This is a genomic window from Chlorobiota bacterium (assembly GCA_016700335.1).
In the GTDB taxonomy this organism is placed as follows: domain Bacteria; phylum Bacteroidota; class Ignavibacteria; order OLB7; family OLB7.
This window is the reverse complement of record CP065014.1, coordinates 2,822,545-2,880,215: the sequence shown is the minus strand read 5'-3', so window position 1 is coordinate 2,880,215 and position 57,671 is coordinate 2,822,545. Positions and strand designations below refer to the sequence as shown.

General features: G+C 29.0%; 42 protein-coding genes and 1 tRNA gene (2 of these 43 only partly in view). 26 read left to right on the top strand and 17 right to left on the bottom strand.

Annotated features, from left to right (window positions below; translation table 11 throughout):
* The 3 genes from infB to truB all read left to right on the top strand — a co-directional run.
* Window positions 1-3,561: the 3' portion of a translation initiation factor IF-2 gene (infB, locus tag IPP08_11690; protein ID QQS66404.1), read on the top strand. It extends 60 nt beyond the left edge of the window; 3,561 of the gene's 3,621 nt are visible here — the last part of the coding sequence; its start codon lies off the left edge, out of view; the stop codon is at window positions 3,559-3,561.
* Between the two features lie 106 nt (window positions 3,562-3,667).
* Complete coding sequence (gene rbfA, locus IPP08_11685) at window positions 3,668-4,018, top strand: 30S ribosome-binding factor RbfA (protein QQS66403.1); 351 nt, start codon at window positions 3,668-3,670, stop codon at window positions 4,016-4,018.
* 222 nt (window positions 4,019-4,240) lie between these two features.
* Window positions 4,241-4,969: a tRNA pseudouridine(55) synthase TruB gene (gene truB, locus IPP08_11680; GenBank protein QQS67888.1), complete on the top strand. Its 729-nt coding sequence runs from the start codon at window positions 4,241-4,243 to the stop codon at window positions 4,967-4,969.
* 26 nt (window positions 4,970-4,995) lie between these two features.
* On the opposite strand, the gene IPP08_11675 is transcribed toward truB, so the two are convergent.
* Window positions 4,996-6,165 carry a glycosyltransferase gene (locus IPP08_11675; GenBank protein QQS66402.1) on the bottom strand — a complete coding sequence of 390 codons (1,170 nt, stop codon included), beginning with the start codon at window positions 6,163-6,165 and terminating at the stop codon, window positions 4,996-4,998.
* A 78-nt stretch (window positions 6,166-6,243) separates the two neighbouring features.
* Complete coding sequence (locus tag IPP08_11670; GenBank protein QQS67887.1) at window positions 6,244-6,894, bottom strand: HAD-IA family hydrolase; 651 nt, start codon at window positions 6,892-6,894, stop codon at window positions 6,244-6,246.
* 396 nt (window positions 6,895-7,290) lie between these two features.
* On the opposite strand from IPP08_11670, the gene secD reads away from it, so the two are divergent.
* Window positions 7,291-9,411, top strand: coding sequence for a protein translocase subunit SecD (gene secD, locus IPP08_11665; GenBank protein QQS66401.1), 2,121 nt, complete (start codon window positions 7,291-7,293; stop codon window positions 9,409-9,411).
* 30 nt (window positions 9,412-9,441) lie between these two features.
* Entirely contained in the window at window positions 9,442-10,410 is a 969-nt protein-coding gene (secF, locus tag IPP08_11660) for a protein translocase subunit SecF (protein ID QQS66400.1), read from the top strand.
* 215 nt (window positions 10,411-10,625) lie between these two features.
* On the opposite strand, the gene IPP08_11655 is transcribed toward secF, so the two are convergent.
* From IPP08_11655 to IPP08_11640, 4 genes are all read right to left on the bottom strand, one after another.
* Complete coding sequence (locus tag IPP08_11655) at window positions 10,626-11,225, bottom strand: hypothetical protein (protein ID QQS66399.1); 600 nt, start codon at window positions 11,223-11,225, stop codon at window positions 10,626-10,628.
* A 470-nt stretch (window positions 11,226-11,695) separates the two neighbouring features.
* Window positions 11,696-12,133 (bottom strand): rhodanese-like domain-containing protein, encoded by a 438-nt coding sequence (locus IPP08_11650; GenBank protein QQS66398.1) that lies wholly within the window; start codon window positions 12,131-12,133, stop codon window positions 11,696-11,698.
* Window positions 12,134-12,220: 87 nt separating this feature from the next.
* Window positions 12,221-12,472: an ATP-dependent Clp protease adaptor ClpS gene (locus IPP08_11645; protein ID QQS67886.1), complete on the bottom strand. Its 252-nt coding sequence runs from the start codon at window positions 12,470-12,472 to the stop codon at window positions 12,221-12,223.
* A gap of 192 nt (window positions 12,473-12,664) precedes the next feature.
* A complete protein-coding gene (locus tag IPP08_11640) occupies window positions 12,665-13,939 on the bottom strand; it encodes a PQQ-dependent sugar dehydrogenase (protein QQS66397.1) in 1,275 nt (424 codons plus the stop codon).
* A gap of 273 nt (window positions 13,940-14,212) precedes the next feature.
* Here IPP08_11640 and IPP08_11635 point away from each other — a divergent pair, with 273 nt between their 5' ends.
* From IPP08_11635 to IPP08_11625, 3 genes are all read left to right on the top strand, one after another.
* Window positions 14,213-14,635, top strand: a complete 423-nt coding sequence (locus IPP08_11635; GenBank protein ID QQS66396.1) for a DUF1801 domain-containing protein — start codon at window positions 14,213-14,215, stop codon at window positions 14,633-14,635.
* Window positions 14,632-15,291 carry a tRNA (adenosine(37)-N6)-threonylcarbamoyltransferase complex dimerization subunit type 1 TsaB gene (tsaB, locus tag IPP08_11630; protein QQS66395.1) on the top strand — a complete coding sequence of 220 codons (660 nt, stop codon included), beginning with the start codon at window positions 14,632-14,634 and terminating at the stop codon, window positions 15,289-15,291. The genes IPP08_11635 and tsaB overlap by 4 nt, the downstream gene beginning before the upstream one ends.
* A gap of 89 nt (window positions 15,292-15,380) precedes the next feature.
* Window positions 15,381-16,889, top strand: a complete 1,509-nt coding sequence (locus tag IPP08_11625; protein ID QQS66394.1) for a hypothetical protein — start codon at window positions 15,381-15,383, stop codon at window positions 16,887-16,889.
* Window positions 16,890-17,371: 482 nt separating this feature from the next.
* On the opposite strand, the gene IPP08_11620 is transcribed toward IPP08_11625, so the two are convergent.
* The 5 genes from IPP08_11620 to IPP08_11600 form a co-directional block, all read right to left on the bottom strand.
* Complete coding sequence (locus tag IPP08_11620; protein ID QQS66393.1) at window positions 17,372-19,441, bottom strand: BatA and WFA domain-containing protein; 2,070 nt, start codon at window positions 19,439-19,441, stop codon at window positions 17,372-17,374.
* Between the two features lie 286 nt (window positions 19,442-19,727).
* Window positions 19,728-21,071, bottom strand: a complete 1,344-nt coding sequence (locus tag IPP08_11615; GenBank protein ID QQS66392.1) for an OmpA family protein — start codon at window positions 21,069-21,071, stop codon at window positions 19,728-19,730.
* 289 nt (window positions 21,072-21,360) lie between these two features.
* The gene (locus IPP08_11610) at window positions 21,361-23,433 is read right to left on the bottom strand and encodes an OmpA family protein (GenBank protein ID QQS66391.1); all 2,073 of its coding nucleotides are present in this window, start codon (window positions 23,431-23,433) and stop codon (window positions 21,361-21,363) included.
* Between the two features lie 144 nt (window positions 23,434-23,577).
* A tRNA-Leu gene (locus tag IPP08_11605) sits at window positions 23,578-23,660 on the bottom strand.
* Window positions 23,661-23,747: 87 nt separating this feature from the next.
* Window positions 23,748-25,040: a hypothetical protein gene (locus tag IPP08_11600; GenBank protein QQS66390.1), complete on the bottom strand. Its 1,293-nt coding sequence runs from the start codon at window positions 25,038-25,040 to the stop codon at window positions 23,748-23,750.
* 233 nt (window positions 25,041-25,273) lie between these two features.
* Here IPP08_11600 and IPP08_11595 point away from each other — a divergent pair, with 233 nt between their 5' ends.
* From IPP08_11595 to IPP08_11580, 4 genes are all read left to right on the top strand, one after another.
* Window positions 25,274-26,548 carry an ABC transporter permease gene (locus tag IPP08_11595; protein ID QQS66389.1) on the top strand — a complete coding sequence of 425 codons (1,275 nt, stop codon included), beginning with the start codon at window positions 25,274-25,276 and terminating at the stop codon, window positions 26,546-26,548.
* 73 nt (window positions 26,549-26,621) lie between these two features.
* Complete coding sequence (locus tag IPP08_11590) at window positions 26,622-27,206, top strand: SIS domain-containing protein (GenBank protein ID QQS66388.1); 585 nt, start codon at window positions 26,622-26,624, stop codon at window positions 27,204-27,206.
* Between the two features lie 151 nt (window positions 27,207-27,357).
* Entirely contained in the window at window positions 27,358-29,142 is a 1,785-nt protein-coding gene (gene dacB, locus IPP08_11585) for a D-alanyl-D-alanine carboxypeptidase/D-alanyl-D-alanine-endopeptidase (GenBank protein ID QQS66387.1), read from the top strand.
* A gap of 8 nt (window positions 29,143-29,150) precedes the next feature.
* Entirely contained in the window at window positions 29,151-29,822 is a 672-nt protein-coding gene (locus tag IPP08_11580) for a dolichol kinase (protein ID QQS66386.1), read from the top strand.
* A gap of 47 nt (window positions 29,823-29,869) precedes the next feature.
* On the opposite strand, the gene IPP08_11575 is transcribed toward IPP08_11580, so the two are convergent.
* The 3 genes from IPP08_11575 to IPP08_11565 are packed head-to-tail and all read right to left on the bottom strand — an operon-like array spanning window position 29,870 to window position 33,924.
* The gene (locus IPP08_11575; protein QQS66385.1) at window positions 29,870-30,718 is read right to left on the bottom strand and encodes a transglutaminase family protein; all 849 of its coding nucleotides are present in this window, start codon (window positions 30,716-30,718) and stop codon (window positions 29,870-29,872) included.
* Between the two features lie 19 nt (window positions 30,719-30,737).
* Window positions 30,738-31,493, bottom strand: coding sequence for an LOG family protein (locus IPP08_11570; GenBank protein QQS66384.1), 756 nt, complete (start codon window positions 31,491-31,493; stop codon window positions 30,738-30,740).
* Between the two features lie 43 nt (window positions 31,494-31,536).
* Window positions 31,537-33,924, bottom strand: coding sequence for a DUF2339 domain-containing protein (locus IPP08_11565; protein ID QQS66383.1), 2,388 nt, complete (start codon window positions 33,922-33,924; stop codon window positions 31,537-31,539).
* Window positions 33,925-34,161: 237 nt separating this feature from the next.
* Here IPP08_11565 and IPP08_11560 point away from each other — a divergent pair, with 237 nt between their 5' ends.
* The 3 genes from IPP08_11560 to IPP08_11550 all read left to right on the top strand — a co-directional run bounded on the left by IPP08_11560 (window position 34,162) and on the right by IPP08_11550 (window position 38,697).
* Window positions 34,162-35,388 carry a hypothetical protein gene (locus IPP08_11560; GenBank protein QQS66382.1) on the top strand — a complete coding sequence of 409 codons (1,227 nt, stop codon included), beginning with the start codon at window positions 34,162-34,164 and terminating at the stop codon, window positions 35,386-35,388.
* Window positions 35,389-35,481: 93 nt separating this feature from the next.
* A complete protein-coding gene (locus IPP08_11555) occupies window positions 35,482-36,615 on the top strand; it encodes a hypothetical protein (protein ID QQS66381.1) in 1,134 nt (377 codons plus the stop codon).
* A 156-nt stretch (window positions 36,616-36,771) separates the two neighbouring features.
* Complete coding sequence (locus IPP08_11550; GenBank protein ID QQS66380.1) at window positions 36,772-38,697, top strand: helix-turn-helix transcriptional regulator; 1,926 nt, start codon at window positions 36,772-36,774, stop codon at window positions 38,695-38,697.
* A 12-nt stretch (window positions 38,698-38,709) separates the two neighbouring features.
* On the opposite strand, the gene IPP08_11545 is transcribed toward IPP08_11550, so the two are convergent.
* Both IPP08_11545 and IPP08_11540 read right to left on the bottom strand, forming a co-directional pair.
* Window positions 38,710-39,132 (bottom strand): hypothetical protein, encoded by a 423-nt coding sequence (locus IPP08_11545; protein QQS66379.1) that lies wholly within the window; start codon window positions 39,130-39,132, stop codon window positions 38,710-38,712.
* Window positions 39,133-39,200: 68 nt separating this feature from the next.
* Entirely contained in the window at window positions 39,201-39,812 is a 612-nt protein-coding gene (locus IPP08_11540; protein QQS66378.1) for a bifunctional 4-hydroxy-2-oxoglutarate aldolase/2-dehydro-3-deoxy-phosphogluconate aldolase, read from the bottom strand.
* A 148-nt stretch (window positions 39,813-39,960) separates the two neighbouring features.
* On the opposite strand from IPP08_11540, the gene IPP08_11535 reads away from it, so the two are divergent.
* Complete coding sequence (locus tag IPP08_11535; GenBank protein ID QQS66377.1) at window positions 39,961-42,396, top strand: choice-of-anchor B family protein; 2,436 nt, start codon at window positions 39,961-39,963, stop codon at window positions 42,394-42,396.
* A 101-nt stretch (window positions 42,397-42,497) separates the two neighbouring features.
* Window positions 42,498-43,409, top strand: coding sequence for a site-specific tyrosine recombinase XerD (gene xerD, locus IPP08_11530; GenBank protein ID QQS66376.1), 912 nt, complete (start codon window positions 42,498-42,500; stop codon window positions 43,407-43,409).
* A 17-nt stretch (window positions 43,410-43,426) separates the two neighbouring features.
* On the opposite strand, the gene IPP08_11525 is transcribed toward xerD, so the two are convergent.
* Window positions 43,427-45,955, bottom strand: a complete 2,529-nt coding sequence (locus IPP08_11525) for a family 20 glycosylhydrolase (protein QQS66375.1) — start codon at window positions 45,953-45,955, stop codon at window positions 43,427-43,429.
* A 197-nt stretch (window positions 45,956-46,152) separates the two neighbouring features.
* Here IPP08_11525 and IPP08_11520 point away from each other — a divergent pair, with 197 nt between their 5' ends.
* From IPP08_11520 to IPP08_11480, 9 genes are all read left to right on the top strand, one after another.
* Complete coding sequence (locus tag IPP08_11520) at window positions 46,153-46,338, top strand: hypothetical protein (GenBank protein ID QQS66374.1); 186 nt, start codon at window positions 46,153-46,155, stop codon at window positions 46,336-46,338.
* Between the two features lie 69 nt (window positions 46,339-46,407).
* Window positions 46,408-47,388 carry a substrate-binding domain-containing protein gene (locus IPP08_11515; protein ID QQS66373.1) on the top strand — a complete coding sequence of 327 codons (981 nt, stop codon included), beginning with the start codon at window positions 46,408-46,410 and terminating at the stop codon, window positions 47,386-47,388.
* Between the two features lie 197 nt (window positions 47,389-47,585).
* Window positions 47,586-49,301 carry a tetratricopeptide repeat protein gene (locus tag IPP08_11510; GenBank protein ID QQS66372.1) on the top strand — a complete coding sequence of 572 codons (1,716 nt, stop codon included), beginning with the start codon at window positions 47,586-47,588 and terminating at the stop codon, window positions 49,299-49,301.
* A 147-nt stretch (window positions 49,302-49,448) separates the two neighbouring features.
* Entirely contained in the window at window positions 49,449-50,327 is an 879-nt protein-coding gene (locus IPP08_11505; protein ID QQS66371.1) for a DUF1573 domain-containing protein, read from the top strand.
* A gap of 334 nt (window positions 50,328-50,661) precedes the next feature.
* Window positions 50,662-53,151 carry a PD40 domain-containing protein gene (locus IPP08_11500; protein ID QQS66370.1) on the top strand — a complete coding sequence of 830 codons (2,490 nt, stop codon included), beginning with the start codon at window positions 50,662-50,664 and terminating at the stop codon, window positions 53,149-53,151.
* A 79-nt stretch (window positions 53,152-53,230) separates the two neighbouring features.
* On the top strand, window positions 53,231-54,418 hold the full coding sequence (locus tag IPP08_11495; GenBank protein ID QQS66369.1) for a hypothetical protein: 1,188 nt from the start codon (window positions 53,231-53,233) through the stop codon (window positions 54,416-54,418).
* 186 nt (window positions 54,419-54,604) lie between these two features.
* Complete coding sequence (gene lepB / locus IPP08_11490) at window positions 54,605-55,525, top strand: signal peptidase I (GenBank protein ID QQS66368.1); 921 nt, start codon at window positions 54,605-54,607, stop codon at window positions 55,523-55,525.
* A gap of 29 nt (window positions 55,526-55,554) precedes the next feature.
* Window positions 55,555-57,144, top strand: a complete 1,590-nt coding sequence (locus IPP08_11485; protein ID QQS66367.1) for an OmpA family protein — start codon at window positions 55,555-55,557, stop codon at window positions 57,142-57,144.
* Between the two features lie 333 nt (window positions 57,145-57,477).
* A protein-coding gene (locus IPP08_11480; GenBank protein QQS67885.1) for a translation initiation factor IF-3 crosses the window boundary here: on the top strand, window positions 57,478-57,671 show its beginning. 328 nt of this gene lie beyond the right edge of the window; only the first 194 of its 522 coding nucleotides appear in the window; the start codon lies at window positions 57,478-57,480; its stop codon lies off the right edge, out of view.

Below are 57,671 nucleotides of genomic sequence, written 5' to 3'. Positions count from 1 at the left end.
AACATTGGTAAAGATGCCATTGTTGAATTTTTGCGTACTAAGGGGCATGAAATAGCTGATAAACCTACATCTGCCTTAACCCAAGATATGTATGATGTTGTAATGGGGAAGTTTGAGCGTGAGCACAAACAACTTGAAAAACAACGTAAAAAAGTTGATGCTTACCATGAGAAAAGTGCAAAACTTAAAGAGGAATTAATTGGCAAACCTATAGCTTATAAAATCCCAACTAAGCCAACATTAGAATCACAAACCAAAGAAAATTTAACTGAGGAAATACTTAAGTCAGAAGTTGTTTCACAAAATGAAATAGATAATCAATCTAATGAATCAATTAGTATTCCAGAAATTCATTTAGAACCAACTATTATTATAGAAGATAAAGTAGTTGAAAAACAAATTGTTGATATTTCACCTATTGAGACTAAAAAAGATGACTTAGAATCAAATAATCTAGAAGATAGGTCAAATTTAATAATCACAAAATCTGTAATTGCTGAAGTTGATTCAACAATCGAAAAAGTATCTAAGATTGAAATCTTAGATATATTTGGAAATGAAATTGAGGTCAAACCTAAAGTTCAAATTAAATCAGATAAAAAAGGTTCTAGTTCATCAGTTAAAGAAAAAAAGAAGAAAGAATCAGAAAATATTATTAATGATAAAAATGTAAAAGATACTATTCCTGATCATAAAGAGGAAGTTAAATCTGTATCAAAGATTGTTATAATTCCTGAAATTGAAATTGTAGAGTTAAAGGAGGAAAAAGTATATATTAAGCATGTTGAACCAGAAATAGATGAAATTGTTAAGAAATATGAAATAGACGTAGAATCTGATAGTAAAGATTTAAATAAAATTGAAATTACTCACAAAACTGAAAAATTAGATATTGATGGAGTTAAAAATGATAAAAATTTAAAAAATAAAAAAAGGAAGATAGATAAAACTTCTAATGAAGATAAAACGGATATTATATTTGAAGAATACGAGACAACCGGTGGTCATAAATTAATTGCACCTCCTCCGAAACTTCAAGGTTTAACTGTCCTTGGCAAAATTGAAATTGCTAAAACAGAAGAAGTTAAAGGTGGTCGAGATAAGAAAAAGAGAAAACGTATAAAAGGAGCTAAAGTTGATATTGATAGAGAAGCTAAAAATCAAAATCAAGGTCAAAATCAAGGTCAAAATCAAGGTCAAAATCAAGGTCAATTTCAAAATAGAAAAGATGCTCAAGGTAAGTTTGTTAATAAAACTACAAGCGGTGGTACAACAGGATCAACTATAGGGCAAAGAACAGGATATGTGCCTCAAGGATCACCAAATAGAAATGTTGGTGGATCAAATACTGGATATCAAAATAGAAATACAGGAACGGGTTCAGGTCAACAGACTGCTCGTCAAGGACAAGCAACTGGTGGTGGGCAAGTTAATAGAAATGGTAGACCAGGATTTACACAACCAAACAGAACTTATGGAACTAGTGGAAATGCTGGATTCCAAAACAGAACTACTAACACTGGAACACCTGGTTCTAATTCGGTACGACCTGTATTTAATAATCCAAACAAACCACCACAACAAGGAGGAGGGGCAAACAAATTTGGTAAGGATAATAAAAAACGTAAACGTGGAATACCAGTAAGTCAAGAAGAAGTTCAAAAGGCTATTAGAGAGACGAGGGCTGCCATGGATGATCAAACTGGATCTCAACGCCAAAAACGTAGTCGAATAAAAAGAGATGCTCGTGAAGAGAAAGCAACTAAATCAGCTGAGCATGACGCATTATCAGCAAATATTCTAAAGGTTACTGAATTTGTAACTGTAGCAGAGTTGGCTAGCCTGATGGATGTTCAAGTTGGTCAAGTAATTGGTAAGTGTATTGGTCTTGGCTTGATGGTATCTATCAACCAAAGATTAGATACTGATACAATCCAATTAGTAGCAGATGAATTTGATTATACTGTAGAATTCATAACTGAATACGAAGAAAAGTCACTTGATGACATACCAGATGCAGATGATACTTTAAAACCAAGAGCACCTATTGTAACTATAATGGGTCACGTGGATCATGGAAAAACTTCATTACTTGATTATATTAGGAGTGCAAGTGTTGTAGCAGGAGAGGCTGGGGGAATTACTCAACACATTGGGGCTTATTCAGTTCAAATACCTGATGGACGAAAAATTACTTTTCTGGATACTCCAGGTCACGAAGCGTTTACAGCTATGCGTGCTCGTGGAGCACAAGTTACAGACATTGTAATATTAGTTGTTGCAGCAGATGATGCAGTGATGCCACAAACAGTTGAAGCTATTTCTCATGCCTTGGCTGCAAATGTGCCAATGATAGTAGCTATAAATAAAATAGATAAATCTGATTCAAATCTTGAAAGAATCAAACAGCAACTAGCTGATAGAGGTGTTTTGGTTGAAGAATGGGGTGGCAAATATGGATGTGTGCCTGTATCTGCTAAAAAAGGAACGGGAGTTAATGATTTGCTAGAAAGAATTTTACTTGAAGCTGAACTTTTAGACTTAAAAGCAAATCCAGATAGAGAAGCACGTGGAGTGGTTATTGAAGCTGAATTAGATAAAGGCAAAGGTATCATTGCAAATGTATTAGTTCAAAAAGGTACTTTAAGAGTAGGTGATAATTTTGTTGTTGGTCAGTACGCAGGAAGAATCAGAGCTTTATTAGATGAACGTGGTAAAAGAATTACAGAAGTAAGACCTTCAGAGCCTGCTCAAGTGTTAGGCTTGGATGGTATTCCAGCTGCTGGGGATACACTTGTTGTTCTTGAAAGTGAACAAGAAACAAGAGAAATTGCAAACAAAAGACAACAGTTAAAACGTGAACAAGAATTTAAACAAAGACGTCATATTACTTTAGATCAAATTTCTGCTCAAATAGCAAAAGGTGGTGTTCAAAATCTTAGACTCATTATTAAAGGTGATGTTGACGGTTCTGTTGAAGCAGTGGCTGATTCATTGTTGAAACTATCAAATTCTGAAATTCAAGTAAGTATTGTACTTAAATCGGTAGGTGAAATATCTGAAAGTGATGTACTTTTAGCAGCAGCATCAGATGCCATTATTATTGGTTTTCATGTTAGACCTAACTTAAAAGCTCGCAAATTAGCTGAACATGAAGGTGTAGATATTAGAATTTATCAAATTATTTATGAGGCTGTAAGTGAGGTTAAAACAGCCCTTGAGGGGATGCTTAAACCCGTTGAAAAAGAAGAAATCACTTCAACAGTTGAGATTCGAGATATTTTCAAAATATCTAAAATCGGTACTATTGCTGGTTGTTATGTTACTGATGGAAAAATTATAAGAAATGATAAAGTTAGAATTTTAAGAGATGGATTTGAAATATTTAATGGTAGCATTGATTCTCTAAAACGTCACAAGGATGATGTTAAAGAAGTTGATTCTGGCTTTGAATGCGGAATTTCATTCCAAGGATTTAATGATCTTAAGCAAGGTGATATTTGTGAATCATATAAAATAGTTGAAGTTAAACGTAAATTAGAATCGGCAATAATTGATTAAAGTAATTTAAGTGTTTGATATTGAAATTTTATTCAATATATTTTAAGTTAAGTTGAAGTTTTAAATCTTTAGTTTTTTAATATTAATAATTTTATTTTTATTTAAATTGTCAGTTAGAACAGAAAAAGTTGGGTCAGTAATTAAAGAAGCAATTGCTGAACAGTTCCAAAAATTTAAGCCAGATTTTGTAGATGGCATGCTATCTGTTGTAGATGTAAAAGTTAGCCCAGATGTATCAATTGCTAAAGTTTATGTTAGTTTGTTTAGAACTATAACTGATCCAGTTCTGATTGTTAAGAAGTTAAATGCTAGATCTTTCGAATATAGAAAAAGGCTTGGTCCAATGGTTACTTTAAAAATATTGCCAGAACTAAGATTTTTTTTAGATCATACCGTTGGAGCTTTAGAACATATCGATGAGGTTTTAAAGGAACTTAAAGAGACAAACAAATTCTAAAAAAAAAAATTTAATAAATTTTTAATAATTATTAAATTTACAAGCTTCAGGTTAAATCGGTAACTCGATTAACCTGATTTTTTGTTTATTAATTCTAAATTTCACTTACCAATAATTCTTATAGTGATTACTCAGAAAAAAATAGTTAATGATAATACGATTTACAATAGTGGAGAGTTAATTCTTCCAAAAATTTATTCAAAAGATAATATCAAATCATTAATTGTAGATAAATTATCATTAACAGAAGGGATAATTATTTTTGATAAAGGTCTAGAGTGGACTTCTTTTGATGTTGTTGCTAAAGTAAGAAACCTATTAAGAATTAAAAAAGTTGGTCATACTGGTACACTAGACCCACTTGCAACAGGATTGTTATTAATCTGCTTAGGCAAAGCTACAAAAATTGCAGATAGATTACAATCTGAAATCAAGGAATATATTGGAGTTATAACTATTGGTGCATCGAGTAAAACAGATGATGCTGAAATCGAGCCAACAGAATTTTTTTCAACAGAAGATATTACAAATTTAGTAATTGAAAATGTTGCATTTGATTTTATTGGACAAACACAACAAATACCTCCAATTTACTCAGCTAGAAAAATCAATGGAAGAAAAATGTATGAGCTTGCAAGAGAAGGAGAGCAATTTATACCTGAATCAAAGCAAATAGAAATTACTGAATTTGAAGTTACAAGTATCACGCGAAAACTGAAAGTTTTCGGTGTTGAATTGGAGAAGTCAATTATAGAAGTTGAATTTAGAATTGTTTGCAATAAAGGTACTTATATTAGATCTATAGCAAGAGATTTTGGTATGAAATGTAATAGCGGAGGATATTTAACTAAACTTCGAAGAACTAAATCTGGAAATTTTGATGTTAAAAACGGAATTACAATTGATGATTTAATTTCAATAAATAACATTGAAAAGGAAAAATTAATTTAATTAAAGTGATTTAAATTTTACATAAATCACAAGTCAATATAATTTAATTTTTTAAATAAATCCAAATAACCATCAGCACTTTTACTTAAAGATAAATTATTAATAGAGTGCTTAAATGCTGATTCAGACATACTTTTTCGTAAACTTAGGTTATCTGCAAGTGTTGCGATTGATAATGAAAATTGGTTAATATTTTCTGGTGGTATTTCAAATCCTGAAACCCCATCTAAGACTACATCGCAGGTTCCTCCTGCATAAGTTGAGGCTATTGTAGGCAAAGCTGCACATGCATATTCTACTAAAACTAAGCCAAATCTTTCTTCTTTATTAGATGTAAAAACAGCAGCATCAGATATTGAAAGGTAATATGGAATTTCATTTTTTTGTTTATAACCATGAAAAAAAACTGAATCACTTAAATTACAATCTCTAGATAAAGATTTCAAATAAATTTCTTCTGGACCACTTCCTACAATATGTAATGCAATATCATGTCTATTGAGTTTAGCAATTGCTTGAATTGTGTAATGAATTTGTTTTAGTTTAATTAATTCACCTATAAAAAGAATATGCAACTTAAAACTCTCTCCATCTTTATTTTTAAAACTACTTTTATTACCAACCAATGTACCTGAATTCTTAAGTTTTAAAACCTCATCTCTAAAGAAATTAGTATCAACAGTATTAATTGCAATAGATATCAATTTAGATTTAACACCATTAGAAAGTAAATAGTCTTTAGTCCTAGTTCCATAAGCAATAAATCCATTTGAAAGTTTAAAAAAGAATTTTCTAAAAACAAATGAAAGAAATTTCTTGGGTTGATTCACAATAGAAAGAGCATTTTTAGTTGCTCCAGTATATAAAAAACAAGGTATTTTTTTTAACTTTGAATAGACTAGAATTCTTAAAGCTAGTAAATCCATAGCCCAAGCTAAAGTTATGTAATCTGGATTTAATTTTTTAATATTGTTTACAACATCTTTATAAGTTAAAGGTTTTCCAAATGTTGAATTCAAACAATCTAAATTATTAAAATCTTCTTCATTAAATTCCCAAATTCTTTTTCTACCTCTTCCACTTACAAATAATATGCTAAAATGAATTCTAACTTTTAGAAACTTGTTTGAAAACTCTTTGTATTGAGGAAGTCTATAAGGTGTTGGTTGATTTGTTATATGTAATAGCTTTTTCATTTTACGATTGAATGATTTATTTTAAATTAAATTTTACAATGAAAAGAATTTAAAAATTAAAATTTAAATTGATTTATTTTATATAAAATTTAGAATATCAGATAAATTATCGACAACAAAATCTGGGTTTTCATCTTTTAATTCATTTAATGATCCGTACCCATAAGTTACAGCACATGAACTAACCCCAACATTTTTAGCTCCAATAATATCATGTTTTCTATCTCCGATCATTAAACATTTCTGAATTTCTAATTTGTGAATATTGGTTGTAAATTTAATCAAATCCGATTTATTGGTCATTGAATTATCTAAATTACTACCAATAATATCTTTAAAGAATTGAACTAAATTAAAATGGTTAATAATTTTATCAGCAAAAAATTTTGGTTTAGAAGTAACAACAAAAAGTTTCTTATTCAAGTTTTTTAAATCATTTAGAGTTTTAAATACTCCAGGATACAATTTGTTCTCAAACAAACCAAACTCTGAAAAATATTCTCTATAAAAAGAAACAGATTCATTTGCATCATACTCTGAAAGATTATACCTTTCCATAAAAGTATTTTTAAGTGGATGACCTATATAAGATTCTAAGGTTTCAGTATCTAAATCTTGAATACACATTTTTTTTAATGCATAAATATATGAATTCAGGATTCCAATTTTGGAGTCAGTTAAGGTTCCATCTAAGTCAAAGAGGAAGTAGTCAATAGTGTTCAAATAAATTGATACAAATATTTTATAGTATTAAAGAATCAAATTTACGAAATTTAGGTATAAATTGATAAGTTGTTTTGAATAAAATATGGTAAAAAAAGTTATACATTGAATATTATAATGTTAAGATGAAATTCATTTTTCAACAATAAATAAAAAAAAAACCTTTCAGTACACTTGGTTTAATTATTTTTGCAAATCTTGACTCAATCTAAGGTTAAGAGCATTTAAATGAATATTAAGTATTATGTAAAACAGTTAGTAAATAATTGTTATTCTAATATCATTTAGAATAGTTTTAAATTATTGAAAGTTCTATTAGTTATTGTCCAGTAAATTATATTAATCAAATCATAAAATTTTCAAAGTAAGGTGAGTTCATCTACAAGAAATCGTCTCATATTTGTGGGACTTGTATTGCTTGGGTCTTTATATTCTTTATGGCCCACATACAAATATTACCAAATGGAGAAAGAACGCCCAATTGTTAAAAATAGCAAGGACAGTGTTTTAAGAGCAAAATGGGATTCGCTTAATGGCGAAAGTTTCCGTAATGTACAAGAAAAAAGAATAAAGCTAGGACTTGATCTGAGAGGTGGTATGTATATCACAATGGAGGTTGATGCAGTGGCACTTCTTCAGGAAAGTGCAATGCGAGATGCAATTGATGCTACATTTGAAGAAGTAATAACAAAAACTCGCGAGGAAGCTAAGAATTCAGACGAGCCAGTTATAGATATATTCAAAAAGCATTTTAACGAAATTGCAAAGCCAAAAGGCAAAACATTAGCATCATACTATGACTTCGGTAACTTAGGTAGTGCGGATAATAATGATGACGGCATTTATAGTAAACTTACAAAAAATATTGAAGATGCTGTTGATCAAGCCTTAGAGGTTGTACGACAGAGAATTGATAAATATGGAGTAGCAGAACCTACAATTCAAAAGCAAGGAACAAGAAGAATAATTCTTGAACTTCCAGGAGTAAGTGATGAAAAAGAGATTCGTTCACTTATTTCAACAACAGCTAGATTAGAATTCAAACTAGTTAAAAATGACAAAGAAACTGCTTTAGCATTTAAGAAAATTGATGATTTATTAGCAGGAAAAAATATCTCAACAGCAGATACAACTTTAAAGGATTCTAACAAATTAAAAGTTGATACCACTAAAAAGGATATTAATAAAAAGGATACACTTAAGAAAGAAACAATTAAGAAGGACTCTTTGAAAAAAGATACTAATAAAATTGCAAAAAAAGATTCAACAAAAAAAGATTCAACAAAGAAAGATAGTACTAAAAAGGATACGACTAAAGCAGACACTGCTTATGATCCAAGTAATCCATATAAAAATCTTCCAAAAGATAAACAGGCTGCAGCTTATCAGAAAGATCATCCATTTACAACTTTATTTTTGAGTAGAGTCTCTACAACTGAAGAAGGTTCGCCTCAAGATATGTCTTTTATTGGCAATGAGTTCCCTAAGGGAGAATATTTCTTTAGTGTACCAAAATCTAAAATTCAAACAGTTAAGAATATTTTAGCACGTAATGATGTAAAAGGATTAATCCCAGAAGGTATAATTTTTGCATTTAGTGATAAAGCAGAATATCCTGATGAAAAAAATCCTGATGGAGGTTTGTATGGTATGTATGCAATTAATAAAGACCCTGAGTTAACAGGTGAAGTTATAACTGATGCTTCTCCTTCATTTGATCAGAATGGAAGACCAGTTGTAACAATGCAAATGGACGCTGATGGTGCTGAACAATGGGGTACAATCACAGGAAAGAATATTAAGAAAAGAATTGCAGTAGTATTGGATTCAGCAGTTTATTCTGCACCGACTGTACAAAATAAGATAACTGGTGGAAATTCTCAAATATCAGGTTCTAAAGATACAAAGGAAGCTCAATTACTTTCAACAGTTTTAAAAGCTGGAGCATTAAAAGCACCTGTTTCAATTATTGAAGAAAGAGTTGTTGGAGCATCTTTAGGAGATGATTCTATTAGCCAAGGTATAAATTCTACATTATTAGCAGCACTTTTAGTTATTGTATTTATGTTAATGTATTATGTTACTGGAGGTGTAATTGCTGATATTGGTGTTATATTGAACTTGATTATAACTATTGCTGCTTTAGCTTCAATGGGGCTTACTTTATCCCTTCCAGGTATTGCAGGGTTAGTGCTTACAATTGGAATGGCTGTAGATGCAAACATTCTGATATATGAGAGGATAAGAGAAGAATTGGCATTAGCTAAACCATTGAAAACTGCAGTTAATTTAGGATTTGATAGAGCTTTTACTGCAATTATTGATACTCATTTAACTACAATTGGTACTGGTGTAATTCTTTATCTATTTGGATCAGGACCAATAAAAGGTTTTGCAGTTACATTAGTAATAGGTTTGCTTGCAACTTTATTAACAGCTGTATTTGCAACTAGAGCTATATTTAGTTTATTGCTTGAAAGAGGTACAACTGATATTAATCTAGGTCAACCTAAAAACTCATAACAGATAATTATTAATAACTAACATTTAGTCATGCAATTTTTTAAGAAAACAAATATAGATTTTATTGGCAAAAGAAAAATATTCTATGCCGTTTCAATTATCATTACTGTGGTGGGTTTGATAGTAGCTTTTGCTAGAGGTGTCGAATACGGAATTGATTTTGAAGGTGGTGCTGAAATAGCTTACAAGTTTAGCGCTAAAACTGAAGCAAAGCAAATTCGTGATGCAATAGACGCTGGTGGATTTAAAGGAGCAGAAGTTAAATCATTTGGAGAAAACCAATATCTTATTAGAGTAAAGGGTTCCGAAATCAAATCAGGTGGTGAAAAACCTTCATTGACATTATTGACTTTGCTTGAAAAAGCAATGCCAGGTAATAAAGCAACATTATTAAAAAGTGATACGATTGGTCCTAAAATTGGAGGTGAACTTAGGCTTGAAGCACTAAAAGCAGTTCTTGTATCAATACTTTTTATCATGCTATACATTTGGTTCAGATTCGAATTTTTATTCGGAGTTGGGGCTATTGTTGCTTTAGCTCATGATGTGCTTGTTGCGTTTGCTTTTGCAGTAATTTGTAATGGTTTATTTGGTTTGAATTTGGAAATGAATCAAGGTATGTTAGCTGCTTTCCTAACTGTAGTTGGTTTTTCAGTAAATGATACTGTGATTATTTTTGATAGAATTCGAGAGACTAAAGATCATCACAAAGGTGAAAACCTAATCCAAACAATGAACAGAGCAATAAATGAAACCTTACCAAGAACAATTAATACATCTTTAACAGTTGCATTAGTACTTGTAATTCTACTTTTCTTTTCTGGAGAAGTGCTTCAAGGGTTTGCATTTACTATGCTTATTGGAATTATTACTGGTACATATTCATCAGTTTACATTGCCTCCGCTTTAGTTATTACAATATTAATCAAACAAGGAAAATTAAATGATCCTGATGCAATTATAAAAGGAAAATCACCATCATTAGTTAACGTTAAGTAATTTAAAGTAATATATATTCATTTATAGAATCGAAGACTTAACTAACATTAGTCTTCGATTTTTTTTATCAAATTGTTTTAATTGATAGATTAAATATCATTTTAATCTATTTGTTTTTAAAAATAGAATACATTAACTGAAATTGTTCAATAACAAAAAAAAGTCTCATTAAAAATTAAAATGAGACTTCCTATTAATAAAATTATTAAGAAAGATTACCAACCAAATCCAATATCAAATCGTAAAGCTGGGCTTGAACCTTGGAAAGAAGAATAAAAAGAATTTACATCATTATCATTAGATGACAGCATGTAATAATCCATTCCAATTCCTAATCCCATAGCAAACTGTTCACCTGGAAACCATTGCCAACCTAACAATGCACCAATAGATGTAGCACTTGTTGTAAAACTGTTTTGCTTTGATGACAAAGAATTATATGATACATTAGGAGCTAGGTAAACGCCACTTAATGCTTTACCTAAAGGATGTAACCTTAACTCTGCGTTTATTCCAAAACCACCTACATCCTTTAGTGTAGGAATCTGAAAACCAGCACCAACTACAATAGTGTTATTTAGTTTCCTATAATAAGTTGCATTATAAAATAGAAAAAATTTCAAAGGATTTATACTAATCAAATTATTCCTAGGGGTGATATCTTCGGAAGAAGTTACAGATGTTGATTTAACAACCGATGATGAGCCATCAGGATTTAAAACAGTTTTAGACTCTTCTGTTTTAGTTTGAGAAAATAATTTGTTTGATACTAAAAAGCAAATTATAAAAATAGATAGATAACTTGAAATTTTCATTTTAAAAGTATTTGTAATGTTAATAAATTTTTTTGCACAATAAATTTAAGGATTAATATTAACACATCAAGACAAAATATAATGTAATTATAAACCAAAAAAAATCGAAGTATTGCTAAAACCAATTAAATGCAATACTTCGATTTATGTGTGGGACTTTCTTTTGCTTTTCAAAATCAATCCATTTTTTTCCCCTTAATTTTTCTCTCTTTAATTCTCTCTCTTTTCTTTTAGTTGAAATGAAGATCATTATTAAATCATTTTCACTACATTTTATATAAAGCAAACATCGTGCCAAAATAAAATCTTAATTTCTTGTAAAATTTTAGTTATAAATTACTTGAGTGTGATTATTTTTCACATTGTGTGTTTAAATTTCACTTTTCACTTTAAATAAAAAATAGTTCAATTCCTATAATAGGAATTGAACTATTTAAAATAGATTCAGAAGTTGTAAGTAATTTCAAAAGTTAAACTTTTTTACTCCAGTCAGACCATCCACCTTTATAAACCATAACTTTTTTGTATCCTTTTTCTTTAACTTCTTTTGCAACTTGTGTTGAAAGTGGACATTTAGGTCCTCCACAATAAAAAATTATTGTTTGGTTTTTGTTTGAAGGCAGTTTATCAACTCCATAATTTAAAGCTCCATTTATATGTCCATCTTTAAATTGTACATTAGTACGAGCATCAAAAACAATAGCTTTCCCACTTTGAATTAATTTTGTAAGTTCAACTTTGGATAATGTTTTAATATCTTTACATTCTTTGTCTTTATCACAACAAGCCTTGGTTTTTGCACAACAAGACTTACCATTACCCATTTTATCGCATTGAGCACTTAAAGAATTTGTTGAAAAGACGGTTACTCCTAAAACTGCAATAATTGAAATTAAGATTTTTTTCATTTTTAATTTATTTTTTTAATATGTGAAATGTTATTTGTTAACTGACATTAAAGTTAGAAAATTATAAACCCAAATAATTTTGATAAACTATAATTCAATAGATGTATGCAATGCAATTTCTTCTAAAATAGAAGTTACTCTTAAACATTCAGTAACTTCACCTTGAAAAACGCAAGCCAACCCCCTAGTATCAATTTCTAGAGCGAATTTCTCAGCTTGATTATGATTACAACTAACGGCTTTAAGTAACTGTGAAATAACTTCATCAAAAGTATGGATTTCATCATTATATACAATTACCTTTGCTGGAACACCAACCTCGGTAAGTTCTGCAATCATTACATCTAATTCTGGTGATTCATCAATAGAATTAGATGTAAAATTATTAACTTTAGTCTCACCTAAAAACATTTTACCAATCTTTTTAATAAAAAATTTGATAGGATTCATTTTATATTATTGAATTATTTTCTAAATTATAAATTGTTAGATATATTCCAACTTGACAATCTAAACGAATTACTTAATACACTATTGTTTGAAGAATTTATAAATAGCACCTGCGTAGTCATCGCTTACATAAAATGCATCACCTTTTAGCGAAAAAGTAACTCCAGTCGGTTTTCCCCAAACAATACCAGTACTATCAACAAAGCCACTTACAAGTTCAGTTTGTTTTGCATTACTACCATCAGGATTGCAATTAACTCTAACAACAGAATATCCTGCTAATGGAGTTCTGTTAGTTGAACCATGAAGTGTCATTAAGAAACTATTTTTCCATTCTTCACCTAAAGCATTCCCTTTATAAAAACATAAATCAGTTGTAAATGTTAAACCCTGAAATTGTAATAAAGGAGCGGTTGTTTTCTTAGGTAAAATAGACTTTTCATAACTTGGATCTCTGTAATTATCAGAATAAAGAAATGGCCACCCGTAATGTTTACCAACTGTTAACACATTAAGTTCTTCAGTTGGCAAATCTGCAGAAATATTTTCAGCTCCTTGATCAATTCCCCACAATTGCCCAGTACTTGGGTTAACATCAAGTGCTGAAGTATTTCTAAGTCCTCTAACTGCAACATCATATGCACCACCTTGTTCGCTTAGTCGAATTAAAGTAGCATGCATATTATCATTTTCCAAGTCACTATTAGTGGTAGATCCAATTGCTATATAAAACATTTTATCAGATTCCATCCATTTTACTGGTCGTATATAATGCAATTGACCTTCAGGAATTTTTTTATTTAATATGGTTGATTTTCCTGTAATTGAAGTTGGTGAATCAAAATCCAATCTAAAAAATCTTGTTTCATCTGTATAATAAAGTGAACCCTTATGCAATTCCAATCCGAATGGATTTACAAGTTCTGTTAAAATTGGAGTGACTTCACCATTTGATTTTATTGCAAGGATTCTGCCATCTAAATCACTAACAAACATAGTTCCATCTTCTCTAATTACCATTTTTTGAGGACGTCCTAAATCTCGTGCAAATATAGATGCAGTAAAACCTTTTGGTACTTGCAAGGTATGATTCATAGAAAATGGAGATTTAGCACCTTTAATTTCTGGAAAGTTGACTGTAACTAGATTAGATACTTCAACAGGTACTATATTAATTTTACCATTTTTTGAATCCTCTGGATTCTGAACAAATGTTCTAACTTTACCATTCTGAATTGTATCTCGAATTATAGCTTGGTTAGTTTTACCATTATAGATATGAACTGCTCCGCATCCATAAAAAAAGAACATAAGAATTAATAGAATTTGCAAAGAAAGTAATGGTTTGTTATTCATAGTTTTAAAATTGAATAAAAGAAATGTCTCTAATAATGATAAAATCATTTTGCTATTATCTTTTTTAAAATAGGTTGCAAAAATATTTTACAAAAATAATAAAAATAAACTTAGATATTATAGATTTTAAGAATATACAAACTTCTATAATAAAAAATTTATGTTACTGAATGTTTTTATTACAGAAATAGATAGACTAATTGTATATTTGGATAAAAGATACATTAACAATTAATATAATTTTATAACAATTTTCACTTGTAATAATTATCTATGGCAGAATTAAAAACAAAGGTAACAAATGTAAAGGTAGATGATTTCATAGATTCAATTGACAATTTAACATTGAGAATGGATTGCAAATTATTATTGAAAATGATGAAAAATGTTACTAAATCTGAACCTAAAATGTGGGGTGAAAGCATAATAGGATTTGGTGATTATCAATATGAATACTCAACTGGAAGAAAGGGTGATTGGTTCTTGATGGGATTTTCTCCAAGAAAAACAAATATATCTATTTACATTATGGGTAGAGGCAAAATTCCTGATGAACAATTCCATAATTTAGGAAAAATTAAAATGGGCAAAGGTTGTTTGTATATAAAAAAAATGGAAGATATTAACCAAAAACTTTTAAATGATATTTTAGTTTTGTCTCAAATAGAAATGAAACAATTAATTAATAATAAATGAAATTTGTTGCTATTGAAACTACTGGAAATGATTGTTCTGTTGCTTTATTTTCAGATTCAAATTTGGTAGAAATTTTTGAAACTTCAATACCAAAACAACACGATCAATTATTAGCACAAATGGTTTCTGATCTTTTAAAAAATAATTCTTTAATGCCCCAAGAAATAGATGTTTGTGTAGTTTCAAAAGGACCTGGTTCTTATACAGGAATTAGAATAGGTTTAAGTTTTGCTATTGGGTTTTCGTTAGGTGCAAACGTAGCAATTGTTACTATTCCAACTCTAGATGTAATTGGCTTTAAAGGATATACTTTAAAAAAAAATCAACCAGATATAAATGAAATTGTTGCAATAATTGATGCTGGTAAATTTGGTTTTTATCAAGCATCTTATTCATGTAAGCCATATTTTAAGCGTATTACAGATTATTCAATATTAAGCAACATAGATTTATTGAAACTGTTAAATGACAAAACTAAATTTCCGATTGCAACTCTAGATATTCCTATTTTTGAAATCGATAATTATGAATCCCCGTTTAAATTATCTTTAACTGCAATAGAATTGGGAAAATATTATTGGTTATCAAAAGATACACTTCCATTAACTCCCATAGAAGAAATAGAGCCTTTATATATTGGTTCTTTTGGCAAATAATTATCATTTAACAATTTAAATAATCTGTTAATTGATTAAAATTTGAACTTAAATTTATTCTTTTTTTGTCTAGTTTATAATTAAAAAATATGTCAATAAAATTCCTAAAACTATTTACATTTATATTTATCATTTCTAACTTGATTGTTTTTGCTCAACCAATAACAATTGATTCAACATTTGGCAATAAAGGAATTGTATTAACATCAACAGGAAACGGGAACGATGTTGCTAATTCAGTAGCATTTCAAAATGATGGTAAAATTATAGTAGCTGGAAATAACAATAATGATATTGTATTAGTAAGATATAATATTGATGGAAAAATTGACAATACTTTTGGGAACAACGGAATTGAAGTTACGAATTTAGGGGGCTCAACAGATATTGGAGCTAGCCTAGTAATCCTTCCTGACAATAAAATTATTGTTGGAGGTTATAGTGGAAATTATCCAAAATATTATTTTGCTTTAGCTAGATTTAACCCCTATGGAAAACTTGATTCATCATTTGGAGAAAATGGTAAAACCATAACAAGTATTGGTACAATTTCAGATGCAGGAAGATCTATTGCATTACAATCTGATGGGAAAATTATTGTAGCTGGTTATTCAAATAGTAGTTCAAATTCTATTTTCGCTTTGATAAGATACAATGATGATGGGAGTTTAGATTCAAGTTTTGATTCAGACGGAAAAGTAACTACTACAATAGGGATTGCAAATAGTATTATACGTACAATAGCAATTCAAAGTGATGAAAAAATAATTGTTTCAGGTTATAGCTACTCAAAATCTAGTTTTGATTATGAAGTTGTTGTTGCTCGATATAATAAAAACGGAAGTTTAGATAATTCATTCGGAAACGGAGGAATTATCACTACTGATAATTTAAATGGTAACGATTATGGTGAATCTATATTAATTCAAAAAGATAAAAAAATTTTAGTTGCTGGGTATAGTTTTACAGGGTTTGTTTCATTAATAAGGTATAATCCTAATGGAAGCATTGATAATACATTTAGTAATAATGGTAAGTTTAGTTTTCAGTTTGGTGCTATTTATCAAAATGATTTTTCTTCAATATTACAGGATGATGGTAAAATAATTGTTTGTGGTTTTAGTAATAGAAACAATACAAATTCAAGTTTTTCTATGATTAGAATTAACACTCTTGGATTAATTGATAATTCATTTGGAATAGATGGAATTGTAGTTACAAAAATTGGAATTGGCAATGATGTAGCAACTTCTGTTATATTACAAAAGGATGGTAAAATTGTTTTAGCTGGTAAAAGTTTTAATGGCAAAGATTATGATATTGCATTAGTAAGGTATAATAATACTATGGTTTCAACTGATTTTAATGAAAAATCATCAATCTCTAAATTATTACATATAACAATTCGAGATAGAGTATTGGATGTAATTTGTAATAATAATTCAATTGTAACTTTACAAATTATTGATTTGTTAGGAAATGTTTTTTTTGATCAAAAATTTAATAAAAATATAATAGTATCAAATTTAAAAAAGGGATTCTTTTTCTTAAAAATATCGGTTGGAATAAATTGTTATTTTGAAAAAATTCTTATTTAATAAACTGACTCAACCAAAAAAAAGTTTAGAGTTTAGTTAATTAATCATGATATAAATTTACAATACAAATTAAACCTGAATTGGATTTACAATAATAGGAGTTTCCAATAATAGTACTTCCAAAATTTTTCTGTTTTGATTATTATTTTTGAATCATGAATACAGTTTGGTATGATGTTACTGATGCCTTAGTGAGATCTTTAGCCATTATATATGTATACAACAACCTTTAATAAGCCCAATGTATCCTTGTCAAGTTTCCTGGTTCTACATTGTTGTAGCCTAATTGTTTCTCCCAGTAAAGAAGTTGTCCATGCTCTTTTTCTTCTCCAGTATATTTTCCCCAAATTTCTACTTTAGTTTATTGATTTTTAATCAACTACTCAATGATCTTGTGTTTCTTTACTTCATTAAAATGCTTACTTGTCTTTTTAATTTAAACCTAATTATTAGACAAGACAGGGGACTTTAAATCAAGAAAATTAATTTTGACGACCGATCCACATTTCAGCTAAAGCACAAATAAGTGCTAATGAAATCATGTATCTCCAAAGTTCTAATCCTATTCTAGATTCTTTGATTTCTGGAACTGGATTCTTGGAATTATCTGTTAAAAATTTGATGTTTTGTTTATTTACAAATTTAGATTCAAGGTAAAAATTTAGAGAATCAGTAGTTAATTTTTCAAATTTACTTTCATCATTGTTTGGATTAACAGCAAAAGATGAAACAATAGTATCGTTTAATAATACTTTATAAACACCTACTTCTTTGGTTTCATCAAATGCAACAAAACTTCCGGATGGGTACTTACTAATAGGTAAAATATCTTCTTTTGAATCTGGATTTACAATTTTCACTTTATCATAAAGAGAATATTTTTTAGGTAATGGAATTGTAACACTTTGATTTGTGTTAACCATAATGCAGTTTTCTTTAATAGATGCTGAGTATAGTATTGATCTAATCACAATTGGTACAAATATCTCATTTGAAGCAAAATTGCTCCAAGCGTTATCAGGTGGGTTTGCAACATATATTATTTTTCCACCATTCCCTAAGTAGGTTTCACTTAAAAATGACCCACCACTAATTAGTTTAATAATTTGATCACCAGAAAAAGAAGGAAGTGTCTTTTCAAATGTTGGCGATTTTAATATATTGTTAGAAGTTATCTCATCAAATACACCATTAAATATTGGATGAGTTTTTTGGATATAACCAAATTTAATTTTAACTTGTGATGCATTTTGAGATTTAAGTTGTAATCCTAGAGTGGATAATAATTGAATGGTTTTTTCACAATTTTCACCTCCATAAATAACAACTCCCCCTCCAGATTCTACGAAATTTTTAATCCTTAAAATATCTGTTGAATTTAAAAGTATGTCTGCAAGTACAATACATTTAAACTCTTTCAAATCTAAACTTAATAAAGAATTTTCATTAAAGAAAACTGGGGTTATTCTATTTAAATCTAAGTTGAGAACTAATTTCAAAAATTTCAATTTTTCAATTGAACCAATTATAGCTGTATTAATTTTGTCAGGGACATTGATTGTAAAAAATCTTTCATTATCAGGTATAAATAAATCTGGTCCAATTTCAATGGATCCATTTAAAAAACCTTTTGTTTTAGGTACTCCAGATAAGGTAACATTTGTTGTAGTATAAGGATTTACATCAATTTTTACTTTAGCTACTTTGTCATTAAAAATGTTCATTGAAACTGGTAAATCTTTAATCGTATTAGCACCATAATTATGAACCCATGCCTTAACATCAATTGGTTTGTTTGGTTCAAAAATTGAAGTTATAATCTTTATAGAATCAATTCCTATATTTTCAATATATAAGTTATTATTTGAGTTTATGGGAAAAACAAAAAGACGTTCATTTTTATTGAATAATTTTAAAGAATCAATTTGAGAGGAAAGATTAACTTTTTGTAAATCGCTAATCAAATAAATTTCCTTATTCAAATTTGAAGAGTTTAGTAAAATTGAGCTAGCAACTTTTAAACAATTATCAAAATTCGCTTTTGAGTATGAAATGCTAATTGAATTTATTTTATTCCTTAAGATTTCACTATTAGTAGAAAAGTTTGAAATGTAATCAGAATTTAAATCACACATTGGTATAATTGAAACTTCATCTTGGCTTTCAATTGAGTTAACAATATCTAAAGCGATTGTTTTTGCTCTATTCATTCTTTCACCAAAATCATCATTAATAATCATCGAACCAGAGTTATCTATTAATAATACAATACTAGTTTTGGAATGAGCTCCTGGAAATGAAAATGAAAATGAAGTTTGTAAGGCTGGTCTGGCGAAAGCTAAAACTGAAAATACAATTAATCCAATTCTTAGTAAAAGCAAAAGTAATCTTTTAAACTTTAGTTTTCGAATGCTGGTTTTTTTTAATTCTTGTAGAAATTTCAGAGAAGAAAAATCAATAACCTTAAGTTTCCTAAGGTTAAAGAAATGTAGTAGCAATGGTATGGTTGCACCTACTAATGAAAAAAGTACAATTGGATTCAAGAAAGTCATACAAACAAGATAACTAAATTATTTTTAAGGTTATATAAATGTTGTTAGTCAAAATATTGTTAACTAAACAACCTTAATTAATTTTGTGAAAATGTATTTTATAAAAAATAAAACTATAAATTTAATTGATAGAAAAGGGATTCTAAAGAAAGATTTTAAAATTGGAATAAAAAATTTGTTATGTTCAATATCCCTTGTTAATAACATAATTTAAAATTTAAAGCATTATAATTTAGGTAAGTAAAGCAAGGATTTCACAAGAAGAATTCAGAGTTATAATAAAATATTATTTTTGCATTATTACAAATTCTGTTCGTCTATTTAATTGTTTCCCATCTTCAGTATCATTAGTTGCTGTTGGCCTATTCGAACCATATCCAATAGTTGTCAACCTATCAGCTTCAATGCCTTTTTTAATCAAAGAGGATCTAACAGATTCAGCACGAGCAATTGATAATAAAATGTTAGAGCCAGGATCACCAGTATTATCAGTATGTCCTTCAATTTTAAGTTTAATTGTAGGTTTGAGTTTGAGCATTTTAGCTAAATTTTCTATATCATTATTAGATGATTGTTGAATTTTATTTGCACCAGAGGGGAAATGAATATCAATAACAAGTTTTCTTCCAACTTCCAACAAAGCAAACTTTTTTATAACAGGTTTTCCTCTTTTACCAACTTTAATCTGTACTTGCATTGAGTCTGGAATAATTTCAGAATTTGTTTTGTATGTAATAGTATATAATGAAGTTAGAGTATTAGCAAATTGCTCAAGAATGTCTGCAAAGGGTCGGTTAATGTCATAGGTTTTTCCTCCAGTCATTTCGGCAATTGTAGTATAACCATAAACAAAAGGAGATACAATTGCAAAAACCCTAATATCATTTTTATCTAATAATGAAGCAATTGAATTAGCAGTATATTGAGTTCTAAAAGCTCCTTTTTCGGTTTCATAAGAATGATATGGAGCATCTGTAATAAGCACAGCACATTTGTTTGCACTTTGCCTTGTATTCATTTTTGTAGTAGTTCTTAAAGCTTCTAATGCATTCTCTTCTTCATCACCTCCACCACTAGCCTCAATTGAATCTACCCAAGATTTAAACAATTCTGTATTATCAGTAAACTCTCTAACGCCAGTTACATTATCATCAAAAATAACTAAACCTAATCTGTAATCAATACCTTTAAGTCTTAGCTCACGAACAAATCTATCAATATTTACTTTGACAGCTTTTATTTTATCTCCCATACTTCCTGTTCTGTCAATAGCAAAAATAAAATCAACAGGTACCCTATTGCTGTTTGTGAGTAAAGAAAATTCAATTGGAATTTGTGGATTTCCATTCTCATTTACTTTTACATCATTAATAGTAACATTGCTAACAAAATTATTTCTCATATCAAGAACATCAAAAACCACGCTAATTTTTGGGTATCTTGAAATATCGATATTTCTAACAATAATATGGAGTGTCGTATCAAGAGTTGAAACTGAAGTGAACTGTGTTGGGTCTTTCTTTTTTTCCTTTTTAATCTTTTGGTTAGATTGTTTTATAATAGTATCATTAACACTATCATTATTTTCAACTTTGGATTGAGCATTTGAGTTACAAGTTGCAACCACCAAAATCAAAAACAAAAGTAAAAAGTTCTTAATTTTTATGTAAATATTATATTGCGGGGGCATTGAAGCTTATTTTGACACTGAATTTTAAGATGGACAAACAACAAAAATATCAATTCTAAATTACAATAAATCTTCAAGTTCATTAACTTAAAAAAAATTAATTAGTTTGATTCAAAAATTAATTAAATATTCCTTTTCTGTTATATAAAATTATTAGATAAATTACATATATAAATTTTTGAATCAAATAGTAATAAAATAAAATATCATTTATTCTAACAATTTGAGCTTATTTAATCCCTTGTTTTCTTAGAGGCATAGAAACTTGAACTCTTACTGTTCTGCAATAAAACCTACCTTCAGGTATTAAATTATCGTACAATAACTCATCTGATCCAATTCCTTTAGCAATAATTGATTTAGCATCTCTTTTTTCTTTCTTAATTAAGTCTCTAACTGCAAATGCACGGGATTCTGATAGTTCTTTATTATGTTCGGCTTCACCTAATTTATCAGTTGAACCTTTTATTTCAATATCAGAATTTGCAGAAATTGAATTTGAAACAAAACCAGTAATCATTTTTTTATTTGATTTAGTAACATTGTCCCGATCAAAATCAAATACAATTAATGATAGTCTGCTTAGTTCAAGTGGAGAAAGCCCTCTAGTTACTGGTATTGATGATATAGATACATTTGACATAGAATCTTCATTTGTAACAGTTAAAGAACATAAAATAGAGTCATTTACTTTATATTCATTTTTGGTTGTATCATATAATAATTTATCTGCAAATTCCTTAGCTTTAATTAAATCAAGCGAGCAAACAACATCTGATGGAGGATTCCCTTCACCAATTTGTTCCCATACGATTTCATTTTTAATAGTCATTCTTAAAGCCCAATTTTTTATTTTGGATTCGCTAGTAACTGATGTATTGAACTTAATTTCTTTAGGCTCAATCGATCTTTCTATAAATCTTTCAAAAACTATAGGTTTTAGCAGATCTTCATAATCGGATGTTATTTCAACCCTTCGGTTTTCAACATCACCTTCAGAGTAATCATAATTTGTTGGATATGTTGGAGTTTTTAAAGACTTTAATGTTATTCGTTTTGGATCTAATCCCCATTCATTTATTAAATAATTACTAATTGATTTAGCTCTTGAGAGAGCTATTTCCGAACGTTCTTTATTAGAGCTCATTTCTTTACCATCACTAGCCCCACTGATTGTAATTTTAGATTTTGTTTCAGATAATCTTTTACCAATAATATTAAGAACTTGATAATAAGTTTCAAGTGAACGTTTAGGTAAAGAGTCTTCATTAAACATTAAACTCCTTTTAGTGATATACCTGTTTGGAATTTCAGTACTTGCACTATCAAAGAATATATAATTTAAAACTGGGAATGTCTCAGTAACAACTGTTTCTTTAATATCAACTAACGGAGTATTTAATATAGCAAGTACTGGCTTAGGAGCAACCTTCGGTGGTGGTGGTGCTGGTATTGGTAATGATGGAGGAGGAGGTGGTGGAGAGATTTTTCTATAGAAACTATACCTACCACTAGCCCCAAATTGTAAAGAATTTATTTTCCAATTAAAATCTAATGTAACATTTCCAAGCATAGTATAGTAACCTATTTCAGGACCAATACTAATATTTGAATCAATTGAATAATCGTATCCAATACTACTATACAAACCAAAAACACTTTTGGAATTCAATACTTCACCTGTACCTAATACTTTTACAGTTTTATTGTTTTCAGGGTAAGTAATACCACTTGGAGATAATATTTCTGATGTCTGCTCATAATCAATACTGCTTCCAAACCTAAGTGAATAGTTAGCAAGAACTCGCAAATAGATAGGTATTTCTGGAACTGGTGTAAACCTAATTCCTAATTCTGGTGTTAAGTAACTAATTTTAGCTACATAAGAATGTGCTTGTTTAAGATAAGTATATTTACCACTATTTGGATCAAGAATTGGCAAGCCAGATGTGAGTGCTTGAGAAAAAGCTCCATTTCTATTTGCATAAGTAATACCTATAGAAAGATCAAACCATTTAGCATAATTATTTTCAAGTAAGTTAAACAAAGGAAGTTCAACAAATGCACCTAAAGCATAACCTTTGCCAGTACCATTTCCAAAAGCTCCGCATTCACCTCCACCACTAAATACAGTTGCATTTGTTGTATGATTGTTTAATAAATATGCTACATTTCCACCTAACTTAAAATCTGTTACATAGTAAGCTGTGTCTTGATCAGATTTTAAATCCTTTTGATTTTGAGAAAAAGCAATATAAAAAGAAAACAATTGGACTATTATAAAAAGTACTAATGGTTTCATTTAACAGAAGAGATGATGTTTTATATTTGAAATATATGCAAATTTAATCATTCTTACATCGAAAAATTAGATTTCAATAAAGAAAAATGAAACTAACAAAAAAAAAGAAGTTCTAATTAATAGAACCTCTTCATTATATTTTTGTGCGGAAAGGGGGACTTGAACCCCCATACCCTTTCGAGTACCACCCCCTCAAGATGGTGTGTCTGCCATTTCACCACTTCCGCAAATAATCAATAAATAAAATTAATAATAGAATTTATGAAAATCAATTAAAGTTGTATTGAAATTAAAAAGTAAAAAAATATTAAACATTATTTTCTAGTTCTAATAAACCAAAATTCACTTAAAGACAATCCTAAAGAAAGTTTACCGTATATTTCCTCGGTAAGCCCTTTGTTTGTAGTTCCTCTTGAACCTATATCAAATCCTAAATCTAACATCATCCCAGAATTTAGAGTTGTTAATTTGGTTAGAGGAATTGAAGTACCAAAAGTGAAACCAATTGAATTAATATCTTCAGAGAGAACTTTATAATATGATTTTTCCTTATACGCTCCTAGCCTAAAAGATAATTTGTCTAGTCCAGTTGCATTATAACTTGAGTTAGCAAAATAATCGAAACCAATTGCAATTTTATTAGATGAAGTTGAGTTAACATCATTATTAATACTCCAATCTTGCAAATTAACCTCTGAACTTATTCCTGTTCTACCAATTTTATATGTTGCACCAAAAGTAAGCTTAGTAGGAATCTGATAATCACTTGTAATTTTCGCTAAGGTATCTGATGCATCTTCTAGATATTGAGTATTTCCAGCATCAATTATTCTACCATTAAATCTTATAATAACATTGGTTCGTTCTTTCATAAGTTTTGATGATGGTTCTAAAACAAAGCCTAGTGTTAAATTCTCTAATGGATTTATAATTGCTCCTAATTTAAGTCCAATTCCAGTATAGTAATCATGGGATATATAAGCAGCACTATTTATAGTGCTATTTTCTGGAAAATCTACATTTGTTTCTTTGGTAATTTCGCCAAAATATCTTGATCCAGCAATTCCTAATTGTAAACCTTTAAATGGCCTAATTGAAGATCCAACAATTATTTCACTAATTCCACCTTGTCCGCTTGTTGTGGTTAAAGATGTGGTTTTAAAAGTATCTATTGGAGCTAACCCTTTCAACTGAGAAACATAACTTACAATCGAATAAGGCCTTATAGCCAAACAAAATCCAGCACCTAACTTTTCGTAATAAGGAAATCCAAGTGAGAAGTTTTGAAGCTTAGTATTATTTTGATATAAACTTGATTTTGAATCACTCACTTTATACTGTTCAAACATTAAAGATGTTTGTAATGTAACAGCAATTAAATCTGACCATAATGCAGGGTTTACTGAATTAATAGAACCAGGCAAAGAAACTGAACTTTCTATTCCAGCCCTTGAAACACCACAAGAGTTTGCACTCTGTTGTATGTCACCAATGTTAAAAACTGAATAGCTTCTACCACCATTATTTTGCCCAAATAAAAAGTTGGAAGAAATTATAAAAACTATGAATACAAAACAAGTATTATTAGAAAACAATGTAAAACGCATGAATTATTTAAGATTGACAATTATCAATTTTGATTTATTAGACTTAAGTTCTATTTTGAATTGCAAATCTAACCATTTTTATGGTTAACTGAAATTAGACAAATAAAATTTGAATCAACAAATAGTTTATCCCATTGAACTTTTTTATTATAAATAACTAAAATAATATTTCTTAAAATTATATAAGTGTGATTATTTTATGAAAACAAAAATATATTTTTTAATTTGCAGTCATGAATTATAATAGAATAAAAGAAATTGCTCGTTGGGAATTTATACAACGAGTCAGATCAAAATTGTTTATAACGTCAATTGTTCTTTTGCCAATCCTGATTGTAGGATTTTCTATAATACCTGGTCTTATTATGACAGATGGAATTAGTGATACTAAGACAATTGGTTTGATAGATTCTACTGGAGATAATTCAGTTTTAATTAATCAATTATGTTCAAACCAAAAAAGCAAAAACAATAAAAATCCATCTTATGTTTTTGTAAATTATACTAATAAACTAAATTTTATTGAAGGTTTAAAAAAAGCTGATAATGATGTTGTTAAAGAACTTTCAAATGGGACAGTGGTTATAAAAGCTGAAAAATCTGGAAAGCAATTAATTGAATTCAGAGGTGTTAATGTAAGCGACATATTGTTGAATGAAAGTATTGAACAAATAATTGAAAAAAAAATCATACAAGGAAATTTAATAAAATCTGGAGTTGATACAGCAGCATATAATTTAGCTATAAAAGGAGTGGAGTTTGTAACTGTAAAGTTGAACTCAAGTGGAGAAGAAGAAAGAGGATCGGGATTTATTGCAACTTTTGGTTTAGCTTACTTAGGTATATTCCTATTTTTGTTTCTTACTTTAACTACTGGTCAAACTTTAGTTAGAAGTTTAGTTGAAGAAAAATCAAATAGAATCATGGAGATATTGATTAGTGGTGGTACTGCAGATGAACTAATGTGGGGTAAATTAATTGGTTTAACTGGTGTGGCTTTGCTTTTGTTGCTATGTTGGTCAGTAATGGGGGTCGTTGCAATTACATACTTTGCTTCAATAGGAAAAAGTGTTTCTTTTTCAAGTGAAATGCTTTTAAGAATCCCACTTATGTTTTTATATTTAATGTTAGGTTATTTTTTCTTTGCTGCAATATTTATTGGAATCGGTTCATTAGTTACAACTGAGCAAGAAGCACAGGCAATTACGGGTTATTTGACAATTCTATTTACAGGTCCAATGGCATTTATAATGGTAATCATGCAGAATCCTGATTCAACAATGAGTAAGGTTCTAAGTTTTATTCCTCTGCTAACTCCTAGCTTGATGATGATTAGAATTGCAATTAAGATGCCAAGTATAATTGAGATTTTAGGAACTTTGTGTGTAATGTTGTTTTCAACTATAATTATAGTTTGGGCAGCTAGTAAGATATTCAGAACTGCAATTTTGTTAACAGGAAAAAGACCAACATTTAGAGAAGCTTTAAGTTGGTTGAAAAATGCTTAACATTCAATATTTATTGTTTTAATTTTCTACTTGATAAGTTTAAAATCAATTATTATTATTTTATAAATCAAATTTGGATATAATAAATTTTTATAATCAGTCGTTAACAGAAAGTGCTGAAATTAAGTATAAAACCCTTGAAGCTTGTCGAGAAGATACTCTCCGAGCAATTAATGCAATTACTAATGTATATAAAAATGAAGGTAAAATAATGTTTTGTGGGAATGGAGGCAGTGCTTCTGATTGTCAACATCTTGCAACCGAATTAATGATTAGGTTGAATCACGAAGTGAAAAGACCCGCATTAGCTGCAATTTCTTTATGCACCGACCCTTCCATGATGACTGCTGGAGGTAATGACATTGGTTTTGTAAATGTATTTTCAAGATCAGTAGAAGGGTTGGGAAAACATAATGATGCATTAATCGGAATTTCTACAAGTGGTAATTCTGATAATGTAATTAACGCAATTCTTCAAGCAAAAAAGATGAATATAATTACAATATGTTTATTAGGTGGTAATGGGGGCAAACTTAAGGATTTATGCGATATAGCAGTGATTGCCCCAACTAGTAATACTCAAAGAATTCAAGAAGTACATATTACATTAGGTCATATTATTTGTGAATGTGTAGAACAAATATTGTATAATTATTAAAGCTCAAACAATATTAAAATCTTATGCGTCTTTTTTGATTTTCAATTAAAATGATATTCTGATTTATGCTTATTCCTAAATTAAAAAAAACAAAAAGTTAGTTAATCACTTAATCTTTTAATAAGTAACCAATTTATATTTAGTGTTATATATGAAATTTAATCTAAAAAATAAAAATGTATTATATTTCAATATATGTTTAATTCTTATTTCATTAATTAGTTCAACAAACAAACCTTATGTATATGCTGGTGGTGGTGATGAGAAAAATAGATCTCTTACATCTCTTGATTCATCAAGGGCTTTAGCTAAGCTGGCTTCTGACTTAGCAGCAATTGTAAAATTACCAAATGAAGTTAAAAATGGTACAGTTGGCATTTTTGTAAAATCATTAATAACTGGTAAAGAGCTCTATTCACTTAATCCAGAAAAAGCTCTAACTCCAGCATCTAACACTAAGTTAGTTACTGCATATACAGCTTTAAATGAATTAGGTACTAATTACGATGTCAAAACATTGGCTTTAGCTCTTCAAAAGCCAATCAGTGGTATTATTTCAGGTAATTTGTTTTTAAAGGGTTTTGGTGATCCGTATTTTAATGTAAATGATATTGAAGATATTGTGGATGATTTAATTAAATCTGGAGTGAAACAAATAAACGGAGATATAATTGGTGACGGTTCATTTTATGATAATAAGTCAAAGAGAATTCAATATAGTGGGGATGCTGATGTTGTTGAAGACCTCCCTCCTATTTATGCTTTATCAATTGAAAAAAATTATTTTACTGTAATAGTATCTTCTTTAAGTATCCCAGGATTACCTTGTAATGTCCAAACTTATCCGCGTTCCTCTGGTTTTTCTATAATTAATGACGCAGTATCTAATGGTTATGTAAAGCCTATTGTTCAACAAAAAGAATCAAGTCATAGAAGAGTATCCAATTTTGCAAAACAATCAAGAAATAATTTCAAGAAGAATTGGAAAAGACATTCCGAGGTTTTAAAGAGCAAGGGATCTATAAGATTTGGTGATGAATTAATCTATTTCAGAAGAAAACCGCACTCTTATAATAAAGCCAAAGTTAGTGATAACTTAAACAATAAAAATGGAATATCAGTTGTAATAACTAATGATAGCACAGGGAAAGTATTAATAAAAGTATCTGGTAAATTAGCAGTTGGAAGAAGAGTTAGTTATAGGTATGAAGCAAAAAATCCTGCTGCAATTGCTGCTGGAATATTATTCGATAAACTAATCTTGAGTGGGATTAAAATTAATGGAATTGTAAAAACTGGGAATTCTCCTTCTCAGTATAAAGTTCTTGCTGGAGTTGAAAGACCATTAAATGATATGTTGAAGTTTGTTCTAAAAAATAGTAATAATTTTTTAGCTGAGAATGTATTCAAAATAGTTGGTGGTTATAATGGTGGAATTTTTGAAACTGCTCATTCCACAATTGATGCTACTAACAAAAATTTAATCCAAGATAAAATACCAATGAAAGGAACTGTAATAAATGACGGTTCAGGTTTATCTAGAAATAATAGAATACCAGCTCAAACTCTTGTTGGAATTTTAAGCTCTTCTTATCGTGATAAAAAAATCTTTAAAACATTGTATCCATTAATGGCAATTGCAGGAGTAGATGGAACTGTAAGACGAAGAATGAGGGGGACATTAGCTCAAGGGAATGTACATGCAAAAACTGGTACACTTAATAATGTATCTTCGTTATCAGGGTATGTTCAAACCAAAGATGGTGAAATGCTAGCATTTGCGTTTATTATGAATGGAAAAGGTTCTAATGGAAGTTATCATGTAGTTCAAGATAGGTTAGCAGTAAGGCTTGCTACATTTAGTTATAAAGAAGACCCTTCACTTATTTTTGATTATAACCCAATTGATAGTGCTAATAATAATGAAAATAATTAGTAAATGAAATGAAGCAATTACCAATAAACCCTCCAAAAAATAATCAGATATCAATGACTCAAGAGTTGTTGCGTAAAAGTATACATGTATTTTCATTATCTATACCAATTCTATATTTATGGAATACTCGTAGTACTATGATTTGGATTTTTCTACCTCTAACAATTCTATTGCTAATTCTTGAGTTTGTAAGATATTACAACCCAAAATTCCAAACCTTAATTAAGAAATATTTTGGTGGAATGATGCGTGAACATGAATTTGAAAATGGTAAGTTAACTGGAGCAACTTTTGTTATAGTTTCAGCATTACTTTGTGTTCTACTATTTCCAAAAGTTATAATGATTCCAGCTTTTGCTGTGTTAATAATATCTGATACTTGTGCTGCTCTTTTTGGAAGAAGATTTGGGAAGCATAAATTTTTCAATAAATCATTAGAAGGATCCTTAGCTTTTGTGATTAGTGCTTGGATTGTATCTATAGTAACAGGTTATATTTTGAATTCACCAACTGAATTTTATTATGCAGCCCTTGTTGCATCTGTTGCAGCGGCTTGTGCCGAAGCTATAAGTTGGGGGGTAAATATAGATGATAACTTTACTATTCCAATCTCTTATGGATCAGTTTTATGGGGTATATTAAGTTTAATAAAAGATAGCCATGTAACTTCATTTCTTTAAGTAAAAAAAATCTTACTCTAAAATATTTTTTTAAAAACAATTCTTATCTATTTTTTAGAAATAAGATTTATGATTGATTCTAAATCTTTTGCATAAAGTGGTTTTATTTTTTGATAAATTAATATCAAATTCCTAAGTATTCTTACAGTAATTAATTTATTTGATATCGGTTCTAAAAATTCTTCTCTTTCATTACTTTCTATTCCCATATCGGATAACAACTTAATACAATATTCTTTACTATATAATAACCCGCCATTATAGGGATCTATGTAAAAACTTGTATTAAATTCACCATTATACTTTAACATGAAATGTCCTGGAAAACCAATACCTCCCAATTTCAAATTCAATCTTTCTGAAATTAACAAATAGATACAACATAAAGTAACTGGTAAACCAGTTCTATTTTCAATTACATAATTTATGAATGAATTTTCAGGATTGTAATATTGATCTGGTTGAACAGGCAAGAATCCGAGATTATCGAATAGATAACTATTAATGATTGAAATTACTTTAGATCCATTTTTCCTATCCTTTAACTTACTAGAAATAATATCTGACATGGTATCAACTTGTTGAGAAACGGAATTAGGATTAAGATCTGGATATCCAATATAAGATATAATTAGAAGGGTTTGTTCTAAATCAAAATCATTATCAATATTATTATTGATTATATTCATCATCTCTTCTTTAAATTTTTTAAATCCAAATTCAAAGAGTAATTCTTCAACTAAAATTTTAATTTCATTGCTGTTATTATAAACAACAAACTCCCTCATTTCAGTTAAAGAAGTTTCCCTTAGCTCATAAAGTCTATTGCGAACTGCCTCGTTAACGAATGAATCGGGATCATCGAGTAAGCAAATTAATGCACTAACTTCAGACATGAATTATTGAAATTCAAATTTAAGTTTTAATATGAATTCTAGTTAGTTCACTTGTTAAATGATAAAAAGCTGAATCAACATCATTTGCTCTAAATAGCATATCTAAATCTTCTTTAGCAATCATTCCAAATTCTACAAGTTTATCAAGATTAATTATTTGATCCCAATAGTCTGTACCATATAAAATAACAGGGATTGGTCTGTCACTTTTGCCAGTTTGAATTAGAGTCAACAATTCCATCAGTTCATCTATTGTTCCATAACCACCAGGAAAAATTACTAATGCATTTGCGAAAATTGAAAAAATGAATTTTCTCATGAAAAAATAATGGAACTCAAAATTTAGTTCAGTGGTTATATATGGATTTGGTGATTGTTCAAAAGGTAAAGAAATATTCAAACCAATTGACTCACCATTTGCATCATGTGCACCTCTATTAGCTGCTTCCATAATACCAGGTCCACCACCAGTACAAACAACAAATTTTTTTACTCCACTAATTACAGTATTTTCATTAACCCATAGAGTTAATCTTTTAGCAAGTTCACGAGCTTCATCATAATATCTCCGCATACTATCAAATTTAGGATTTGATTCAGTATCTTCTGGAGATGGTATTCTAGCTGAGCCAAAAAATACTATTGTCCCTTCAATTTTATTTTCTGCAAATGTTTTTATAGGATGAATATATTCTGATAGCATACGAATAGTTCTCGCTTCAGGGCTGCTTAAAAATTCAAGATTGTTATATGCTTTTGTTGTTTCTGATGCCATTAAAAAGGTAAAAATTAACTAAATATTTATTAAAGTATTAATATTAGATTTTATCATTAAATAGAATTTCTTTGTACTTATTATATAAAAATGATATTATTAATAATAAAACTCCTAATGAGATAAATGCAATAGTTTTAGCAATTGTGCTTAAATCAATAATATCATACAAAAACAATTTAAGTAGTGTAATTATAAAAATTGATATTGCCATCACTCGTATATGTTTCTTCTTCTGGATGATTCCAACCCCAATAAGAGTTAGTGAAAAAATACCCCAAAGAATACTCAACCAAAGTTTATAAGAACCTGTTACTTTCATTAAATCAAAAATATTTAACAATTCACTACTCATAATCCAAAGTAAAGAAGTAATTAAAAATATATCAAACACAACAGTTAAATTCCTTTTTATAATCTCTGATTTTGAGTAAACGAAATTTGAATACATCAATATACCAAAGAATAAATAAGAAACATATCGAATTAAAATGTTAAATAAATCCCTATTGTAAAATTTAGATAAACTCTGAGTTATGTATGTATCTCTAAGCTCACTTAAAGCAAATAAACCTCCAATTAAAAAAATTAAAGATATAAAAGCATTTAATAAAATATTTAAAATCCCAAGTTTGGAACTTTTGATTTTTTTTAAGTTAACAAATGAAATAATTGATAAAAATAGCATAGTATAACAAAAATTCCAAATTGTTTTTTCATTATTTATATCATAGTTGTAGTTAGAAGTAAAATACCCATCAACAGATTTTTCCTTTAAAAGTGAAGATGCAAATTTTTGAGAAAAGTAGCAATTTATTTCATTTGAAAATGTAAAATAAATTGAAACAACAAATAATAAAGGAATTACAACATTAACAATACTGAAATAAGATTTGTTCTTATCTGTTAAAATAGAATTGAATTTTTTATGTACATAATATATAAATCCTAGTATAATTGTAAATAATATTGAGGTAAGAAAGTTAACATTAAAAATAGGGGTTATATTGTTAACTGGAATTAAATTTGAATATGTGTCATAATAATTACCCCATTCTTGAATTGCACTAAAGAAAGCAATAGTAATAACAAAATATGAAATAACTTCATAACCAGTAATACCTTTAGATCTACCAATCCAAAACAACATTAATGCCTCGGCAATCCATAATAAAGTTACCCAATTCCCATTGAGTTGTACTGGAATTGCAATTGTTATAAATGTTAATACCAAGCCAATAATCAAATACAATAAACTTTTATCTCCAGATTTACTTTTATAAATGAAGTAAGCAACCACAAAATGAACTACTCCATTAGCTAGAGTAAAAAGACCAAGTAATTCTTGAGAAGATTTCTGAGTTAACATGCCAAAACCAAATGCATAAAATATAAATGCATTTGAAATCATTATTATTGTATCACCAGGTGAAAGTTTTTCTTTCATCCTGATTTTATAGACTATAGAAGATGCATAGAAAATTATAAAGAATAACGTACTGAATAAAATTGCTAAATTAAAATCAGTAATACTATTATACTTGTTAAAAAACCATGAAGCATAAATTAGCCATGAAAATGCGAATGATGAATATAGTAACGGCTTCCAATCTCTTAACACAGAAACAATTAAAATCCCAACATTTATTATTACCATATATGAAAACAATATCCCAATTTGTCCAGAACCATCACTTAGAAGAAATGGGACTAGGTAAGCACCAACTAAGCCAAGATGAGCAATGATTTGTTTGTTGTATTTGATAGCCGAAAGTACAGTGAAAAGAGTAAAGCAAACCATCATTAAAAAAGCAAGTAATTGTGGGAAAAGCCCATAAAAGCTGTAAGCTGCAAAGGTTATAAAATATAGAATCGCAATTGCTCCGCTTAGCAATACAGCACTGAAATTTTCATATTTTGTTTTAAGTTTAATTGCAAACCCCATTAAACCTAGCCCAACCAAATAGCCAAGTATAATACGTGTAAGGGGACTAATTAAATCATGATCAATAGCATATTTTGCTCCAATAGCTACACCAATTACAGTAATAATGATACCTACTTTATTAGCAAGATTTTCTCCAATAAATTTCTCAATATCAGATTTAACTTTTGGAGGCTTTGGTACTTGAATTTTTGGAGGCTGTTGTTTTATCTGTGATAAAATCTGCTCTGCTTTAGCTTTTGCATTTGCTTCTAAAATTGTTTCTGCTTTAGCTGAGTTAGCAGTTTGCAAGCTTGGAGAAGTTACTAGTGTGTTAGCATTTGAACTAACATTAACATCTTTAATTTCACTTTTTTTCAATAATTGAATTTCGTTTCTAAGCTCAGATATTTCAGTTTTAAATTCTAATTGTTGCTTAATTAAACTATCAATTTTCTCAGAAAATGAATTGAATTCTTTCTGAAAATCATTTTGGTTTTCATTCATATTATTTAATTGTTAATTGCTTTCAAAAATGCAATGAAAAATGTTAATTATCAAATCTATTTTTTTTAGGTGCAATTTAAAATGAAATTTGCTTAGAACTTGTTATGAGTAAAATATGAGTAATGAGCTAACTTTTTTAGTGGATTAAATTTGTACCAGAAAATTAGTTACAAAACAACAATTAACAAAACAACTTAACTAAAACAGTTTAACAAAACAACAAAACAACAAAACAAAATGAAAACAACAACCAAGATTTTAATCATTACTTTGATTTCTATTCTCAGCATTTACATCTCAAAAGCTGAAAAAACTTATCCTCGTACGGCGATAATTTTACAAGAGAATAGTGGGAAAACTCCACTAGACTCAGCAATTACAGATCCAGCAGCATTAGCAATTAGTAGAACTGTAGTTGATGCTTTAGCCGAAACATTTGAAACAGCTACAACAACTTTGCAAGGAATTGGAAAATATTCAAGAGTTGTAAATCTTACAGATAATAATTGTACAAGAGCAAAATTACTTGCAGAACTAATTACACAATCAAAACAAGGTTATGATATAGATTTATTTATTTATGGTCATGGTGGTAATGATTTAATTTGTTTGAAAGGAGATAATTTATTAGGTGGAGAATCTGGTAATTTAAGAAAATTGTTAGTGGATGCTCGCAATCAAGAAAACAATCAATCATTCAAATTTAAATTAAGATTAGTTTATTCATGTACATGTATCGGAAGCTCACTAAATGATGATTGGTTAGCAATAGGTGCCACAACTGCAGTTGGTTCTAGATTCTTAAATTATATGGCAGAACCAATGATAACTTTTTTCTTAAATGATTTTTTGAATAATGGGAAAACAGTATTTGATGCAGCGTCAAGTTCATTTAATGGTGCAAAAACTATTTGGTCAGTATTTCCTTGGTGGCAACAAACTAATGATGCTAAATGTGATAATACTACTAATCCTGCTGCATGTAAAAGATTGTCAAGGATAGATGAATCTCAACCTATGGTTGCAGGAAATGTAAATCTTATTTTCAAAGACCAATTACAATTAGATATAAATGAAACAAGAAATTTTACAGTTTATGCAAATGTAACTCACAATTTCTCGAACATATTTATATGTAATGGTGAAAGATATACTTTTACTACACCAGCGAATGCAAAATGGAAAAACAATATCACAGAAACTGGAATGAATGGATATACACCAAACCCAGTATTTGACGCAGGTAGAAGACAAACTTCCTATAATATGATGGCACTAATTGGAGAAATGTTTAGAAAAAATAATGATGTAAGTACATATGATAACAAACATTTTAAAATTGGTACATCTGCAAATTATTCCCCAACAAGCAATGGCTTCTTAGTATGTCATGCTAATGATAATTTAGTTGCATACGGCGATAATAATGGATCTGTAACTGTTACTGTTAGGAGAACAAGATAGATATTTAAATATAAAAATTGGCTGAAATTATTTATAAATATTAAACTAATTCAGCCAGTTAGGTAATAAACAAACTACTAAAAAAAAATACAAATGAAAAAAATATTAATATCAATCTGTTTATCAATCTTAGTGATATCTATTGCTGAAGCAAGAATTGATTCAGTAAGAACATGTAGAACTTTTTTACCAAACTCATCAATAGAAATTGCTAGCGATATAGGATTTATAGTTTTTGCAGATTTCCCAGATGTTTTCCCAAACGGATATCCAATAACTGAATCTAATTTTCCAGTTACTATAGATAGAAAAAAGATTTCAACATACATAGGACAATATAAACAAATTCAATTCAGACTTTTATCTCAAAACAGCTCAGGATTATGCACGCTAAGGTTAAGTAGTACCGAAAAAATTATCTTAAAATTTGCACTTAGACCAAAACTTATAAATTGCAGTATTGAACCTCGAAATTCTTCAAATGGTTATTTAAAAGATAAACTATGTACTTTATCAGTCAGTGGACAAAACTTAACTGGTTTAACTTTAAAACCAAATTCATTATTAAATCAAAAGCTAATATCTGAATCACCAACTCAAATTAAATATGAGTTTAAAACTGATGTAAATAAAAATATTTCAACTAATAGTTTTGATCATTGCTTTAACCCAATTAATGGTGGTTTCACAAATACAACAATCACTGTTGGAATCCCAGATTTAGTTGCAGAAGATATTACTGGTGCAGTTTTACAATCAAGGTTCAACCTACATCATCAAGTATTTAATTGTGGAGAAGATTTGCCTGATATAGTTTCTCAAGATATAATATTGCCAGGTAATAAAAAAGGAATTTTAGTAAAATCACCACAAATATTGATTACAAATCCTACAGCAATTCCTATTGAAACCCCATTTGTTGTAAGAGTAAAAAAAATAAATGGAAATTTAATACTTGAAAAGACCATTCAAAGAATAGATGGGGGTTCAAAATTATTTATAGATATGCCAACAAGACCAAACTCAAGACGGTTATTGTTAACTTGTATAAACAGAGGTGATCCAGCAAATGGAGTGCCTGATGTTATTGTTAGTGGTGATGGAGGAGGAGTAACGGAGCAAGGCAGACCTGCACAATGGTACGATGAAGGAGTTATTATAGAAGTAGATGTAAATGGAGTTGTTACTGAAGTATCAGAGTTAAATAATGTAAAAACTATTCGTTAGAATTATTCATATTTTATAAAAAAAATATAGATATCTGATAAGTAAATTATAATTTAATAAATGGTTATTAATAGTTTCTTTAAATTAAAAATAACCATTTAAATTTTTTAATTAAAGTCTAGTTTTTTCCATTAAGATTTATTCTTATTTTAAAATATGAATAAAAAAGAATTAAGTTCATTAACTCTTATTGAGTTAGAAAAAAGATTTCATCGAAATAAAAATTCAGATGATGTGTTTGAAATTTTAATATTATTATACAATTTCTATTTAAAGTATGATTTAGCAAAAACACTAGAAGTATCAAATTATTATCTAGAGGTAGCAAATAAACGTAATAAAAAAGTTAGTATTGCAAAAGGGAACTCATTATTAGGAACAGTTTATATAATGTCTCCCTCACTTGATACACTCAAGGGAATTGAGTATTCAAGTTTAGCTTTAAAATTATCTGAAGAAGCATCAGATTTTAATCTTACAACGAGCATATTTAGGAACTTAGGAAATGCTTATATGAAGATTGGAGATATGAAAAAAGCTAAATCTAATCTACTTAAAGGACTTGAAATTGCTGAAACTCAAGATGATACCATAGAAATAATGCGTCTCCAACACGCTCTTTCAATGTATTATGGTAGAAAAGGTGATTTCAAAAAAATGCATTTAATTTCAAATGAATTATATGAAAAAGGGATAAAAGAAAATGACTTGTTTTTTCAATCTGTAGCATTAGGAAATATAATTTCATCAGAATTACATTTAGGAAACATTATAAAATGCATACAATTAATTGAGAAAAATATTTCTTTAAAAAAAATATTAAATGAACCAGAAGGAGTAATATATGCAAAATTGAGTTTAGCTGATATTCAATTGGAGTTAGGTAATTACGAGTTAAGTCTGAATATAATTGAAGAATGTAAATTATTGATAATGCCGAGTTACCCTAGGTATCTAGATTTAATGAGAAGAAGTCATTCTCTATTAATTGCTTGTTACTTTAATTTAGGAAAATTTAAAGAAGTATTAGAAGAAAGTTATATTACTTTAGATTTGGCGAAGAATATGAATGATAAATACTATATTATTTCTGAGTTAAGTAGTATTGGCTTTATTGAAGTAGAGAAATTTAATGATGAGAATGGATTAAAAAAAATAGAAGAATCAATAGGTTTAAGCATTGAAATTGAAAGTTCAGAAGCTTTAGCTAATTGTTATGTTAAATACTCTCAAGCATTTAAATCTATAGGTAAAAAGAATGATGCTTTAAGTTACTGTAATAAAGCAATACAAATATTGGAGAGTGAAAATTTATCAATTAGTTTAGCAAATTCATTAATTATGAAGGGCGAATTATTGATAAGTTTAGGTAATTTAAATACTGCTTTAAAAATTACAAATGAAGCAATAGAAATTGTTAAATCTAAAAGTATAAATTCCTTGTTGCATATTTGTTATGAGCAACTTTCACAGATTTATGAATTTAAAAAGGATTTTAAAAAGGCATTTAATTTTCATAAATTATTTCATCAAACTAAGGATGAAATTTTGAATCTTAATGTTTCTCAAAGAGTGCAAGCAGTGTTTGTTCAATTAGATACAGAAAGGGCTATGCAACAAGCCGAAAACAATAGAGTTAAAGCAGATCAATTATATAATGAACTAGAGATGAAAAAGAAAGAGTTAAGCATGTTAGCACTTCAATTAGTGAATAAAAATGAATTTTTAAATGATATAAAAATTCAAATTTCTGATGATATATCAGAGACTAATGAATTTATAAAAAATATAGCAAAACATATAAATTCAAATGTTGAATCAGACAAAGATTGGTTAGAATTTGAAAAAAGATTTGTTGTTTTAAATCCTAGTTTTAGTTCTAAACTTTTAGAAAAAAGTTTGAATAAGTTAACAATTACTGAGATTAAAATATGTTCTTTAATTAAGACTGGTCTTAATACTCAAGAAGTTGCTAATGTACTTTTTCTATCAAAACGAACTGTTGAAAATCATAGATATCACATTCAAAAAAAATTGGATTTAGTTGACTTAAAATTAGAAGCTTTTTTAATTACTTTATAATTCGATTAAAAATTATTTTATTAATTTCATTAACAATGTTTCAATTTCAAGTTTTTCATTTGAATTATTTCTCAAAAGTAAACTTTTCTTTTTATAACTAAGTTGACCTGACCCCTTAACCTTAGTAATAGGGAATTGATTTTTTGATTTAAACAGTTTTAATGTTAAAATTTTAAATTCATTGAAATCATTTTTAGTGATTTTTTTAACAGTTGCTTTACCACCACTATAAGTCCCAGTTGAACTTTCATTTGGATTAACTGGAACATATTTTAAATAATTCTTTGTTATAATATAAAAGTTATTATTCCCATCAGAGTAAATAAATTCTACATCCCTTGATTTATTGTTTAATCTAGCTCGAGAAATGATAAGAATATTTGAAACAAATAAAAATGTGATTACTAAGATTAGAGACAAATAAATATGTTTCATTATTTATAGTTTTTTATAATTCTGTTAAATAGATTTTAAATTAATAAAATAATTTAAACAAACAAATTTCAAATTTCTTTTAAGCTAATTTTCAACAAATTGAATTTATTTGTAATATCAATTTTACTTCCAGAAGTCAACCAAGTACCTACATTTACTGCTGTAGCCCCAGCATTAATATAATCACAAATGTTCTCATGATTAACACCACCACTTGGAGCTATTTTCAAAAATGGCATTGGAGCTAATATGGATTTGATGAAATTTACTCCATCACAAGGCATAGGAAAAATTTTTATAATATCTGCACCTAAAGCATTCGCTTGGAAAATTTCTGTAGGACTTAAAGCGCCAGGCATGGAAATTACATTTTTATTTTTAGCTAATTCAACTAGATCTTTATTAAAAATTGGTGAGGCATAAAAGCTAATTCCTAAATCAATTCCTTTCAATAATTCATTTTTTGTAAATACACTACCAATTCCAACAAAAATATTTTTATCATTTATAATTAATGCTTCTACAATTTTAAATGCATTTGGAGTTGTTAAAGTTATCTCAATATTTTTGACTCCAATTTCTAATAAAGAATTGGTAATTTCTAAACCTCTTTCAAAACTAGGTTCTCTTACAACTGCAATTAACTTTTCTAACTTTAAATTCATTAAAAAATCTTTCATTTTGTAATTTACTAAGTTGTTATATATTCGCAACCCTTTGAATTTGATAATTTTTAACTTTTAGATTTATGTATATATCAGTTAAATGAAAATTACAGATATACAAAGTGTCATTATTAAAAACCAATAATTAATTATGAATAACTTAATGAAAAAAAATGTAACATTAATAATTCTACTTTTTATTATAATAATTAGTGCACATTCACAACAAAAAATTAGAAATTATAATACAGTTTTATTCGATACTTTAAATCCTTCACCACCTAAAAATGCACAAGAAAGGTATTCAGCACTTTGGGGTTATACATCAAAAGATGGAAGAGAATATGCCTTGTTAGGTGGTTACAATGGTACTCATATAATTGATATTAGTGATAAGCCAATAAAGCAAGTTGCTTTTATTCCAGGAACTCCGAGTGGATGGAGAGAACTAAAAGCAGTAAATGGTTATGCATATGTAGTAACTGAAGGGAGTGGAGGAAATGGAGATGGACTTCAAATCATTGATTTAACTAAATTACCAACAAGTGCCACTCTAGTCAAAAATGATACTTCACTTTATAAAACTGCACACACTATTTCTCAAGAAGGTAGTTTTATTTACGTTCATGGAACACAAGCCCAAGCTGGTGTAAATGGTGGTACTTTTATTTATGATGTATCAATTGATCCAATTAACCCAAAAATTGTTGGGAAATGGACTGGAAGATATGTTCATGATGCTATTATCAAAAATGATACAATGTACTGTTCAGCTATAAATGATGGGAGATTAGATATTGTATATCTAGGCAAAGACAGAAAAAATCCTCAATTTGTTACTGATATTAGATACCCTGGTGCTGGAACTCATAACTCCGATTTAACTGTGAATAGTAAGTACATTATGACTACCGATGAGGTAGGAACAACTGCCAAAACTTTGAAAATATGGGATAGATCTGATATAAATAATATCTCAAAAGTGACAGATTGGACTCCATCGCTTGATGAAATTATTCATAATGTACATACAAAAGGGGATATTGCAGTTATTGCATGGTATACTGCTGGCACTAGAATAGTTGATATTAGTGATCCAATTCATCCTGCTGAAATTGGATACTACGATACTTACTTAGGTCCTAATGGTGGGTATAGCGGAAATTGGGAAACTTATCCTTACTTTAAAAGTGGTAAAATAATTGCTAGTGATATGCAAAATGGATTGTATGTTTTTAACATCTCAAAAGTAATTAAAGGTAGTATTAATGGAGTTGTAACTGATGCTGTAACTAAATTACCAATTGCGAATGTCCCAATAATTATACCAAAACTTGGTAAACAGATTCTTTCAGACAATCAAGGGAGATATAGTTATTACGGGGCTATTGACACTTTAAATTTTAATGCAGCTGTTATAAATTATTTTCCAACTTCTGGAAAACTGAATGTTACTAAAGAAGGAAATATATACAATATTGAAATGACTCAAATGGCACTTTCTAATTATAAAATTGTTGCTATTGATGGTAAAACAAAACAAGACATTCCGAAGTTTTCATTTAGAGTTATTAATAGACCAGAATATGGAAATTCAGTTGATTCTCAAATCCCAATTTATTTACCAAAAGATAGTTTATATCAGATATATGTTGGTGCTTGGGGTTTTAATTCTGAACTAGTAAGTACTACTTCTTCTAAAAATGGAATTATTAATGTGACTTTAAACAATGGATATTTTGATGATGCTGAACTTGATTTTGGTTGGTCATTTACAGATTCAAAAGATAAAGGTGTACTCATAAGTCATTGGGAAAAAGGAGTGCCTATTAGAACAAGAACACAGGTTCAAGGTCGTGGTTTAGTAGAGATTCAACCTGGAGAAGATCATTCTGCTAAATTCCCTTTCCAAAATAATGCATTTATTACTGGAATTGCTGGTTCTGAATCTGGAGCTGGAACAACTGATATTGACAGTGGAACTGTTACATTAACCTCCCCTATAATGGATTTAAGTTCATACACAAATCCAGTTCTCAATTGTTGGTTGTGGTATTCAAGAGATGGAAATGTTCAGAACTCACCTGATGATTCATTGAAAATATACATATCAAATGATGGAGGAGTAATTTGGAATTTAATTGATGTTATTGCAGATTCACCTCAAAAATGGTTTGAAAAAAGTTATAATATAAAAAAATTTGTAAATCAAACATCACAAACTCAGTTTAGAATTGTTGGATCTGATTTAGGAAATCCTTCATTAGTTGAAGCTGGTATGGACGATTTTAGTGTTTCAGATTTGATAGTAAAAAATGTTGATAATTATAGGGATGATACTACGTTCCTTGTAAAAGTGTTAGGTAATCCTGTAGCACAAGATATAATTTTTGAAATGATGCTTTCTGAACCTCAACAAAATGCTACTATTGAGATTTATAATATAACTGGTGAAAGAGTATTAACTTCAAATAAAAGAATTGCAAACTCAGGAAGAAGTGTTGTAAGGGTTCCAGCCTCTGAACTTCAAAGTGGAGCTTATAATTATGTTATTAAATTTATAAATACTCAAGTAACTGGAAAGTTCATTAAAGAGTAAGTTGTTAAAATAAAAATATTGAAACCCTGAAACATATTTCAAAATTGTTTCAGGGTATTTTTATTTATTATAGAGAAAGTCATTAATATTAAATTTGTTAAATGGATTCAATTAATTTGTTATTAGAAAAATACTTCGAATATCTTTTATTGGAGAAAGGTTTGGCGAATCTTACTTTGTATTCTTATAAATTTGATTTGCAGAGATACATTAAGTTTTTAAATGAAAAAAATATTATAGATCTAAACATTATAAACTCTAAAGTTATTCAAGAATTCATCTTTGTATTATGTGACATAGGCTTAGCAGGTAGCTCTGTTGCTAGAGCAGTTAGTTCAATAAGAGGTTTTCATGAATTTTTATTTTTAGAAAAAGAGACTAATTCGGATCCATCAGAAAATATTGATGTACCAAAGAAAACTCGGCATTTACCAAATGTATTAACTTATGATGACATATTAAAAATATTAGAAGTTGTGTTTAGTGACGATAAAAATACTAAATATGCAATTCGTGATAGAGCAATACTTGAAGTGATGTATGCAAGTGGATTAAGAATTACTGAACTAAGATTGTTGAAAATTTCAAACCTGATTTTTGATTACGATATAATAAGAATTATTGGTAAAGGTAATAAAGAAAGGATTGTTCCAATAGGTAAGACAGCTCAAATTTGGGTTGAAAAGTACAGAAAAGAATCAAGAATTTACTTAGTAAAAAAAAGTAAAGAAAATGATGACATATTATTCCTTAACTCAAGTGGAAGTGCTTTAAGTAGAAATGCTATTTGGGAAATGACAAAAAAATATGCTTCATTAGCGGGTATAAATAGTAATGTATACCCTCATATATTTAGGCATTCATTTGCTACACACTTGTTAGAAGGAGGTGCTGATTTGAGGGCTGTTCAGGAAATGTTAGGTCATGCAGATATTTCCACAACTCAAATATACACTCATGTTAATCGTGATTATTTAAAAGAGGTGCATAAAAGCTATCATCCAAGAGCTTAAATCTCTGTTTAATTTGATTACTTACTACTTAACTTCAATTCTAAAATTGATGAATCAATTTCCTTAACACCACTCAAACCACTTACTTTATCAATAATATATGACGGAGTTTCTCTAACAAAGCCTTGTTTATTAATAGCAGTAATTTTATATTTTATGAAACTTATACTTGATGGAATAAACCCCATGAAATGATTTCCAGTAGATCTTGAAATTTGTTTTTTAAAATCTATTAGTAAATTACCATTTTTATAAACTCCATCAATAGTTGCACTAATAATTGCATCACTTTGGTCGTAATTATCTGGCAATATATCTGCTTCAATTTTAATAGAATCAAAAGTAGATGTTGTAGTCATTAATTGGTTTGAATCTATTGGGGAATGAATAATATATGCTCCTGCACCCCACATGTATGATGCAAACTGTGGTAAAAATCTGTAATCAGAATTCCAAGTTGTATACATACTACCTAATACGTTTTTATGTTTTTCCATTTCTATTCTTGAATTTTTAATTCCATTAGAATTACCTGCATCATAGTAAGGTGAGGTAATTTGATTAAACCCAAGCTTTTCAAAAAAAGACATGCTTGCATCGAGCTTGCCTAAGTTCCAATTTGTTATAATTATATCTTTAGGAATATCATTCCATATTCCCCTTAGATCACCATTAATTAAATAATAATTATTCACAGCATTATGTAAAGAATCAACCATATCACTCCACATAAATATTCTGGAACTAGAGTTAATTTTCTTTATAATTTCAGTGCATTTTTTGATGTTATCTGCTAAAATATATCTCGGTGAAAGTTTTCTTTTATAATCAGAACTATCCCATCCAAAAGCTCTAATTTCATCATGACCCATAAAGAATGAATTCGAGTTGAATATTTTATTAACTCTTGAAACTTGATCTTCAATAAGAGTATATAATGTATCTTCAGATAATGAAACCATAACTGACCCAGACACGTCAATATCTGCCACACAGGTTAATGGATGATAATAAGATGCAATTAGAGTATCACCATTTTTGATTTTACCACCTATAGTTCTCTTAATGGGTGGAGGGGTATGATATATTCCAAAATCACCTTTAGTTTTATAAATCATAGAATCAACAATCGGAGAAAAATCTTTTCCTTCAACATATAACTCTTTTGTAACTTTATTGATTAACCATAAAGGTGTCCCTGCTCTTCTTAGAATGTTGCACATTCCTGCTGGTTGAATTTTGAAATCATCAATCCATATTGTACCAGACCTACCTCCCCATGAACCAACATATAAATTAATTGAATTGAAATTTAAAGTATTAAACCTTGTTTCAACTTTAATCCAACCATTTGATGTTTGAGGAATTGTAAATGATGTGTAAGTAAGTGATCTACCATTATTTAACCCACCATTACCCAATGCTAAAAGTCTGAATTCATCTGCTACAAAGTTTTGAGTCTTTACCCAAGCACTCATAGTATAATAATTAAAGGAATCGCACTGTAACGTCTTGTTAAAACGGCAATTACCAGAACTATTGCCTACTGTAAAATTTTCACATCTAGCACTTTTATACCCAGAATGAAAAACATTATTATCTACAAAAACACTTTGATTTGGTCCATCATAAAAAGACCAACCAGTAAACTGATCATTACTACCAACATTTTCAAAATCACCATTTATTAAAGTTACTCTACTATCTGGAATTATTCTCCCACTATCTTCTTCAACAAAATATTTGCTATAAGCTGGGAAGCCGGTTGCCAAATTCGGGTCATGAAATAGAAATTGACTCGACCAACCAATTCCGCATGTTGCAGGGATAACGTTGATATTCCCAAAATCGGCTATGCTTTTCATTTTGGAAACTGAATCAAAATAATTACTATTCATTATATTTAATATACCTAATTTATAATCCGATTGTTGTAGTCCGTTAAGTTTATAAATCGCCATCGTATCAAGTATATTCTTAATACTTTTAGTTAACTGAGTTAAAATATTGTGTTGTGAAAAAACATACCTAATTTCATAATCTGGATAATCCCAAATATGAGCACCAGATAATAAAATATTGTTTTTAGAATTATTAAAGAGTTGGATTAGAGTTGTTACAGAATTAAATATCCCATCAGAATCAGACCCAGATAAAATAATATTTTTAGAATTTATATCTAACACATAACCCTGCGATTTGAGCTTTAATTCTCCTTTGGGTATAATGTATTGTAATAAAGAATTCATTAATTTAGAGTTATTTCCACCAATATAAATAGCGTTTACATTAGTTATAGAATCAAAAACTTGTAGGGTATCACCTAATTTTTGTTTAATGATTTTTTGCAAAAATGAAATGCTTTTCGAAACTGACTTGGTGTTTCTATCAGTAGTAATAATTACAGTGCTTTTAGAAATTGTAAAACTTTCTCCAAAATGATTATAAGCTACTTTTGGTCTTGGTTGCAGAGCATTAATTTCTGCTGAAAAAATGTTACTTGAACGTAAACTTAATAAGCAAAAAGTAATTAATATTATTTTCATTTTAATTGTAAATTGAATTAAAATTTTAAATTGAATTAAATTTTAAATTTCAAAAAGTAAATTAAGTATTAAACATTTAATATTTAGTTTTACTCTAAAATAGATACATTGATTTATAATACACAATTTGAGATATTAAAAAATAAATAAATTCCTTAATTTGAAATACTTAAAATTTATTTAATGTTAAATCCTATATGAAAAAAGTTAAGTTACTACTTGGTGGTATAATGGTTATAACTGGAGTTCTTATAATAACAGGTATTTTTGATTTCAGATTTCAAAATAAGTTTTCAACTTCATTTAGAGTAATGTTTGGAATAGTGTTAATGTTAATGGGAGTATATAGGATTGTTATTCTCATAAATAAAAAAAATATTTAATTTAATTACCAACAATAAAAAAAAGGAGATTTCGTTCAATTGCTAACTAAAATTTATGGAATATATAATATGAGAAGTTCATTCTTAATTTTAATGTTAATTTCTTTATTTGTAATATCTGCTTGTCAAGAGCCAGATCCTAAATCAAATACTGCAACATCTGGTAAATTAATTTTATATGTAGATGAGTTGTATGTGCCTATAATAAAATCTTTAGTAGATTCTTTTAAAGTAAAGGTTCCTAAAACTGATATCACAATTGTTAGGATGAATTGCAGAGAGGCATTAGATAAACTTTTTCAAGACCAAGTCAACATTTCAACAAGTCTTGATACATCTGCATCTGTTGCCGCAATTGTTGGTAGGGATTTGATTTTAGATGAAAGAAACGCACTTGCAAAAAATGGAATCGCAATTAAAGAGTATCCAATTGCAAATGATGGATTGGCTTTAGTAGCTGCTAAAAACTCTAAATTAGAAAAAACAAATAAAGAAAATTTAATAAAAGCTTTAAATATTCCGGGTATGGTTTACAATGATTTAGATTCAAACAAAGGGATAGAAAAAGTAAATTTTATTCTAAATAATCAAAACTCTTCAAGTTATGAATCAATAAAAAAACAGTTAACAAATGGAAACAATATAAGAGCATTTGTCCAATTCTATTCAACGTCCGATTCTGTAATAAATGAAATTTCAAAATCTAATTCTATTTCAATTATGAGCTGGTATAGAGCTCATCAAGACTCCTCAAAAGTGAAAACACTTGAGTTAGGTTGGACTGATTCATCAAACATTTACCCACCTGTTATAGTTCATCCATCAACTTTAGTAATGGGGAGGTACCCAATAAAACAGACAATAACTGGCTATACTTTTGCAGTTTCAAATTCTTCAGCTGTAGGGTTTCTTGCATGGATATCAAAGAGTGGAATATCTCAAAAATATCTAGTAAGCAAAGGTCTGCAAGGTTTAAATATAAAATTTAAATTAACCGAACCAGATTCATGGGAAGAAGTTGAGGATATGAGTTTATTGTTGCAAAAATAATTTTTTTTAGTCAACATGAAATTAAATGATTCCTAGATAAATTGATTTTTACAAAATATTTTATTCAAAAATGATAATTTCGCAAATATTTAATAATCTTTTTGTAAAAATGGATGTCATTAATCATTAAAACAAGTAAAGGAGTATTAATAAAATATCTTATTAAAATTTTCAGAACTAATTCTAAAATGCAAAAAATGAAGCTCTTTTTTAAAGTTTCCACATTTATAATAATATCATTATTCCAATCACAAGGTCTATCAGCTCAAACTGAAATTGATAAAGCTCGTGTTGCAGTCATACAAGGGGATTTTACAAATGCTGCTAAGTTCTTTGATGAAGCTGTTAAAAAATCTCCAAAAGATAAACAGATCTTAATTGAAGCGGGAGACTGTTATATGGAACTTGATAACTATAATAATGCAATAAATTATTTTGAAAAAGCTTTTGAAATTGATAATAAAGATGCAATTGTTTGTAGAAAACGTGGAGAAGCATTTGTTTCAATTAACAATTTTCAAAAAGGGATTGAATCGATTAGAAGAGCAATGAGTTATGATAAAAACTCTTTAGAAAGTTACATGGCTTTAGGGAGAGCATATATTGCAGCTGGGAACGATTCGTTGAATAAAGCAGAAATAACAATTATCACTGCAAGAGATAAATACAAAACGTCTCCTGAACCTTTTTTAGCTCTTGGAGAGCTCTATTATACTCGTCAAGTTTATGAATTAGCAATTACTCAATTTAATGAAGCACTTTCAAGGGACACATCATTAGTTGAGCCGAGAGTTAGATTAGGTCGTGCTTATAGGGAAATGGCAAGACGTGATGATGATATTTCTCGTAAAAATGAACTTTACAATAAAGCGTTGAATGAGTTTACAATTGTTACTTACAAAGCACCAAAAAACGCAAGAGCTTGGTTTGAACGAGGTGAAATATATATGTTAGCTAATCAATTTGAAAAAGCTGGAGGTACTTTTAATGAATATGTCAAACTAAGACCAGAAGATCCTAGAGGTGATATAATGCTGTCTAGAGCAGCTTTTGATGGAAGATTCTTTAATCTTTCAATTGATCCACTTGAAAGAATTTTGATTAAGAAAGATTCACTTTCAATGTCTTTTATTCCAAAGGCTCAAATTATGTTGGCTAAATCTTACTTTGCATCTAAAAATTATTTGAAAGCTAGAGATTTATATAAAATAATTCCTGCTAACTCTCTTGACGATGAAAATTTTGGTTTTTATACTGAAAGCATAATGCAATCAGGTGGAGATACCAGTTTAGCGCTGATTAATTATAAAACAATGATTACAAAGAATCCAAAAGATTGTCAAGTTTATAAAGTTATTGCTAACATTTTATTTAAACAAAAAAAATATGATGAAGCTATAGAATTCGGAAATAAATATATGGAAGTATGTCCTGATCAACCTAAAGGAGCAATATTTCAGATTATAGGTTATTCTCATTATAGTCTAAAAAGGTATGATAAAGCAATAGAAGCATTTACAAGTTTACTGGGAATTGATACAACTATGTTAATTTCTTATCAAATGTTGATAAGTTGTTATTCTATTCAGAAACAAACTTCTAAAGCATCTGAAATTGCTAAATTATTATTGAAACGAAAATTTGATGAAAAATCACCTAAAGATGGTGCAATGGCTTATAAAATATTAGGCAAAGAAAAATTTGATGCAAAGGATTATAAACCTGCAATAGAATTTTTTGATAAAGCAATTAAATTAGTTCCAGATGATGCTCAAAATTATTTGTTTGTTGCTTATGCTTATCAACTTTTAAATGAAAAAGATAATGCTTGTAAATTTTACAAGTTAGTTCTAAAATATGACCCAAAGAACACTGATGCTCCAAAAAATATGAAGGCTATTGGGTGTGGATGAAGGAATGAAAATGAAATTGAGGTGTCTAACACAAAATCAGATAATATTAAAAAGCCAAAAAAGAATACTAAAAAAACTACCTCTAATAAAGGTAGGTAATAAAATTTCGTAAAATTAATTTAAAAAATATAATTTAAAATGAACAAAATGAAAATTACAAAAAGCTTAACTGTATTTATTGCATTGATTGCCTTATCATTTACAGTGAGTTTCGCACAACAAAAAATTGAAGTTTTAGATGGTTTAACTCATGATTGGGGTAAGGTTGCTCCTCAACAACTTAAAACTGAAATCAAAATAAAGAATACTGGAGATAAACCATTAAATATTAAAGAAGTACGTCCTGGTTGTGGATGTACTGCTAGTAAACTTGATACAAATTTTTTAAACCCAGGTGAGGTTGCAACAGTTAGTATTTCTCTTGATGCACATAATAAAGCTGGTGATATTACAAAAATTGTAACTATAACAACTGATGATCCAGTTAACCCTTCACTTGTTTATACATTGAAAGCGTTTATTAAAACTTCAATGACAATTACACCTGCTGAATATTTTCTAGCTAATGCACCTAAAATTTCGGTTGAAAGTGAAACAAAAGTCCAGATAACAAATTCTGGTGAGGAAAATTTAACAATAGAAACCCCTGAGTTTATAAGTGGTAACATGAAGGCTAGGTTTGATTTAAAAAAACCAGTTACCTTAAAGCCAGGTGAAGGAATGGAGTTAAAAGCTTATATTACTCCTACTGTTGGAGGTTCTATGAATGGATCTGTAAGAGTAAAAACTTCTAGCAAAGAACGCCCTGAAATCAATTTCCCTGTATATGGAAATGTTGAAGATCCTACACCACCATCTACACCAGCTACACAAGTTACTAATGGAAATAGTGTAAAAGAGATTCCAGTACTCAATCCAGATCTATCAACTCCAACTAATAATGGAGCTGGAACCGGTTCCGAAAAAGTAAAAGGAAAAGTATCAAAAACTTCAAATAAAAAGATTAAATCTAGTAGTAATAAATAATTTTGATGATAATCAAGTTGTAACTTTATGCGAGAAGGAATTAATTCTTTCTCGCATATTTTTTAAGTAATTTTTTTTTTGGATTGATGTTTGGAATTCAGTTGTTATATTTGTTCAATTAATCTTTTGTGTTTAAAAAAACACTCATGTTAATTTTCAGCGATTCGAATAATTTTTAATCTCTTTAATTATCTGAATTGCGAACTGTATTTCATGATTGAAACTCTTAAATGCTTTTCCTAAGCATAGAAAATGAAATCTATTTATCCTTTTAAAGATATATTTTAAGTTCGAATTTTACATTTCAACAATATTAAATTTTAATTCTGCTAAGATGAGAATACGCTTAGTCTTTACAATCTTTGCTCTGTTATTACTGACATCTTCTGTTAGTTTAGTTTTTTCTCAAGAAGGTCAGCAACAACCACCGAAAAAAGATACTTCTAATGTTATGAACCGTTTTAAGATTAGAAATCTTGGGACAGTTGTTAACACAAACAATTTAGAATATGCTCCAACAATTACTGCTGATGGGCGAACTCTATATTTCGTTTCAAATAGACCAGGTGGTGTTGGAGGTCACGATTTCTGGGTTACATCAAAAAAAGAAAGATTGGATACTGTTTTCACAACTCCTAAAAATTTAGCAAAACCAGTTAATACTAACCTAAATGAAGGGGTTGCTTCAATTGCTGCTGATGGTCAGACAATATATTTTACAGCATGTGAAAGGCCAGACGGTTTAGGAGATTGCGATATTTATCAGGCTGAACTTGATGGAACAGTATGGAAAAATATTAGAAATATTACTGAGTTAAATTCAGCTGAATGGGATTCTCAACCATCAATTTCTTCAGATGGTAAAACAATATATTTTGTATCTACCAGAGATGGTGCAATGGGAGGTGATGGTGATGTAGATATTTATGTTTCATTTAAAGGAGCTGATGGAAAATGGGGAAAACCTAGAAATTTAGGTTCACCTATCAACACACCTGCTCGTGAAGATAGTCCTTTCTTGATAGCTGGTGGACAAGTTCTTTATTTCTCATCTGCTGGTCATGGAGGTTTTGGTGGGCTTGATTTCTTTTCCTCAAAAGTTGGTCCTGATAAAAAATGGACTGCGCCAGAAAACTTAGGTAAACCATACAACACTCCTCAAGATGAACGTTTCATTACTCTTCCAGCTGCAGGAGATATAGTTTACTTTGCATCAGAAAGAACAGATTTATTTAATGCAGGTCAACTTGATATATTTATGGGGATTCTACCACCTAAAGTTGTAACAATATTAATATCAGGTAAAGTATATGATAGATGCACTAATCAAAATTTACCTTCTGAAGTGATTTTTATTAATGAAGAAACAGGAGATACAGTTCAAAGAGTTAAAAATAATGCAGCAAGTGGTGAGTATTCATTTGTAATGAATGCTGGAAAAGCCATGAAACTTAAAGGAATTGCAATTAGTAAAGGGTATCCAAATGGAATTGAATTACTACCAATTCCTGAAACAAAAGAATATAAAGAGTTAAAACAAGATTTTATTCTAGGTATGAGCCCAACTTTATCTGCAACATATGGGATATCAGACTATGTTAAAAATCTTCCTCCAACTGCTCCAGAAAAATCTCGTAATTTCCGTGGTTTGTTGATTGAAGAAGTTAAAGTTCGTGAGTTGTTCCCTTTATTGACATATGTATTTTTTGATTCTGGAAGTGCAGTAATTCCAGATAGATATGTAATGTTTTCAAAACCAGAAGAAACCGTTGGATTTGATGATGAAAAAATTCCTGGGGGAACAATGGAAAAATATCATAATATGTTAAATGTGATTGGCTTTAGAATGAAGAAATTTCCAGACGCCAAAATCTCAATTGTAGGTTGCAATTCTGATGAACCAAAGTTGAACGAAGTTAAAGAGGTCTCTGAAAAAAGAGGGCAAATTGTATATGATTATCTTACAAAAATTTGGCAGATTGATCAAAGTAGAATAAAATTAGTTCCAGCAAGGAACCTTCCTGAAAGAGTTTCTAACAGACGAGATCCACTTGGAATTGTGGAAAACCGTAGAACTGAAATAAACTCAGACGAATGGGATATAGTAAAACCTATTCTTCAAGTAGAATACAGACTTGCACCACAACCTGATACTATGCATTTCCAGATGAAGAATGGAATAAATAATGATTTAGTTGCAAGACGTGCAATTGAAATAAAAAGAAATGGTAAAATGTGGATGGTTATGGGTAACGTTGGAAAAACAGATGCAGTTTCACCTGAATATAATTGGGGTAAGAATGGCAATGTTGATTCAATTCCAGGGGCTTTAGATACTGGAGCTTATCAAGCTCAATTGGTAGTTTATAGCAAAGATGGAAAAGAATGTAGATCTAATATTGTTGACATACCTGTAAGATTTGTTTCAAGTCAAATTAAAAGGTTAGAAACAACTTCAGATAAAACTATTGATAAATTGTCTCTTGTATTATTCAAGTTTGATAGTCCTGAACCAGGAACATTAAATGATAGAATTTTGAGAGAATTTATTTATCCAGAAATCAAACCTGGTGCTAAAATTCAAGTTACAGGTTATACTGACGTTGTTGGTTTGGATGATCGTAATATGACTTTATCAGGTCAAAGAGCTAAGTCGGTTACTGGAGGTATTCAGAAAAATGTTAAATCAGGTATTTATCAATCACTAGAAGGAAAAGGAGTTGGTGAAACTGACCCATTGTATCCTAATGATTTACCAGAAGGTCGTTTTTATAACAGAACTGTACAAGTTATTATCGAAACACCAATTTCAACAACTCCTTAACTAATAATTAACTATAATTAGCCTGTTCAACGAAAAGAATTTATTCGTGAACAGGCTATTTTTTTAAATATTTAACAATATGATAAAAGATCTTAGGGAAGAATTTAATTCAAAATTCCATGAAAGAAGTTACCATTCTTTTTTGAAAAGATTAGATTACAGGTTTCGTTCTGAAATATTTTTTAGAGTTGCAGAAACCCCAGTTTTTATACCTAATAATTTCAGAAAGATATGTGAAAATGCTGCAATTGATATTTCAATGCAAGCACATAATCATGATTATTTAAAAGAGACTAATAATATAATCCCATCTAAATATTTAACAATTAATCAAAAAGAAAGGTCTCAATTTATAACTGTTGATTTTGCAGTTACATTGGAAAATGGTGTAGCTACACCCAAACTAGTTGAACTCCAAGGATTCCCATCTTTAATGGGTTACCAATTAGCTTTAGCAGAATTATCTTTAGAGCATTACAGACTCCCAACAAATTTATCATACATAAATAGTGATTTAAACAGAGTTGAATATATAGACTTATTAAGAAAAGTTATTGTAAATGATGAAGCTCCAGAAAGCGTTGCTCTTATGGAATTAGACCCTTTTCATCAAAAGACTTTACCAGATTTTATGATGATTAAAGAACTTTTAGGAATAGGTATTGCAGATGTTAGATATATAAAAAGTCATGGTAAAGAATTGTTTTACGAAAGTAATGGAGAACTTCATCCAATTAAGAGGATATTTAACAGAGTAATATTTGATGAGTTAGAAAGAAAAAATATTAAAACTAATATAAATTGGAATGAGGATTTAGATATTGAATGGATAAGTAATCCAAATTGGTTCTATAGAATTTCAAAATTCACAATTCCATTTTTGAAACATAGTACAGTTCCAGAAACAATATTATTAAACAAAATTGATTTTCTTCCTAAAGATTTAGAAAATTATGTTTTAAAACCTTTATTCTCATTTTCTGGGAACGGTGTTATCTTATCTCCAAACTCTAAAGATATTAATAACATTTTGCATAAAGAAAAACAAAACTATATTTTGCAAAGAAGAATTGATTACGCTTCTATAATTGATACTCCAGTTGGGGATACTAAGTTAGAATATAGAATAATGTTAGTATGGCCTGATGATGAAGTCAAACCAATCCCAATTATGGGGCTTGCAAGGTTAGGAAGAGGTCCAATGATGGGAGTTGATCACAACGCAAATATGACTTGGATAGGTTCATCATGTGCGTTGTACGGTTAAAAATGTAAACACTTTTAATTGTAATTTTAGTCTTTTTTATTGTTGCAAAAATTGAAATTATAATCTATATGGATTCATTTGAAATCATTTTTTTAAGAAAAACTATTTTCAATGAACGTTTCAAATGTGTTCAACTACTTATCTTTGTAAATGAAATCATCAAAATCACAGAAATTAATAATATAAATGGCTAACGAATCAAAAAATATCATATTAGGTAAAGAAAAGGTAATCCAAAAACAACAGGTTAAACAATCATTTACTCAATGGCTTTGGTCTTGGATAAAAACAATTGTTCAAGCACTAGTTTTAGTAATGTTCATTAATGGGCTTTTGGTTGCTAATTTTGTTGTTCCTACTGGTTCAATGGAAAATGAAGTTATGACTGGCGACTTTTTATGTGTTAATCGTTTTATTTTTGGTGGATCAACACCACAAACTTTACCATTTTTTAATACTCAATTGCCTTTTTACAAATTTCCTGGTATACGCGATCCCAAAAAAGGAGATGTTATAGTATTTATTTTCCCTGGAATGAGAGAGCAAGTTAAAGCTGATGAGTTTCAATATTATTTAAAAAGATGTGTTGCAACAGCTGGAGATTCTTTAGAGGTTAGAAATAAAAAGGTGTTTATTAATGGAGTTGAGCAAGCAGTTCCTAAAAATGCAGTATTTATTGATGGTCAATCAGATCCAGATGATAAAATGCGTACCTTCCCTGAAGGTGCTGGTTTTACTAAGGATAATTGGGGACCGGTTAGAATACCAAAAAAAGGTGATGTGATTGAATTAACCAAAGATAATTATAGTATGTGGCGCGTATTTATTATGAGAGAAGGACATAAAGTTGAAATTGATGGATCAGGTTTAGTTATTGATGGTAAAAGTATTAACAAATATACAGTAACAAGAGATTACGTTTTTGGAATGGGTGATAATCGTGATAATTCATTAGATAGTCGTTATTGGGGATTTATTCCATTAGAAAATATTGTTGGTACTCCTTTGTTTGTTTATTGGTCTTGGGACACAAATATGCCCTTTGGTCAAATGGCTGAAAAAATAAAAACAATTCGATGGGGACGTATCTTTAATGGAGTAAATTAATCTTTTTAAATTAAAATTTTTATAGTAAAATGAGTTTTTTAGGATTAAAATCAAATTCAATTTTAACCGCTACGGCGGTTTTATTTTTCATTACTTTGAATGTTTATTCTCAAAATAAAGAAGAAGTATTTGATAAACTTGGCATAAGAGAAAATTTAGGTGATAAAATAAACACTCAATATGTCGAAATATTACCTATTATTTCACCCGATGGTAAAACATTGTACTTTGATAGAAAATATGATAAGAATAATGTTGGTGGAGAAATGGATGATGATGATATCTATTATAGTGAGTTATTGCCTAATGGCAAATGGTCTGAATGTAAAAATATTGGTTCACCACTTAACTCAGTAGGGTCTGATGTTCTTTTTTGGATTTCACCTGATGGGAATAAAGCTCTAGTTCATAGTGGTAATGTCACAGGAAATAAACGTGTTGGTTTTGCAATTGCTGATAAGATAAATGGTAAATGGCAAACTCCTAAAGCTATTAATATAGATGGACTAACAGATATTGGTGAAGTTTATTATGCCACTATGTCGAGCGATGCAAAGCAGTTGATTATTGCATATAGTGCCGATACAACAAAACAAAATCCAAGGGCATTAGATATTTATGTATGTTTTTCGACAAGTAAAGATTTGTTGAAATGGACTAAACCTAAAAATGTTGGATCAGAGATTAATACTAAAGGGTTTGAAGGAGCACCATTCTTAGCAAGCGACAATAGAACTTTATATTTTATATCAGATAAGGAAGGTGGGTTAGGAAGTGCCGATATTTATTTATCAAGAAGAAAGGGTGATAGTTGGACATCATGGGGAAAACCTATTAATTTAGGTGCTCCAATTAACACTAATGGATTTGAGGCTTCCTTATCAATTCCTTCACAAAGGGATTACATTTATATTAGTTCTGCTGGAAACGCTAGTGAGGATAATTATGGTTCAGCAGATATTTATCGCTTTAAACTTCCAGATTCCTTAAAACCAATTAAGTCAGTTATAATTAAAGGTTCGCTTACAGTAAACGGAAAAGGAGCTAAAGGATTAATAAGAGTTGAAGAAAATGGAAATGAAGTTGGTTCAACATCTAGTGATGAATTAGGAGTATTCAATTTTGTATTGCCAAGTTCTAAGAATTATACATTTACAGGTTGGGCAGAAGGTTGTGATGAAAAAAAGGTTCTAAAAAATGTTGGTAATAAAGACGAAATATTTGTAAAAATTAGTCTAAATAAAAAAACATCAGTACAAAAAAGTGAGAAGATTGAAAAAGTTAAAGAAATTAAAAACATAGATAAAAAATGTTATGTGTATTTTAATACGTCTTCTGCTGAACTTTCTAAATTAGCACAAAAAAAATTAAAGAATTTTACTTATAATAATGGTAAGATATTTGTAATTGGTCATACTGATAGCGATGGTGAAGAAATTAATAATCAAGAATTAAGTAAAAGAAGAGCAGAAAATGTAAAGAAATACTTAATAGAAAACGGAATCTCAGATAACAATTTATCAATTGAATATTTTGGTGAAATGGAACCTATCTCATCAAACAATACGAATAAAGGAAAATCTTTAAACAGAAGAGTAGAGGTTAAAATTCAAGAGTAAAATTGGTTATTTCATTTCAAGATTTATTAAGTTCTCAAATTTTTTATATATCTAAATAAAAAATTGTTTGTTCATACAATAATCCTGACTTATTTTTGTTAACTTGAATTTTATAACAAAAATTTTTTATAACTAAACTATTTAAAAACTACGGCTACATTTCAACCAAACAACAAACCCCGTCCTCCAATTAAAAGTACAGGAGGTACGACTGGAGGTGGTACTTTCAACAGAACACCATTCACACCAAACAGACCTTCAAATACTGGCGCTAGATCAGGAGGAAATTTTGGTAACAAAGGAGGACCTGGTAATTTTCGAGGTGGTAACAGAATTAACGACCAGATTAGAGCTCTTTCTGTTCGAGTTATTGATAATAATGGTGATCAGTTAGGGGTAATGCAAACAAGGGAAGCAATTGCTTTGGCTGAATCAAAGGAACTTGATTTGATTGAAATTTCATCAACTAGTGAGCCACCAGTTTGTAAAATATCAGATTATGGTAAGTTTAGATATGAACAGCAAAA

Coding starts and splice junctions, on each gene's coding strand:
- dacB (QQS66387.1), top strand. CDS start 27,358: ATGAAATTTAATCTAAAAAATAAAAATGTATTATATTTCAATATATGT.
- IPP08_11600 (QQS66390.1), bottom strand. CDS start 25,040: ATGCGTTTTACATTGTTTTCTAATAATACTTGTTTTGTATTCATAGTT.
- IPP08_11505 (QQS66371.1), top strand. CDS start 49,449: ATGAAAATTACAAAAAGCTTAACTGTATTTATTGCATTGATTGCCTTA.
- IPP08_11550 (QQS66380.1), top strand. CDS start 36,772: ATGAATAAAAAAGAATTAAGTTCATTAACTCTTATTGAGTTAGAAAAA.
- IPP08_11525 (QQS66375.1), bottom strand. CDS start 45,955: ATGAAAATAATATTAATTACTTTTTGCTTATTAAGTTTACGTTCAAGT.
- IPP08_11520 (QQS66374.1), top strand. CDS start 46,153: ATGAAAAAAGTTAAGTTACTACTTGGTGGTATAATGGTTATAACTGGA.
- IPP08_11570 (QQS66384.1), bottom strand. CDS start 31,493: ATGGCATCAGAAACAACAAAAGCATATAACAATCTTGAATTTTTAAGC.
- secF (QQS66400.1), top strand. CDS start 9,442: ATGCAATTTTTTAAGAAAACAAATATAGATTTTATTGGCAAAAGAAAA.
- IPP08_11640 (QQS66397.1), bottom strand. CDS start 13,939: ATGAATAACAAACCATTACTTTCTTTGCAAATTCTATTAATTCTTATG.
- IPP08_11485 (QQS66367.1), top strand. CDS start 55,555: ATGAGTTTTTTAGGATTAAAATCAAATTCAATTTTAACCGCTACGGCG.
- IPP08_11560 (QQS66382.1), top strand. CDS start 34,162: ATGAAAACAACAACCAAGATTTTAATCATTACTTTGATTTCTATTCTC.
- IPP08_11625 (QQS66394.1), top strand. CDS start 15,381: ATGTCAATAAAATTCCTAAAACTATTTACATTTATATTTATCATTTCT.
- lepB (QQS66368.1), top strand. CDS start 54,605: ATGGCTAACGAATCAAAAAATATCATATTAGGTAAAGAAAAGGTAATC.
- IPP08_11575 (QQS66385.1), bottom strand. CDS start 30,718: ATGTCTGAAGTTAGTGCATTAATTTGCTTACTCGATGATCCCGATTCA.
- IPP08_11610 (QQS66391.1), bottom strand. CDS start 23,433: ATGAAACCATTAGTACTTTTTATAATAGTCCAATTGTTTTCTTTTTAT.
- IPP08_11675 (QQS66402.1), bottom strand. CDS start 6,165: ATGAAAAAGCTATTACATATAACAAATCAACCAACACCTTATAGACTT.
- IPP08_11635 (QQS66396.1), top strand. CDS start 14,213: ATGGCAGAATTAAAAACAAAGGTAACAAATGTAAAGGTAGATGATTTC.
- IPP08_11565 (QQS66383.1), bottom strand. CDS start 33,924: ATGAATGAAAACCAAAATGATTTTCAGAAAGAATTCAATTCATTTTCT.
- IPP08_11620 (QQS66393.1), bottom strand. CDS start 19,441: ATGACTTTCTTGAATCCAATTGTACTTTTTTCATTAGTAGGTGCAACC.
- xerD (QQS66376.1), top strand. CDS start 42,498: ATGGATTCAATTAATTTGTTATTAGAAAAATACTTCGAATATCTTTTA.
- IPP08_11650 (QQS66398.1), bottom strand. CDS start 12,133: ATGAAAAAAATCTTAATTTCAATTATTGCAGTTTTAGGAGTAACCGTC.
- IPP08_11500 (QQS66370.1), top strand. CDS start 50,662: ATGAGAATACGCTTAGTCTTTACAATCTTTGCTCTGTTATTACTGACA.
- IPP08_11645 (QQS67886.1), bottom strand. CDS start 12,472: ATGATTGCAGAACTTACCGAGGTTGGTGTTCCAGCAAAGGTAATTGTA.
- tsaB (QQS66395.1), top strand. CDS start 14,632: ATGAAATTTGTTGCTATTGAAACTACTGGAAATGATTGTTCTGTTGCT.
- IPP08_11510 (QQS66372.1), top strand. CDS start 47,586: ATGAAGCTCTTTTTTAAAGTTTCCACATTTATAATAATATCATTATTC.
- IPP08_11535 (QQS66377.1), top strand. CDS start 39,961: ATGAAAAAAAATGTAACATTAATAATTCTACTTTTTATTATAATAATT.
- IPP08_11515 (QQS66373.1), top strand. CDS start 46,408: ATGAGAAGTTCATTCTTAATTTTAATGTTAATTTCTTTATTTGTAATA.
- IPP08_11545 (QQS66379.1), bottom strand. CDS start 39,132: ATGAAACATATTTATTTGTCTCTAATCTTAGTAATCACATTTTTATTT.
- IPP08_11595 (QQS66389.1), top strand. CDS start 25,274: ATGAATTATAATAGAATAAAAGAAATTGCTCGTTGGGAATTTATACAA.
- IPP08_11655 (QQS66399.1), bottom strand. CDS start 11,225: ATGAAAATTTCAAGTTATCTATCTATTTTTATAATTTGCTTTTTAGTA.
- IPP08_11540 (QQS66378.1), bottom strand. CDS start 39,812: ATGAAAGATTTTTTAATGAATTTAAAGTTAGAAAAGTTAATTGCAGTT.
- IPP08_11495 (QQS66369.1), top strand. CDS start 53,231: ATGATAAAAGATCTTAGGGAAGAATTTAATTCAAAATTCCATGAAAGA.
- IPP08_11555 (QQS66381.1), top strand. CDS start 35,482: ATGAAAAAAATATTAATATCAATCTGTTTATCAATCTTAGTGATATCT.
- IPP08_11580 (QQS66386.1), top strand. CDS start 29,151: ATGAAGCAATTACCAATAAACCCTCCAAAAAATAATCAGATATCAATG.